The sequence below is a fragment of the Actinomycetota bacterium genome, from assembly GCA_004297305.1.
GTDB lineage: Bacteria > Actinomycetota > Actinomycetes > S36-B12 > FW305-bin1 > FW305-bin1.
In genome coordinates this window covers 173,014-230,684 of sequence record SCTR01000002.1, presented here as the reverse complement: position 1 = coordinate 230,684, position 57,671 = coordinate 173,014, and the positions used below count along the sequence as shown (strand labels likewise).

Genomic DNA, 57,671 nt, shown 5'->3' with positions numbered 1-57,671 from the left:
GGTCCCACAACTCCTTGCCCTGGTCCTCGGCGACCCGCACACAGCCGCCGGCGATCTCGTGTGCGTCGCGGAACGGCACGCCCTGCCGGACCAGCCACTCGGCGATGTCGGTGGCCAGCGCGAAACCCGCCGGCGCGGCGGCTGCCATCCGCTGGGTGTCGAAGCGCAGCGTCGCGATCATCCCGGTGACGGCGGGCAACACCAGCAGGACCTGGTCGAGCGCGTCGAACACCGGTTCCTTGTCCTCCTGCAGGTCCCGGTTGTAGGCGAACGGCAGGCCCTTGAGCGTGGCGAGCAACCCGGTGAGGTCGCCGATGAGCCGGCCGGACTTGCCCCGGATCAGTTCGGCGACGTCAGGGTTCTTCTTCTGCGGCATGATCGACGACCCGGTCGACCAGGCGTCGTCGAGCCGGGCCCAGCCGAACTCCCGCGAGGCCCACAGGCAGACCTCCTCGCCCAGCCGGGACAGGTGAACCCCGAGCAGGGCGAGCGCGAACAGGAATTCGGCGACGAAGTCCCGGTCGCTGACCGCGTCGATCGAGTTCGCCACGACGCCGTCGAAACCGAGTTCGGCCGCCGGCAACGCCGGGTCCAGCCCGAGCGACGAACCGGCCAATGCCCCGGCGCCCAGCGGTGAGAGCGCCGTACGGCGATCCCAGTCCCGCAGCCGGTCCAGATCGCGGCTCAGTGCGTGGACGTGCTTGGCCAGTTCGTGCCCGAAGGACACCGGCTGGGCGTGCTGCAGGTGGGTGAAACCCGGGGCGGGGCTGTCGACGGCGGCGTCGGCCTGACCCAGCAGCGCGTCGCAGAGCGCCAGGATCTCGCCTGCCACGGCGCGGGCCTGGTCCCGCAGGTACAGCCGCAGGTCGGTGGCGACCTGGTCATTACGGCTGCGCCCGGCGCGCAGCCGACCACCGAGCGGGCCGAGTCGTTCCAGCAGTCCGCGTTCGACGGCGGTGTGCACGTCCTCGTCGTCGGGGGTCGGCATGAAGGCGCCGGTCGCGATGTCGACGGCCAGGGCGTCCAGCGCCGCGAGGATGTCGTCGCGTTCGGCGACGGTGAGCAGCCCCGCCCGCTGCAGCACCCGGGCGTGTGCCTGCGACTGCAGCACGTCGTACGGCGCGAGCCGCCAGTCGAAGTGCACCGACAGCGACAGCGCCGCCATGGCGGCGCTGGGACCGGACGCGAACCGGGCACCCCACAGCCGGGTGGGTCCGGCGGTCGGCTCAGGCACTGCCACCGCGCTGCAGGTCGCGACGCGCGGCGATGGTGCTGGCCAGCCCGTGGATCTGCACGAAACCCTTGGCGGCGGCCTGGTCGAAGGTGTCGCCGGTGTCGTAGGTGGCGAGGTTGAAGTCGTAGAGCGACTCCGGGCTGCGGCGGCCGGTCACCACGGCGCGGCCGGCGTGCAGCGTCAGCCGCACCTGCCCGGACACGTGCTCGTTGAGGTCGTCCAGGAAGCCGTCGAGCGCCCGCTTGAGCGGGCTGAACCACAGCCCGTCGTACACCAGTTCCGTCCACCGCTGGCTGACCCCGCGGCCGAACCGGGCGAGGTCACGCTCCACGGTGACGTTGGCCAGTTCGCTGTGGGCGGCCAGCAGGGCGATCGCGCCGGGCGCCTCGTACACCTCGCGGCTCTTGATGCCGACCAACCGGTCCTCGACCATGTCGAGCCGGCCCACGCCCTGGGCGCCGGCCCGGGCGTTGAGCTGCTCGATGGCCTGCAGCGGGGTGACCGGGGTCCCGTCCAGGGCGACCGGGACACCCCGGTCGAAGGTGATGACGACCTCGTCGGCGGGCCGGGCCGCTGCGGGGTCGGCGGTGTAGGAGTAGACGTCCTCGATCGGCGCGTTCCAGATGTCCTCGAGGAAGCCGGTCTCGACGGCCCGCCCCCAGACGTTCTGGTCGATGGAGTACGGCGACTTCTTCGTCACGTCGATCGGCAGCTGGTGCTTCTCGGCGTACTCGATGGCCTTGTCCCGGGTCATGGCCAGGTCGCGGACCGGCGCGATGCAGGTCAGTTCCGGCGCGAGATTGGTGATGCCGACCTCGAAGCGGACCTGGTCGTTGCCCTTGCCGGTGCAGCCGTGCCCGACGATCCCGGCGCCGTGCTTGCGAGCAGCGGCCACCAGGTGCTTGACGATGACCGGCCGCGACAGCGCCGACACCAGCGGGTACCGGTCCATGTAGAGCGCGTCCGCCCGCAGCGCCGGCATGCAGTACTGCTCGGCGAACTCGTCGCGCGCGTCGGCCACCTCGGCCTCGACGGCACCGCAGGCCAGCGCCCGTTCGCGGATGACCTCCAGGTCCTCCCCGCCCTGGCCCACGTCGACCGCGCAGGCGATCACCTCCGCGCCGGTGGCCTCGGCCACCCAGCCGATGGCGACGGAGGTGTCCAGACCTCCGGAGTAGGCGAGCACGACACGGTCGGTCACGAAGCTTCTCCTGTGGTGCGGCGCGCGGAGCGCGTGGCGGACGAGGGGCGGACGAGGTCCAGGATGGCCGACGCCACCTGCTGACCCCCCTGCGGGTCACGCGTGACCAGCAGCACGGTGTCGTCGCCGGCGACGGTCCCGATCACCGTGGGCAGGACGGCGTGGTCCAGAGCCGAGGCGAGGTACTGCGCGGCCCCGGGGGGCGTCCGGAGCACGACGATGTTGGCCGAGTGGTCGGCGCTGACCAGCAGCTGCGCGGCGACCCGGGCGAGCCGGCCACGGCCAGCCGCGTCGAGGTCGCCCGCCGGCGGATCGCCGCCGTCGGCAGGGACGGCGTAGACCGCCACACCGTCCGGGCCGTCGACCTTGATCGCCCCCAGGTCGTCCAGGTCCCGGCTCACCGTGGCCTGCGTGACGGCGAACCCCTCGGCGGCCAGCAGCTGGCCCAGCTGAGCCTGCGAGACGACCGGCCGACTGCCGAGCAGGTCGACGATCCGCTGCCGGCGAGCGGTCCTGGTCTTCGGGGCGGTCACGACCCACCACCGGCAGCGGCGGCGTCGAGGATGCCCGGGAGCGCGTCGCTGAAGGACCGGGCCTCCGCGGCGGTCAGTACCAGCGGGGGGGCGAGCCGGATGGCATCGGGCGCCACCGCATTGACCAGGAAGCCGGCAGCTCGGGCCGCCGCTTCGACCGCGCCCGACCGGGGGTCGCGCAGCACCAGGGCCCGCCACAGGCCGCTGCCGCGGTGACCGGCCAGCAGCGGATGCTCGACGGAGTCGAACGCCGCCGCCCATTGCTGCCCGACGTCGCGCACCGCGGCGAGCAGCCCGTCGCGGTCGATGGTGTCGATCACCGCCAGCGCCGCCGCGCAGGACACCGGATTCCCGCCGAAGGTCGACCCGTGGTCGCCGGGGTGGAACAGCCGGCCGGCCGCACCGATCCCCAGGCAGGCCCCCAGCGGCAGTCCGCCGGCCAGACCCTTGGCCAGCGTGATCACGTCGGGGACGACGCCCTGGTCCAGGCTGGCGAACCAGGCCCCGGTACGCCCGATGCCGGACTGGACCTCGTCGACGACGAGCAGCGCCCCGGTGGCATCGCAGGCCGCACGAGCCGCCGCGAGGTACCCCGCCGGCGGCGGGATCACCCCGCTCTCCCCCAGCGTCGGTTCCAGGAACACCGCCGCGGTGCGTTCGGTCACCGCGGCGGCCAGCGCCGCCGCGTCGCCGTACGGCACGAAGGTCACCGGTCCCGGCAGGGGCGCGAACGGCTCCCGCTTGGGCGGGTTGCCGGTGATCGACAACGAGCCCATGCTCCGGCCGTGGAAGCCGCGCTCCGCCGCGACGATCTGAAGCCGGCCACCGGACGGGTCCAGCGCCCGGCCGTGCCGGCGGGCCAGCTTGTACGCCGCTTCGTTCGCCGTGGTGCCGTCCTGGCAGAAGAACACCCGGGCATCGGCACCGCCGGGTACTGCTGCGTCCAGGAGGCCCACCAGCCGCTCGGCCAGCGCCACTCCGGGTTCGTGGACGAACAGGTTGCTGGTGTGCGCCAACGTCGCCACCTGCCTGCTGACCGCCTCCACGATCGCCGGATGCGCGTGGCCGAGCGAGCTCACGGCGATCCCGGCGAACAGGTCGAGGTACTCGCGGCCGTTGACGTCGACGACCCGGCAGCCCCGGCCTGCCGCCAGCGCGACCGGCGGTGTGCCGTAGTTCGGCATCATCACCGCGTCGAAGCGTCGCTGCAGGTCCGCCGTGGTGGTCACGAGGTCTCCCCGGTGTCGGCGCGCGGCGCCGGCACCACCATCGTCCCGGCGCCGGTGTCGGTGAACACCTCGAGCAGCATGCTGTGCGGTACCCGCCCGTCGATGACATGGGCCTGCGGTACGCCGCCTCGCACGGCCTCCAGACACGCCGCCATCTTCGGAACCATGCCGCTGTCCAGCGACGGCAGCAGCGCCGCGAGTGCGTCGGCGTCGATCGTGCTGACCACATCGCTGCGAGCCGGCCAGTCGGCGTACAGGCCCTCGACGTCGGTGAGCATCACCAGCTTCTGCGCGCCTATCGCGACCGCGAGTGCGGCCGCCGCGGCGTCGGCGTTGACGTTGTAGATCTGGCCGCCGGCATCCACCGCGATGCTCGACACCACCGGGATCAGCCCCTGGGCCAGCAACGAGTGGACGAGACTGGGACGGACCTCGGTCACGTCGCCGACCAGCCCGATATCGACCGGAACGCCGTCGGCCAGTGCCGATCTCCGTTGCGCCCCGAACAACTGCGCGTCCTCGCCGGACATCCCCACTGCCCACGGGCCGTGGGCGTTGAGCAGGCCCACGATGTCGCGCTGCACCTGGCCGGTGAGCACCATCCGCACGACGTCCATGGCCTCCGGGGTGGTGACCCGATAACCGCCGCGGAACTCCCCCGGAATGCCGAGCCGGTCGAGCATCGCGCTGATCTGCGGACCGCCGCCGTGCACGACCACCGGGCGCAGCCCGGCAAGCCGCAGGAACACGACGTCGGCAGCGAACGCCCGCTTGAGTTCGTCGTCGACCATCGCGTTGCCGCCGTACTTCACCACGACCGTCGCGCCGTGGAACTGCTTGAGCCACGGCAGCGCGGCGGCCAGGACCGCGGCCTTGCCGGCGGGATCGTCGGTGCCCGGGGCGCTCATGTCGAGTACGCCGAGTTCTCGTGGACGTACTGCGACGTCAGGTCGTTGGTCCAGATCGTGGCCCGCTCCTGGCCGGCGCCCAGGTCGACCGTCACGGTCACCAGGCGGCCGGACATGTCCACGCCGCTGCGGTCGTCGCCGGCGGCCCCGTCGCGGCAGACCCAGACATCGTTGATCGCGACCGCCAGGGCCTCGGCGTCGAAGGTGGCGTCGGTGGTGCCCACCGCCGCCAGCACCCGGCCCCAGTTGGGGTCCTCGCCGAAGACCGCGCACTTGAACAGGTTGCTGCGGGCCACCGCGCGGCCGACGAGCACCGCGTCGTCCTCGGTGGCTGCGCCCGTCACGTCGATGCGGATGTCCTTGGTGGCGCCCTCGGCGTCGTGCACCAGCTGCAACGCCAGGTCGGCGCATACCGCGTGGACCGCGGCGGCGAGCTCCTGCGGCGACGGCGTCACACCGGACGCGCCCGAGGCCAGCAGCACGACGGTGTCGTTGGTCGACATGCACCCGTCGGAGTCCACCCGGTCGAAGGTCGTCCGGGTGGCGGCGCGCAGCACGTGGTCGAGGGTGGCGGCGTCGGCGACGGCGTCGGTGGTGAGCACCACGAGCATCGTCGCCAGACCCGGCGCGAGCATGCCCGCGCCCTTGGCCATGCCACCGACGCCGAAACCGGACCCTTCGGCGTCGGCCGTCTTCGGGACCGAGTCCGTGGTCATGATCGCCAGGGCGGCTTCCGGGCCGCCGTCGCCGGCGAGGGCGGCCACCGCGGCGTCGACTCCGGGCAGCAGCAACGGCATGGGCAGCCGGACGCCGATCAGCCCGGTCGAGCAGACCGCGACCTCGCCGGCCCCGCAGCCCAGCCCCTCCGCGACCCGCTCGGCGGTGTGGTGCGTGTCGGCGAACCCGTCGGGCCCGGTGCACGCGTTGGCGCCGCCGGAGTTGAGCACGACCGCGCGCAGCTCGCCTGCGGTGAGGACCTGCTGCGACCACAGCACCGGGGCCGCCTTGACCCGGTTGGCGGTGAAGACCGCCGCAGCCGTCTGCAGCGGCCCGTCGTTGACCACCAGCGCGACGTCGAGGGCGCCGGTGGACTTCAGCCCGGCGCTGATACCGGCGGCGCGGAAACCCCGTGGCGAGGTGACGGTCACGGGGCGATCCCGTGGACGGCCAGGCCGGCGGTCTCCGGCAGGTCCAGGATCAGGTTCGCGTTCTGGATCGCCTGGCCCGCAGCGCCTTTGACCAGGTTGTCCAGCGCAGCGACGATCACGGCGCGACCGGCGTGCAGATCCGCGGCCACCTGCAGGTGCACGCTGTTGCAGCCGAGCGTCGCCGCGGTGCTCGGCCAGCTGCCGGCCGGCAGCACGTGCACGAACGGCTCGGCGGCGTACGCGGCGTGCAGGGCCTCGCGCAGCACGTCCTCGCCGACCTGCGGCGCCAGCCGCGCGGTACACGTGGCGAGGATGCCGCGGGGCATCGGTGCCAGCAGCGGCGTGAAGCCGACGGTGACCGGCGTCCCGGCGGCCTCGGTCAGCGCCTGCTCGATCTCCGGCGTGTGCTGGTGGCTGGCGACCTTGTACGGGCTGATCGAGCCCATGACCTCGCTGGCCAGCAGTCGTTCGGTCGGCTTGCGGCCCGCGCCGGAGGTGCCGGACGCGGCGACCACGACCACGTCGTCCGGCTCGACCAGCCCGGCGGCCAGCACCGGGGCCAACGCCAGCTCGATGGCCGTGGCGTAGCACCCGGGGTTCGCCACACGGGTCGCGGCCGCGAGCTGCGCACGGCGGCCGGGCAGTTCCGGTACGCCGTAAAGCCACTGTCCGGCATGCGAATCCGTGCCGTAGTACGTCGCCCAGGCGGCCGGATCCGCCAGTCGGAAGTCCGCGCCCAGGTCCACCACGGGCTGGTCGGCCGGCAGCGCCCGCACGATCGCCGCGGACTCGCCGTGCGGCAGGGCGAGGAACACCAGGTCCGCCTCGGCGAGGGTGTCCGCGTTCGTCGCGACCAGCTGCAGCCCGGCCAGGTCGACCAGCTGCGGATGGATGGCGGTCAGCGGCTGCCCGGCGTTGCCGGCAGCGGTGACCGGTCCCAGCCGCAGCTGCGGATGGGCGCTGATGAGTCGGACGAGTTCCCCGCCGGCATAGCCGGACGCGCCGGCGACGGCCGCAGTCAGAGTCACGGACGCAGTATACGCATATGCGAATGCAGCGTCAGGCGCTGCGCAGCACGGCACCGTGGCGACGGGTCACCTCGGCCACCGCCGCGTCACGCGCCGCCGCGGTCTCGGCAGCCGACAGCGTCCGGTCGGCCGCGCGGAACCGCAGGGCGAACGCGAGCGACCGACGGCCCTCGCCGACCTGGGACCCGGTGTAGACGTCGAACAGCCGCACCGACTCCAGCAGCTCACCGCCGCCGTGACGCAGCGCGTCGATCACCGCTGCTGCCGGCACCTCTGCCGGCACGACCAGCGCGACGTCCTCCTTGGCCACCGGCATCGTCCCCACTGCCGGGGCCGCCGCGACATCGGCTGCCGCGGCGACCAGCGCGTCGAAGGACAGCTCCATGGCGGCGGTCCGCGGCGGCAGCCCGAGCGCCGCGACGACGCGCGGGTGCAGTTCCCCGGCGTGCCCGATGACCGCATCCGCGACGACCAGCGCGGCGCACCGCCCCGGATGGAACGACGGATCGGTGCCGGCGCGGACCTGCAACGGCGCGCGGACCGCATCGGCGACGGTGGTCGCGGCCGCCACGGCGTCGGCCCAGCCGGCCGGGCGCGCCTCCCCCCACCAGCCCGCCGGAGACCTGTTGCCGCACAAGGCGACCGCGAGGTGGCGGGGCTGGTCGGGCAGCAGCGCCTGGATCGCCTCCAGTTCCGCGGCCGCCGGCCGGCCGGACACCGCCGGGCGCGGCGGACCGGTCGGGCCCGCCGGATCCTGACCCTCGCGCAGCAGCACCACCGGCCCGGCTTCGAACACCGCGATGTCGTCGCTGCCCCGGCTGACGTTGCGCCGCAACGTCGCAAGCAGACCCGGCAGTAGCGTGGTCCGCATCGCCGGCTGCTCGGCCCGCAGCGGGTTGGCCAGCAGCAGCGCGCGACGGCGTGGGTCGCCGGCCGGCAGGCCGATGGCGTCCAGCTCCGCCGGCCCGACAAACGGATACGACAGCACCTCGACGTAGCCCGCGCCGGCCAGCGCCGTCCCCGCGCGCCGCCGCAGCCGCTGCCCGCGGGTCAGTCCCCGGCCGGCCGGCGCGACCGGCAGGCTGGCGGGCACCTCGTCGTACCCGACGAGCCGGATGACCTCCTCCACCAGATCCGCCGGATCGGTGAGGTCGGGCCGCCACGGCGGGGGCGTCACCGCCAGGGAACCGTCCCTTTCGGGCGACCCGTGGCCCGCGGTGACGTCGCAACCGACCGCGCGCAGGTGGCCGATCACGTCGGCGACGCCGATCGCCAACCCGGCGACCGCCGAGGGCCGATCGGGCGGCAACGTGATGACCGTCGGCTCGGCGGGCGCCTCGACCCCGGTCATCCCGAGGTACGAACCGCCGGCGAGCTCCAGCAGCAGCGCCACGGCGCGGGCCGAGGCGTACGGTGCCAGCACGCGGTCCACACCCCGCTCGAAGCGGCGCGACGCCTCGCTGGACAACCGATGCCGGCGCGACATCCGCCCGACGACTGCGGCGGCGAAGTGCGCTGCCTCCAGCGCCACCGCGGTCGAGGCCGGGCCGATCTCCGTGTCAGCGCCACCCATCGTGCCGGCCAACCCGATCGCACCCCGGTCGTCGGCGATGACCAGATCGTCGGGATCCAGGTCTCGCACGACGTGGTCGAGGGTCTGCAGCTGTTCGCCGCGGCGGGCGCGGCGCGCGGTCACCGGCCCGCGCAGCGCGGCCAGGTCGAACGCATGCAGCGGCTGCCCGGTCTCCAGCATCACGTAGTTGGTGACGTCGACCACGAGGGACACCGGCCGCACCCCGCACGCGCGTAGCCGGCGCCGCAGCCACGGCGGGGTCGGCACCGCCGGGTCCAGCCCGACGACGGTGCGTAGCGTGAACAGGTCGCACGACGCCAGGTCCTCACTGGCGCACGGGTGCGGCTGGCCGCCGGGGCTCGGTTCGCCGAGGTCGACCAGCTGCGTGCCGGGGTCGGTGAACGCCACGCCGTACGCCGTCGCGGCTTCGCGGGCCAGCCCGCGGATGGACAGGCAGTAGCCACGGTCGGGTGTCACGGCGATGTCGAGGACCTCGTCACCGATCCCGAGCAGCGGGCCCGCATCGTCGCCGGGGTCGGCCGACCCGTTGGGCAGCACCAGGATCCCGGCGTGATCGTCGCCCAGCCCGAGTTCGCGCTCCGAGCAGATCATCCCGTCGGAGGTGCGGCCGTACGTCCGGCGCGCGCCGATGGCGAACCCCCCCGGCAGCACCGCACCCGGCAGTGCGACGACGACAAGGTCTCCGGTGGTGAAGTTCCTTGCGCCGCAGATGATCCCGCGGGTCCCGCCGTACGCCGGACCGACGTCGACACCGCAGTACCGGATCGGCTTGGCGAACTCCGTCAGCTCCTCGATCGCCACGACCCGTCCGGTGACCACCGGCCCGCTCACGCCGGCACCGATCCGGTCCACCGTCTCGACTTCGAGCCCGGCGCGGATCAACCGGTCGGCGAGCTGCCGGCCGGTGACGTCGGCTGGCAGCGCCGCGAACTCGCGCAGCCACGACAACGGGGCGCGCATCAGGCCTCCAGCCCGAACGGCAGGGTGAAGCGGACGTCGCCCTCGACGATGTCGCGCATGTCGGTGACCCCGTGGCGGAACATCAGCGTCCGCTCGATCCCCATGCCGAAGGCGAAGCCGCTGTAGCGGTCCGGGTCCACGCCGGCGGCCACCAGCACCCGGGGGTTGACCATGCCGCAGCCGCCCCACTCGATCCAGCCCTCGCTGCCGCAGGTACGGCAGGGATGCTCGTCGTCGCCGACCGAGGCGCCCCGGCAGACGAAGCACTGCAGGTCGACCTCGGCGGACGGCTCGGTGAACGGGAAGTACGACGGGCGCAGCCGGGTCCGCAGGCCCGGTCCGAACATCGCCGCGGCGAAGTGGTCGAGCGTGCCCTTCAGGTGCGCCATGGTGATGCCCTCGTCGACCACGAGGCACTCGACCTGGTGGAACACCGGGGTGTGCGTGGCGTCCAGCTCGTCGGTGCGGTACACCCGGCCGGGGCACACGACGTAGACCGGCAGTTCGCGGGTGAGCAGGGACCGGATCTGGACCGGCGACGTGTGGGTCCGCAGCACCACACCGGAATCGGGACTGCCGACGAAGAAGGTGTCCTGCATCGACCGCGCCGGGTGATCCGGCCCCAGGTTGAGCGCGTCGAAGTTGAACCACTCCGCCTCGACCTCGGGACCTTCGGCCACCTCGTACCCCATCGCGACGAACACGTCGGCGATCCGCTCCTGCAAGGTCGTCAGCGGGTGGCGGGCACCGCGCGGATCGCGGTCGTAGGGCAACGTGACGTCGACGGCCTCCTCGATCAACACCCGTTGATCGCGCTGCGCAGCCAACTCCGCCTCGCGGGCCTCGACGGCGGTGGCGACCGTGCGGCGCGCGCTGCCGACCCGCTTGCCGGCGTCGGCCTTGGCCGCCGGCGGCAACGCCCCGATCTCCCGGTTGGCCAGCGCCAGCGGGGAGCGGTCGCCAGCGTGCGCCAGCCGGACCGCCTTGAGTTCGTCGAGGTCGCCTGCGGCGGCGATGGCCGCCAACGCAGCAGCGACGTTCCCGTCGATCACCGCCGGGGCGAGGGCCGCGACCTCGACCGGGTCGTAGGACTTGTTCGGGGCGGACACGACGCACCTTCGTGCTCGGGGACAGCGGTCCCGGCCTGCGCCGAGCCGGGCGGAGGCGGGTGGCCGGCAGTCTAGGGGGGCCGGCTCGACCGCCCTCAGGCCTCCGACATCATGTCGGACCCCGGCGTCGCGCCGGACAGGCCGAGCGCGGCTGCGCGCGCTGCCCGCCGGCTGGCGGCCTCGTGCTCGGCGGCGGCGATCACGTCCGCCGGCAGCGGGACCGAGGCCACCCGGTCCTGGCCGTGATACCGGCCGACCCAGTCCTGCAACGACGGACCGGACTCGTACGACGTGATGAGGCTGTAGCGCGGCCCGGGCCCCGGGTGCCAGACGGCGTGCCAGAGCCGCTGGGTGTCGATCAGCACCTGCGAACCGGCCGGCAACGGGATGCGGGTCTCGGTGGCCGGGTCGTCACGGGACTCCCGCAACACCATCACCGAGTCCGGGTCGTCGGTGAGGTTGAAGAACGCCCGCACGATCCACCCCGTGCCTTCGGGGTTGAGCCGGTTGTTGTCGTCGCGGTGCAGGTTGTACACCGAGTCGGCGTACGAGTTCGGCTGCAACTCGATGACCCGGCAGCGGCCGATGTTCGCGCCGGGCTCCGTGGCGCGCGCCACCAGCCGCGGTGCCCGGGCGACGTTGGCGGCCACCCACACGCCGTCCTTGTCCGTCTTCGGCGGGGTGTGGTTCCAGAAGCCGTCGCATTCCAGGTCGCCGTACGCCGAGGCCAGCGGGCTGAAACGGGTGTCGCCACTGGACTTCCAGTCGACGAACTCCAGATCGAGCCACTCGGCCGGGTCGGCGGCCTGGTCGTAGCGGTCCAGCACGGCATAGCCGGTGGCGTCCAGGATCGGCAGCGTCGTGTAGGCCGCCGGGCTCATCGTCGTCATCGGAAACGCCGTCTCCGTTCTGCTCCAGGTGGGCACCCACGCGAGCGTCGCGGGCGCCTCGACCGCCGTGAGGTCGTCGTACCGTCCGTCATTGTGGCCCGACCGGCGCCGGCAACCCGGGCCGCACACGCTGGGCCCGGGCACTCGCGTACAGGCACACCGCCGCCGCCACGCCCAGGTTGAGACTCTCCGCCCGGCCGTGGATGGGGACCGCGACGACCGCGTCGGCGGCGGCGGCGGTCGTCGCGGGCAGCCCGTGCGCTTCGTTGCCGATCAGCCAGGCGGTGGGGGCGGCGAGCCGGCCGCTGTCGGCCAGCTCGTCGAGGTCGACCGGCCCGGCTCCGTCGGTGGCGAACACCTGTAGGCCCGCATCGCGCAACGCGGCGACGGCGGCCGCGGCGGCGACGCCGGTGACGATCGGCAAATGGAAGATCGAGCCGGTGGTGGCGCGCACGCACTTGCCGTTGTAGGGGTCGACGCTTCCCGCACCCAGCACGACCAGCTCCGCCCCGGCAGCGTCGGCGGTACGGATCACGGTGCCGACGTTGCCCGGGTCCCGCGCCGCGTCGAGCACGATGGCCATCCGGGGCCGGCGCCGCAGCGCCTCATCGAGCCCGACGTCGAGGAACCGGCATACCGCGACCACGCCCTGCGGCGTCACGGTCTGGGCCACCGCGGCGATGACGTCGTCGGAGCAGGTGGTGAGCCGCACCCCGGCGGCCTGCAGGCCCGGGTGCCGGGACAGCGCTGCCGGAGTGACCAGCAGGTCCTCGACCGCACCGGCCGCCAGCGCCTCGATCGTCGCCTGGGGCCCCTCGACCAGGAAACGCCGCTGCTTGTCCCGCCAGGACCGCGACGCCAGCCGCGCCAGCCGCGACACCCGGGTCGAGCGGGGGTTGGTCAGGTCGGCGGCAGTCACGCGAACCGTCGAGGGGCAGCCGCGGCGTCGGCGTTCGGACGCGGCGTCAGGCGGCGGCGCCGTCCGCCGGCAGCGCCTCGCGCGCCACGTTCACCAGCGCGGTGAAGGCAGCGGCGTCGCTGACGGCGAGCTCGGCGAGCATCCGGCGATCGACCTCGACGCCGGCCGCCTTCAGCCCCTGGATGAAGCGGTTGTACGTCAGGCCGTTGGCCCGCGCCGCGGCGTTGATGCGGGTGATCCACAACTGCCGGAAGTCGCCCTTGCGCTTGCGGCGGTCGTTGTACGCGTAGACCAGCGAGTGAGTGACCTGCTCCTTGGCCTTGCGGTACAGCCGGGAACGCTGCCCGCGGTAGCCACTGGCACGTTCGAGGACCTCACGACGCTTCTTCTGGGCGTTGACCGCCCGCTTCACCCGTGCCACTGCGAACTCCTTGCTCGATCGATCGGGATCGGACCTGCGGGCCGACCCGGGGTACGACGGGGCGCCGTGGACGGCGCCGGGACATGCGCTGGCCGGCCGGTGCGGACGGCGCGCTGCTCAGATGCCGAGGAGCCGCTTCACCTTGCTGACGTCGGCCGGCGCGACCTGCTGGTCGAGGGCGAGCTTGCGGGTCCGCTTGGAGGACTTGCCCTCCAGCAGGTGGCGGCGGTTGACCTGCTCGTGGGTCAGCTTCCCGGAGCCGGTGACCTTGAACCGCTTCTTGGTGCCGCTGTGCGTCTTGTTCTTCGGCATTGCGCCGCTCTCCTCGTGTCCGTCGTACGCGGGTCCTGCTGCCGTTCTCGTCCAGTCGTTCTCGTCCAGCCGTGCTTTGCTCGCCGTGCTGTGGCGCCGGCCGGCCTCGTACCGCGGGCCCGCCGCGTGATGCGGTCAGGCCTCGGCGGCGGCCTGGACCCCGGCGAGCTTCTCGGCCGCCAGTGCGGCCTTCGCCTCGGTCTTCTTCCGGTGCGGGGCCAGGACCATGATCATGTTGCGGCCGTCCTGCTTGGGGTTGGACTCCACGAACCCCAGGTCGGCCACGTCCTCGGCCAGCCGCTGCAGCAGCCGGAAGCCGAGTTCCGGCCGGGACTGCTCCCGCCCGCGGAACATGATCGTGATCTTGACCTTGTCCCCGGCCTTGAGGAATCGCACGACGTGACCCTTCTTGGTCTCGTAGTCGTGCGGATCGATCTTGGGCCGGAGCTTCATCTCCTTGATGATCGTGTTGACCTGCTTCTTGCGGTCCTCACGAAGCTTCATGGCGGACTCGTACTTGAACTTGCCGTAGTCCATGAGCTTGCAGACCGGGGGCTTGGCCAGCGGCGCCACCTCGACCAGGTCGAGGTCGGACTCACCCGCCAGTCGCAGCGCATCCTCGATGCGGACGATGCCGACCTGCTCGCCGTTGGGACCGACGAGCCGCACCTCGGGGACGCGGATCCGATCGTTGATCCGTGGTTCGACGCTGATAGCGCCTCCTTGCTCGCAGTGGGTGGAGGATCGACTTCGGGCGCGCAGGCCCCTCCACGACGAAGGCCTCCGCACGATGCGCGCGGAGGCCTCGACCGGGACGACCGACCCGCTCGCGCGGCGCTGTCGAGCACGCCTGGCGAGCAACCGGCGACCGGACCCGCGACCTTGTCGAGCGGTCGAAGGTGGGAACCGAGGGGGCTCCGCTTTGCAGACCCGGCGGTGAGGCCGGGGCGGTCAGTCTGACAGGGTACCAGCATGGTTGCGGGCGGCACGGCTGATGGCGAGACAGCTAGCGGCGCCGCCCCGGGCGAGGGTGAGCAGCTGGCGGCCGCCGCCGAGCGCGACCTGGCCGACGTTCCTGCGGTCGAGGTCGTGACCACCGTCGCGGTGCACCTGATGAGCGCGGCGGCCGTGAAGTGCGGTCTCGGCGAGGGCCCCGAAGCCCACCGGGAGCGCGATCTGGCCGAGGCGCGGATCCTCATCCAGGCCCTCGCGGGCCTGGTGACCGCCAGTGCACCGGATCTGGGCAACGCTCACGCCGCTCCGCTGCGGGACGGCCTGAAAGCGTTGCAGCAGGCGTTCCGGGAGGCGTCTGCCATCCCGGACGCCACCGGTCAGGGTCCGGGCGAGCGGCTGACCGGCCCGGTCCACTGACAGCGAGCCGCTGACCGACTTGTCGCCCCGGCCAGGCCGCGTCTCAGACCTCCTTGGTGCCGCCCTCGAACGCCTCGGGAGCTCCTTCGTACTCCGGCGCCCAGCTCGGCGCCGCGTCGACCGGCTGGTCGGGCACCCGGACGACGTACCAGATCAGCGCGGCGACGATGCCGCCGACCAGCGGCGCCACGATGAACAACCAGACCTGGGACAGAGCCGTGCCGCCCTCGAACAGCGCCGGGCCGAGCGAGCGGGCCGGGTTCACCGAGGTCCCGTCGAGCGGGATCCCGACCAGATGGACGACCAGCAGCGCCCCGCCGATCGCGAGGCCCGCGAAGCCCGGTGCGGCAACCTTCTCGGTCACCAGCAGGATGACCAACACGAAGACGGCGGTCAGCACGACCTCGAGCACGAAGGCACCGACGCCGTTGATGTGCGGGCCCCAGCCGTTGGTCCCGAGGGCGCCGGTCTGGTCCTTGACGTCGAAGGAACTGACGAACAGCTTCAGCAGCGCGCCGCCGGCGATGCCCCCGAGGAACTGCACGACCCAGTACGGCACCGCCTCGACCACGGACATCCGGCGCGAGACGACCATGCCGATGGTCACGGCGGGGTTGATGTGGCAGCCGGAGATTGGCCCGATCGCGTAGGCCGCGAAGACCAGGACGAAACCGAAGGCGGCGGCCACACCCAGCGTCCCGGAGCCCGGTCCGGAGCCGGCGCCGACGGGGCCGGTGATCCCGAAGACCGCCGCACCGACGGCGAGGAACACCAGAGCGAACGTGCCGACGAACTCCGCGATCAGCTTGCGGGCCACGATGACTCCCGGGGACGGAGGTCTCAGGCGGGCGCCGCGGGCCCGCAACCGAAGGGTGGCAGAAAGATCCATCCGATTGAAGCGCGTCGGCATGTGCCGGCGAGCCGCGCCGGTCATCCGGCGGCCGCGCCGCCGGTCAGGCGGGTCGTACGGCGGCTGCGCCGGCGCTCAGGCGGGTCGTACGGCGATCGCCGCGCTGCCGGTCAACCGTTGCCGCACCACCGGCAGCGTCGCCACGTCGTGACCGGCCCGCGTCGCCACGTCGACCACCGCCGCCGGTGACATCGCCGGATCGTGGCTGAGGGTCACCAGCAACTCCACGTCGCCCGTCCCGCGTTCGATCGACACGCCGTGGACGCCGGGCAGCCCGGCCACAACCGCCTCGATCCCGCGGCGCACCTGTGGGTCGGCGTGGATCGGATACCAGGGCCGGCCGTCGGCCAGCGCGGCAACCGCCGCCCCCGGCACGGCGAACGGGTGCGGCCCGCCGAGGTCGAGGACGATCGCGTCGCTGTCGTCCTGCAAGGCTGCCGCGGCCGCCCGGGCGGCGCTGGCGGCGACGGGCCGGGCCGCGGCGTCCCAGGCCGCCATCGCGTCGAGCCCGGTGAACGCGATCAGCGCCCGGCGTCCGTCAGGCTGCAGCAGGCTCGCGGTGGCCAGGTGACTGTCCTTCTCCCGCCGCAGTGCCGCGGCGCCGGCGACCGGCTCGGCGACCTCGTCCTGGACGGAGTCCAGGACGGCGACGACGGGCACCAGCAGCCGCGTCGCCGCGAGCGCCGCGACGACGTCGTACGCACTCGCGGCGCCTCGAGCGTGCCGGGCGAGCGCATCCCGCAGGGCCGGATCCGGTGACCCGTCGTCGGATCCGAAGCCCGGATCGGGGATCTGCCGGCCCGAACCGCCGGCCGGCAGGTCCGCGGCGCGCGCGTCGGGGTGGGTCGGCATACCGATCAGAGCCGGCAGGCGGCGATCGCCGTCACGAGGATCCCCCGGCCGCCCAGGTCGTACAGGTCGTCCATGACCCGGTGGATGTCGGGCTTGGGAACCATGGCCCGGACCGCGACCCAGCCCTTGTCGTGCAGCGGTGAGACGGTCGGCGACTCGAAGCCGGGGGTGATGGCACAGGCCTTCTCGACCAGCTCCACCCGCATGTCGTAGTCGACCAGGACGTAGCTGCGGGCGACCATCACGCCCTGCAGCCGCCGGATGAACGTGTCCACCGCCGCGTCCGCCGGCGCGCTGCTGGGCCGCACCACGAGCGCCTCGCTGACCAGCAGCGGCTCCCCCACGATGTCCAGGCCGGCCAGCCGCAGCGTCGTTCCGGTGTCGACCACGTCGGCCACCACGTCGGCCACCCCGAGCCGGACCGCGTTCTCGACCGCCCCGTCCAGCCGCACCACGTGGGCGGCCAGGCCACGCGAGTCAAGCCACTGCTGCAGGACCCCGACGAACGACGTCGCGATCCGCTTGCCGGCCAGGTCCGCCAGCGACGTCAGAGCGCCGGGCGGGGCAGCGATCCGGAACGTGGAGCCGGCGAACCCCAGCGCCAGGACCTCCCGGGCGTCCGCGGCAGAGTCCAGCAGCAGATCCCGGCCGGTGATGCCGACGTCGAGGGTGCCGGCCCCCACGTACGTCGCCACGTCACGCGGCCGCAGGAAGAAGAACTCCACGTCGTTGTCCGGGTCCTGGACGACCAGGTCGCGGACTCCCACGCTGCGCAGGTACCCGGCCTCCTGCAGCATCTGGCGGGCCGGCTCGGCCAGTTGGCCCTTGTTCGGCAGGGCGATGCGCAGCATCGGGACCTCTCTGGGACGGGACTGTCGCAACGGGACCGGCGGGCGGCCGGCGGCTGCCGTACGGCGAGCTACAGGTGGGCGTACACGTCGTCGAGGGTGAGCCCGGCAGCCAGCACGAGGACCTGCAGGTGGTACAGCAGCTGCGCGATCTCTTCGGCGGTGCGGACCGAACCCTCGTGCTCGGCGGCCATCCAGACCTCGGCGGCCTCCTCGACGATCTTCTTGCCGACGGCGTGGACGCCGGCACCGACCAACGCCACCGTGCCGGAGGCAGGGTCGGCGGCGGCCACCTTGGCCGACAGTTCGGCGTACAGCTCGTCGAAGGTCTTCACGGCGCCACCCTAGTGACGGGCCTGCCGGGGCGACGGCGTCGATCCGGTGCCGCTACGCAACGCCCGCAGCGCGAGGGCCGTCGCCAACGCGGCCTGCACCGCCTCGGCGCCCTTGTCCTCGACCGAACCGGGCAGCCCGGCGCGATCCAGTGCCTGCTGCTCGGTGTCGCAGGTGAGCAGCCCGAAGCCGATGGGGACCGCGGTGTCCAGCGCGACGCGGGCGAGGCCCGCGGTCGCCGCATCGCAGACGAAGTCGAAATGCGGTGTGCCGCCGCGGATCACGACGCCGAGGGCGACGATGGCGTCGACCCCGCGACGGGCGCACTCCTGGGCGACGATCGGCAGCTCGAACGCCCCGGGGACCCGCACCACCTCGGCGGGCACGCCCAGCCGCTCGCACTCGGCGAGCGCCGCGTCCAGCAGCCCCTGCATCACCGTGTCGTGCCAGCTGGCCGCCACGATCACGACCTGCAGGCCGTCCGCGCGCTCCAGCAGCGACCCGGGCCCGCCGCCGCCGGTCACGTCGCCCCGCCGGGGGCGCCGGCCGCGGGGCTGCCGAGCGCCTCCTCGGTCAGCGTGTGGCCCAACCGGTTCCGCTTGGTGCGCAAGTAGGCGAGGTTGTGATCGTTGGGCGTCACCTCCAGCGGCACCGTCTCGACGATCGCCAGCCCGTAGCCGTCCAGCCCGGCCCGTTTGCGGGGGTTGTTGGTGAGCAACCGCATCCGGCGTACGCCGAGGTCGGCGAGGATCTGCGCGCCGGTCCCGTAGTCGCGCGCGTCGGCCGGCAGGCCCAGGTCGAGGTTGGCGTCGACGGTGTCACGGCCGGTGTCCTGCAGCGCGTAGGCCCGCAGCTTGTCCACCAGCCCGATACCCCGGCCCTCGTGCCCGCGCAGGTAGAGCACCACGCCGCGGCCGGCCGCGGCCACCTGCCGCATCGCGGCGTGCAGCTGCGGGCCGCAGTCGCACCGCAACGAGCCGAACACGTCGCCGGTGAGGCACTCCGAGTGCACCCGCACGAGCAGGTCGTTGCCGTCGCCGATACGCCCGCGCACCAGCGCGACGTGCTCGACGCCGTCCAGCACGGAGCGGTAGCCGACCGCCCGGAAGTCACCGAACTCGGTCGGCAGCGACGTCTCGGCGACCCGGGCGACCTGCGTCTCGGTCCGTCGGATGTGGGCGATCAGATCGGCGATGGAGATCATCGGCAGGTCGTGCTCGTCGGCGAACGCCCGGCACTGCGCCGCCCGCATCATCGACCCGTCGTCGTTGACCAGCTCGCACAAGGCGCCGGCCGGTGCCAGGCCGGCGAGCCGGGCGAGGTCCACGGTGGCCTCGGTGTGGCCGGGGCGGCGCAGCACGCCGCCTTCGACGGCCCGCAGCGGCACGACGTGCCCCGGCCGGGTCAGGTCGTCCGGATCGGTTGCGGAGTCCCCCAGCACCCGGATCGTGCGGGCACGGTCGGCTGCGGAGATCCCGGTGGCCGCGACGTCCCGCGCGTCCACCGACACGTGGTACGCCGTACCCCGCCGGTCCTGGTTCACCGCGGCGGCCGGCGGCAGGTGCAACCGGGCCAGTTCGGCGGCCGGCAGTGCGACGCAGATGTAGCCGGACGTATGCCGGATCATGAACCCGACCAGGGCCGCGGTGGCCATCGACGCCGCGAAGATCAGGTCGCCTTCGTTCTCGCGGTCCTCGTCATCGACGACGACGACCGGCCGGCCGGCACGGATCGCCGCGATCGCCGCCACGACCGGGTCCAGCCGGACGCCGCCGGCCCCGACGGACACCAGCCCCCCCGGACGCGGCACCGACGTCTGCTGCTCCGCGGCGCCGTCGCTGTCCTGGGAATCGCTGTCTCCCGGGACATCGCCGTCCTTCTGGGACCTGCTGCGCTGCAGCGGATCGCTGGGCTCCGCCGAGTCGCTTCGTCCGTCGGCCATGCCGTGCGGTGCGCTGTCGCGGGCGGCCGCAGGCTCGTCGGCGTCCGCGGCATCCTCGGCGAAGATCGCGTCCGCGGGAATCATGCGGTCCTCCAGCCCATCAGGCGTTCCACGTACTTGGCGACGACGTCGACCTCGAGGTTCACCGCGTCGCCGATCCCTTTGCGTCCCAAAGTGGTCAGGGACAGTGTCGTCGGGATCAGCGACACGCTGAACCACGGGCCGTCCTCGCCCTGCCCGACGTCGACGACGGTGAGGGACACGCCGTCGACGGTGATGGAGCCCTTGGCCACGACGTACCGTGCCAGATCGACCGGCAGCGACACCCGGACGACCTCCCAGTGCTCGGCCGGCTCGCGCGCCACCAGCCGGCCCGTCCCGTCGACGTGACCCTGTACGAGGTGCCCACCGAGCCGGGTGGCGAGCGTGACCGGGCGTTCGAGGTTGACCGGCGATCCGGGGACCAACTCGGCCAGGCACGACCGCAGCAGGGTCTCGCGCATGACGTCGGCCGCGAAGGTGTCCGCAGCGTGTTCGGTGACGGTCAGGCAGACGCCGTTGACCGCGATCGAGTCGCCGTACCCGGCGTCGGCGGTGACCACCGGACCCCGCACCACCAGGCGCGCGGCGTCGCCGGCGAGCTGTTCGACCGCGACGACCTCGCCGAGCTCTTCGACGATGCCGGTGAACACCTAGCGCCTCCTGCTGTCGGGTGCCGTGCCACTGCCGTCGGGTGCCGTGCCACTGCCGTCGGGTGCCGTGCCACTGTCGTCGGGTGCCGTGCCACTGCCGGATCCGGGGCCACTGCCGTCGGGTGCCGTGCCACTGCTGCCGGGTACGGCGTCGACCGGCCGCAGGTCGACCCGCAGATCGACACCGACCCGGCGGACGTCGCTGATCTGCCACCGCAACGCCGCGTCGATCGTCGGCATGCCCGCGTCGGCCAAGGCCGACGGTCCCGCGCCCAGCAGGGCCGGCGCGACGTACCAGCAGAGCCGGTCGACCAGGCCGGCCGCGACGAAGGCGGCGGCCAGCGTCGGGCCGCCCTCGAGCAGCACGTGGCGGATCTCGCGGTCGTGCAGCGCCGCCAGCACGGCGGCCGGATCGCGGGTCGGCAGCAGCAGGGTCGCGGCGGCGTCGTCGAGCACCCGGGCACCCGGCGGCAGCGGCCGCTGCCCGACCACGACGCGCAGCGGTTGGCCGGCCGCGAGCGCCCCGTCCGGCCCCCGGACGGTGAGCTGCGGGTCGTCGGCGAGCGCGGTGCCGGTCCCGACGACGATCGCGCCGACCGCCGCCCGCAGCCGGTGCGCGTCGGCCCGGGCAGCGGCGCTGCTGATCCACCGGCTGCTGCCGTCGGCGGCAGCGACCCGGCCGTCCAGGGTGGCCGCCACCTTCCAGGTCACCAGCGGCCGGCCGTGGCTGACCGCGAACGTCCACGCCTCGTTCAGTGCCGCGGCCTGCTCGGCCAGCACACCACCCACGACCGCCACGCCGCTGCCGGCGAGGGTCGTCGCACCGCCGGCGGCGACCGCGTGGGGGTCGGCTTGCGCGTAGACCACGCGCCGGACGCCGGCGGCCAGCAGTGCCCGGGTGCACGGTCCGGTCCGGCCGGTGTGGTCGCACGGCTCGAGGGTCACCACGACCGTGGCACCGGCGGCCGCGGCGCCGGCGGCCGCCAGCGCGACCACCTCCGCGTGCGGCGTGCCGGCACCGTGATGTGCTCCGGTGGCCACGACGGTGCCGTCGGCAGCGAGCACCACCGCGCCGACCCGCGGGTTCGGCCCGGGCATCGGCCCGACCGCGGCTGCCAGGTCGAGGGCCTGCCGCATCGCCGACAGTTCGCCGACAGTCGGCTGGCCGGGCGTCGGGGTCAGTGGCCGGCCCACCACGACGTGCTGGCAGCAGCCTGCGCCGCGGCCCGCAGCCCGGCGACGGCCTGCGCGGGATCCGGCGTACCGAACACCGCGGAACCGGCGACGAAGACGTCGGCACCCGCGTCGGCGCACACCTCGATGGTCTGCTCGGTGACGCCGCCGTCGACCTGCAGCCAGACCTGCAGGTCCCGGCCCTTGAGCAGTTCGCGGGTACGCCGGATCTTCGGCACGACCGCGTCCAGGAACCGCTGGCCGCCGAAGCCCGGCTCGACGGTCATCACCAGCAGCATGTCCAGCTCGTCGAGCAGGTCGGCGTACGGATCGACCGGCGTCGCCGGCTTCAGCGCCATCCCGGCGCGGGCGCCGGCCGCCCGCAGCGCGCGAGCCAGCCGGACCGGCGCCGCGGCAGCCTCGACGTGGAACGTCACGCTCGCCGCGCCGGCCTCGGCGTACGCCGGTGCCCAACGGTCGGGGTCGGCGATCATGAGGTGGCAGTCGACCGGAGTCCGTACCGCGGCGAGCAGCGACTCGACGACCGGCAGGCCCAGGGTCAGGTTCGGCACGAAATGGTTGTCCATCACGTCGACGTGCAGCCAGTCGGCGACGTCGGCGACCTTGGCGCAGTCCTCGGCGAGCCGGGCGAAGTCGGCCGACAGGATGCTCGGCGAGATCTGCAGGCCCATGCCGCCGGAGGCTACCCGGCCGCCCGACGCCACCGGTGGGCACACCGAGCGGCGACGACGACGCCGGCCGATACGGCAGAACGGTCAGTCGCCACGGATCGGTCAGCCCCTGCCGCGTCGTCGGCCGCCGCAGCCCGCGGTCAGTCGGTGCGACGGATGACGGCCAGGAACATCCCGTCGGTCCCGTGCAGCTGCGGCCACAGCCGCAGGAACGGGCCTGGGCCGGTCTGCGGCACCGACGGCAGCAGGGCGCGGGCGTCGGTCAGCACCGCGTCGGGGCGGGCACGCAGCACGTCGGCGACGACGAGTTCGGTCTCGGCCAGATGCGGCGAACAGGTGGCGTAGGCCACCACGCCGCCCGGCCGTACGGCGTCGAGCGCGGCGGCCAGCAGCTGCCGCTGCAGCGGACCCAGCGCCGCCACGTCGCCGGGCGTCCGCCGCCAGCGGGCCTCCGGACGGCGGCGCAGCACGCCCAGCCCGGTGCACGGCACGTCGGCCAGCACCCGGTCGAACGTGCCGGGCGGCCAACGCCGGTCCCGGCCGTCGGCCTCTATCACCTCGTGCCGGCCCGGCATTGCGCGCAGCGCACCGCGGACCAGCGCCGCCCGGTGCGGCTGCGGTTCCACGGCGGTCAGGCTCCCGCCGCGGGCCGCGACGAGGCCGGCCAGCAGGGCCGCCTTCCCGCCGGGGCCGGCGCACAGGTCCAGCCAGCAGGCGTCCGGACCGTCCACCGCCGCCGCGGCGAGCGCCAACGCGACCAGCTGGCTGCCTTCGTCCTGCACACCGGCGCGCCCGTTCGCCACGACGTCGAGGTCGTGGGGCGCGCCGTGCGCCAGCCGACCGGCGTACGGCGACCAGCGACCTGGCTCGACCCCGGGAATGGCCTGCAGCGCAGCCGGTTCCAGGGCACCCGGACGTGCCACGAGGGTGACCGCCGCCGCCTCGTTATCGGTCCGGAGCAACTCCTGCGTGGCGTCCCAGGATCCGCCGAGCACGTCGTGCAGGGCGCTGACGATCCAGCGTGGATGCGACCAGGCGACGGCGAGGTGACCGGCCGGGTCGCTCGCCCGATCCGGCGCCACGGCGGCGACCCACTCGTCCCGGGACCGGCGCAGGACCTGGCGCAGCACGGCGTTGCCGAGCCGGGCTGCCCCGTCGCCGGCGACGTCGCGGGCCAGGTCGACCGTCGTCGCGACCGCCGCGTGGGGCGGTACCCGCATCCCGAGCACCTGGTGGCAGCCCAGCCGCAGCAGGTCGCGCACCCGCGGATCCGCCTGTGGCAGCGGACGATCCAGGCAGGCCCCGAGGATCTCGTCGTACAGGCCCTGCCAGCGCAGTGTCCCGAAGGCCAGCTCGGTGGCGAAAGCGGCGTCGCGGCCGGTGAGCCGGTCACGGCGCAACAGGGCGGGCAGCGCGAGGTTGGCGTAGGCGCCCTGCGCGCCGACCTCGTGCAGCAGGTCGTAGGCGGCGCGGCGAGCCGGATCAGCCGGGACAGCGGTTGCCAGCCGGCGAGGTCGCCGGGTGGCCGGCGGCCGGCCGTGGTGCGGCGTCGCGCGCTTCGGCCGGCCGCTGCCGGAGGACTCGCTCACTGCAGCCCGGCGGCGGGGTCCAGCCGCTGCCCGCGGGCCCAGTCGGCGGCCGGCATCTCCTTCTTCCCTTGCTGCTGAACGGATCCGAGCGCCACCGCGCAGGTCGCCGTACCGACCAGGACGCGACGCCGCTCGATCCGCAGCTGTCCCGGCGCGAGGTCGGCGACGTCGGGGGCGACGACGACGCCGCGCAGCTTCAGTCGTGCCTGGCCGAGCATCGTCCACGCGCCCGGTTCCGGCGTCGCGGCCCGGACCAGCCGGTCCACCCGGACCGCCGGGGCGGTCCAGTCGACCCGCACATCCTCGACCGACAGCTTGGGAGCCAACGAGATCCCGTCGGCCGGCTGCGGCCTCGGCCGCAACGTGCCGTCGGCGATCCCGTCCAGCGTCGCCAGCAGCAGCCCGGCCCCGGACACCGCGAGCCGATCGAGCAGGGAGCCGCTGGTGTCGTCCGGGCGGATCGCCTCGGTCACCACGCCGTACACCGGTCCGGTATCCAGCCCCGCCTCGATCTGGAACGTCGACGCCCCGGTGATCTGATCCCCGTGCAGCACAGCGTGTTGCACGGGTGCTGCGCCACGCCAGGCCGGCAGCAACGAGAAGTGCAGGTTCACCCAGCCGTGGTGCGGGACCGCCAGGGCCGCGGGCGGGAGCAGGCCGCCGTACGCCACCACCGGCGCGCACTGCGGCGCGAGTTCCGCCAGCCGGCGCAGGAACTCCGGTTCGCCCGGACGCGCCGGGGTCAGGACGTCCACCCCGGCCTCACGGGCCGCGACCGCCACCGCGGACGACGTCAGCGACCGGCCTCGGCCGGCCGGCGCGTCGGGCCGGGTGAGCACGGCCACGACCTCGTGCCGGGGCGACCCCAGCAGGGCGTGCAGCGACGGCAACGCGACCGCCGGACTACCGGCGAACAGCAGGCGCACCTGCCCGTCACAGCCAGCGAGCGGAGATCTGGTGCGGGCTGACCTTGACCTGCGGCGCATCCTCGGCGAACCACTCCGCTTCGCGGATGGCCTTCATCGCCTCCTTGCGGACCTGCGGATCCAGTCGGTCGACGAACAGCACCCCGTCGAGGTGATCGGTCTCGTGCTGCACGCAGCGGGCGAGCAGGTCGCTGCCGGAGATGGTCACGGGTTCGCCGTACATGTTCTGACCGGTCGCGACCACCTGCAGCGCCCGCCGGGTCGGGAACGCCAGGTCGGGGATGGACAGACAGCCCTCGTCGCCGTCCTGCGTCTCGTCGGACAGGTCCAGGACGGGGTTGATCAGGTGGCCGATCTCGTCGTCGACCCACCACGTGAACACCCGCAGCGAGACACCCAGCTGCGGAGCGGCGAGGCCCGCCCCGGGCGCGTCCAGCATGGTGTCGGTGAGGTCCTGGACGAGCCGGCGCAGCTCCTTGTCGAAGGTCTCGACCGGGGCGGCGGGGGTACGAAGGACCGGGTCGCCGAACAGGCGGATCGGCAGGATGGCCACAGCAGCTCACTCTCAGCTCGGTGGGCACGAGTCTAGGCGGCGCCGCGCGGACCGCCGCGGCCACCGGGCCGCGCGGCGATCAGCCCAGCGCGACCGGATCCAGCCGGATCTCGACGGCGTCGGTCGCGCGGCGGGCACTGCGCAGTGACGCGGCGGCGTGCAGGGCGCGCGCCAGCGCTGCCCCGTCGGCGATGCGGGTGACCAGGATCGCGCGGGCGCGGGCCGGTCCCGGCGTCCGCTCCGCAGCCTCGTCGCGCCCCGGCGACACCGGTGCCGGGCCGAGGACCCGGGTCCCCGGCGGCGGCTGCAGGGCGGCCAGCAACTCGCCGACGGCCGCCGCCGGACCGGTGACGGTCGCCAGTCGTACCGCCGGTGGCAGCTGCGCCGCTTCGCGTTCGGCGAGCTCGCGTTCGGCGAGACCGGCCGGGTCCCACCGAAGCAGCGCCTGCAGCTGCGGCAGGGCCGGGTCGCCGACGACCACCACAGGCGCCTGCGGCCGGGCCAGCGCCGCCGCGCCGAACCAGCGCCGCGCCGCTTCCTCACCGGACCGCAGGTCGGCCCGGCCGAGCAATGCGCGGGCGTCCAGCAGCACCACCGCGGCGTAGCCACCGGCAGCGATCGGCTCCGCGCCCGGCGTCGCGACCACCAGCGCAGGCTTGTCCGGCACCGTCGCGACGACGTCGGAGCCGGCCGACACCGTGACCGGTACGCCGGGGAACGCGCGGCCCAGCTCGTCCACGGTTCGCAGCGCCCCGACCGTCACCGCTCGCAGCCGGGTGCCCGCACAGACCGGGCAGCGCCAGTCGCCGGCCAGCCGTCCGCACCACGCGCAGGCGGGCACCGCGTGCCCGGACGAGACCTGCAGCGGGCCCGAGCACACCGCGCAGCGCGCCGGCGTACGGCAGGACTGGCACGCCAGCGCCGGGACGTAGCCGCGGCGCGGCGCCTGCACCAGGACCGGGCCGTCGGCGAGCGCGGCATGCGCCGTCCGCCACGCCAGGTGCGGGAGCCGGGCGGATCGAGCTGCGGGGTCGCGCGCCAGTTCGGCGTCCTCACCGGTCGCCCGCACCCGCGGCGCGTACGTCCGCACCACTCCTCGCGGCGCCGTCACCGGCCGGGCCCACCCGGTCGCCACCAGCCGCGCGGCCTCGGCCGTGCGGGCGTAGCCGCCCAGCACGAGCGCGCAGCCGGTGCGGTGAGCCCGCAGCGCCAGCACCTCGCGGGCGTGCGGGTACGGCGCCCGGGGCTCGGCGAGCAGGTCGTCCCCGTCGTCCCACAGCACGGCCAGGCCCAGCTGATCGACCGGCGCGAATGCCGCGGCGCGGGTGCCGACGACGGCGCGCACGAGGCTTCGCCGTACGTCGAGGAACGTGCGGTACCGCCGTTCCGGGCCGGCGTCCGCGCGCAGCTCGGCGACGCTGCCGACGGTGGTCCGGGCCCGCAGCTGTGCTGTCATCCGGCCGGCGTCGCGCGCGTCCGGGACCACCACGAGCACCCCCCGGCCGGCAGCGAGGGTCGCGACCGCGAGGTGCGCCACGGCCTCGATCCACGGCTGGCCCGGCAGTGCCGACCACACCGCCCGGGGGCCCGGTTCGCCGGGCACCGGCGCGCCGACCCGGGCCAGCAGCGCGGCACCCCCGGTGTACTGCGCCCAGGGCCCGTCGTCGGCCGGCGGCACCGGGCGCGGTGCCGGATCGGGATCGGCCCGGCGCTCGGCCCGGGCGTGCCGCGGCGGCACGGCCAGCCGCAGCACGTCGGCCAGGCTGCCGGCGTAGTGATCGGCCACCGCCCGGGCGAGGCCGGCAACCTCGGTGGTGAGGACCTGCTCCGGGGAGACGACGCGCTCGATCCGGGCCAGGCGGCCGGGATGCTCGCTGCCCGCTACGCGTTCGAGTAGCCAGCCGTCGACCAGCCGGCCGGCGAAGCGGACCCGGACCCGGGTCCCCGGCAACGCGGTGGGCGCCAGCGAGGCCGGGACGGCGTAGTCGAAGGGCCGGTCCAGATGTGGCAGCGCCACCGCGACCACCACTCTGGCCACCGGATCGACGTCCGCCAGCGGCTCCGTCCCGATCACGGCGCTACCCGGGTCACGGCACAACCCTGGTCACGGCAGCCGCCCTGGTCACGACAGCCGCCCTGGTTATGGCAGCCGCCCCGGTCACGGCGCCGATCCTGGCAGCACCCGGTGACGGTCGGCCGTCGCTGTCCCCATCCGCGACGTTCCCGCCCGGACACCCGGCAGTCAGCGACCCGCTCCCGCCGCTCCCCCGCAGGTCAGCGGCGGCAACAGCAGCGCCGGGACGGTCAGCGGCCGGCGGCGGCGCGCAGCGCGTCGACCCGGTCCGTGCGCTCCCAGGTGAGGTCGGGCAGTTCGCGTCCGAAGTGGCCGTACGCCGCGGTCTGCCGGTAGATCGGCCGCAACAGGTCCAGGTCGCGGATGATCGCGGCCGGCCGCAGGTCGAAGACGTCGAGGACCGCGGCCTGGATCGCCTCGTCGGACGCCACACCGGTGCCGAAGGTCTCGACGAACACGCCGACGGGATGCGCCTTACCGATCGCGTAGGCGACCTGCACCTCGCAGCGGGTGGCCAGCCCCGCCGCCACGACGTTCTTGGCCACCCAGCGCATCGCGTAAGCCGCTGACCGGTCCACCTTCGACGGGTCCTTGCCGGAGAAGGCGCCGCCGCCGTGCCGCGCCATCCCGCCGTACGTGTCGACGATGATCTTGCGACCGGTCAGGCCCGCATCGCCCATCGGCCCACCGACCTCGAACTTGCCGGTCGGGTTCACCAGCAGCCGGAAGCCGTCCGAGGGCAGGTCGACGGTGTCCAGGATCGGTTCGACCACGTGCTTGCGGATGTCCGGCGCGAGCATGTTGTCCAGGCTGATGTCCTTGGCGTGCTGGCTGGAGACCACGACGGTGTCGATCCGGACCGGGCGGTCGCCGTCGTACGCGATCGTCACCTGGGTCTTGCCGTCGGGGCGCAGGTACGGCACCGTCCCGTCCTTGCGCACCGCGGTGAGCCGTTCGGCGAGCCGGTGCGCCAGGCTGATCGGCAGCGGCATCAGCGTCGGGGTGTCGTTGCAGGCGTAGCCGAACATCAGGCCCTGGTCACCGGCCCCCTGCCGGTCGATCTCGTCCCCGGAGCCTTCGACGCGCTCCTCGAACGCGTCGTCGACGCCCTGGGCGATGTCCGGCGACTGCTTGCCGATCGACACCTGGATCCCGCAGGACTCCCCGTCGAACCCCTTCACCGACGAGTCGTAACCGATCTCCAGCACGACGTCGCGGACGAGCTTCATCACGTCGGCGAAACCGTCGGTGGTGACCTCGCCGGACACGTGCACCTGCCCGGTGGTGAGCATCGTCTCGACGGCCACCCGGCTGCGGCGGTCCTGCCGCAGCAGGTCGTCGAGGATGGCGTCGCTGATCTGGTCAGCCATCTTGTCCGGGTGGCCCTCGGTCACGGACTCCGAGGTGAAGAGGCGATGTGCCACGCGGATCTCCTGTGGATGCAGCCGGCGGGGTCGAGGGAGTCTACCGAGCCGGCGGACCCCCAATCGGAAGTCAGTGGGTGAGACGGGCCACGACGAGGTCCCAGACGGCGTCGGCCAGCACGTCCTTGGGTCCCCTCGCGATCGGTACCTCGGCGCCATCGGCGCCGAGCACGACCGCCTCGTTGTCGGCCGTACCGAACGCCAGGCCCGAGCCGACCGGGTTCACCACGAGGAGGTCGACGCCCTTGCGCGCGAGCTTGGCCCGGCCGTGCTCGAGCACGGTGGCGTGGTCGTCGCCGGTCTCGGCAGCGAAGCCGACGATCACCTGACCCGGCCGGCGGGTCGCTACGATCTCCCGCAGGACGTCCGGATTGCGCTGCAGCACAAGGGGTTCGGGGACCTGATCGGGATCGTCCGACTTCTTGATCTTGTACGCCGCGGCGGCCGCCGGCCGGAAGTCCGCCACCGCCGCGGCCATCACCACGGCGTCGACGTCGACAGCGGCGGCGGAGACCGCGTCCTGCAACTCCAGCGCCGTCCCCACGGTCACGACCTTGACTCCGGCCGGCTCGGGCAGCGTGACGTTCGCGGCGACCAGCACGACCTCGGCGCCCCGGGCCGCCGCGGTCGCGGCCAGCGCCCACCCCTGCCGGCCGCTGGAGGCGTTGCCCAGGAAGCGGACCGGGTCGATCGGCTCGCGTGTCCCGCCGGCGCTGACGAGCACCCGGCGGCCGAGCAGGTCGGCGGCGCCGGACCCGCCGCGGGTGAGCACCCGTTCGGCGAGGGCGGCCAGCTCCGCCGGCTCGGGCAGCCGGCCGGCGCCGCTGTCGGCCCCGGTCAGCCGGCCGACCGCCGGCTCGACGACCAGCACGCCGCGCGAGCGCAGCGTGGCGACGTTGGCCCGGGTGGCGGGGTGCTCCCACATCTCGGTGTGCATCGCCGGCGCGAGCACGACCGGACAGCGGGCGGTCAGCAGCGTCGCGGTGAGCAGGTCGTCGGCCTGGCCCGTGGCGGCCTTGGCGAGCAGATCGGCCGTGGCCGGGGCCACCAGGACGAGGTCGGCCTGCTGGCCCAGCCGCACGTGCGGCACGTCGTGGACGTCGGCGAAGACGTCGCTGGCGACCGGGTGCCCGGACAGCGCCGCCCACGTCGGCGCGCCGACGAACTGCAGCGCCGCGGCCGTCGGCACGACTCGCACGTCGTGGCCGCTCTCGGTCAGCCGCCGGAGCAGGTCGGCGACCTTGTACGCCGCGATCCCGCCACCGACCCCGAGGACGATGCGGCGAGCCTGCGGGCCGGCGGTCACGGCGTTGACGGCGGGGTCAGCCCGCCGCCTCCTCCAGCGGCTCGATCGGCTCGGCGACCAGCAGGCCGGCGTTGATCTCCCGCATCGCGATCGACAGCGGCTTCTCCTGCACGTGCGTCTCCACGAGGGGACCGACGTACTCCAGCAGGCCCTCGCCGAGCTGGGAGTAGTACGCGTTGATCTGCCGCGCCCGCTTGGCCGCGTAGATCACCAGCGAGTACTTCGAGTCGGTCGCCTCGAGCAGCTCGTCGATCGACGGATGGGTGATGCCCTCAGGACGGGCTGACGTGGGCACGAGTGGCCTTCCGGTCGGGTACGGCGGCGGTGAAGCAGAGCGGTGGGGTCCGGTGGTTCGGGTGTCCTCGGTGGTCAGCCGCGGTCGTCGCCGGCGCGCTGGCCGCAGGAGGAACCGAGCAACTCTACCAAGGCGGCCGCGGCGTCACCGACCGACGAGTTCACCACGGTGGCGTCGAACTCCCGCTCCGCGGCCAGCTCCTGCCGGGCCACCTCCAGGCGCCGGGCGATGACGTCGGCCGGCTCGGTGCCGCGACCCACCAGCCGCCGGCGGAGCTCCTCCCAGCTCGGCGGGGCCAGGAAGACCAGCCGGGCGTCCGGCATCGCCGCGCGGACCTGCCGCGCCCCCTGCAGTTCGATCTCCAGCAGCACCGGGATGCCGGCCGCCAGCTGCCGTTCGACGTCGGCCCGGGGGGTGCCGTACCGGTTGCCGGCGAACTCCGCCCACTCCAGCAGCGCGCCGGCGGCGACCAGGGCGTCGAAGTGGTCGGCGGTGACGAAGCGGTAGTCGACGCCGTCGGTCTCCCCGGGGCGCGGCGGCCGGGTCGTCGCCGACACCGACACCCAGACGTCGGGGTGCTCGGCGCGCAGCCGGGCCACGACCGTGCTCTTGCCGACGCCGGACGGACCGGACAGCACCGTGAGGCGGTTCACGACCCGGATCGGGAGAACTCGCCCTCCAGGGCGGCGATCTGGTGCGGCCCGAGGCCGCGCACCCGCCGGGACTCGGCGATGCCCAGCCGTTCCATGATCTGCCGGGCGCGGACCTTGCCCACTCCGGGCATGGATTCCAGCAGTGCGGAGACCCGCAGCTTCCCGATGACCTTGCCGGCGCCCTCGTCGGACTGCCCGTCGCGAATCACGTCACCGATGTCGGCGCCGGAGTGCTTCAGGCGGTTCTTGACCTCCGCGCGCAGTCGCCGGGCCGCCGCGGCCTGGGCCAATGCCGCGGCACGCTGCTCCGCGGTGAGGTTCGGGAGGGCCATCTGACCTGCCTTCGTGCCGGTCCGATCGTGGGGTCACCGAGCGGCTCGCCCCCGGCCGCCGGCGACGTCGGCGACGGTATCGCACCGGGCCGGGCGGACGGCTCCGGCCATCGCGTCAGCGCAGGCTCGCCGCCATCGCCGCGGCGGCGGCGCCCGGATCGGCGGCCCCGGTGATCGGCCGGCCGACCACGAGCAGGTCGGCGCCGTCGGCCAGGGCCTGTTGCGGCGTGGCGACCCGCTGCTGGTCGCCCAGCGCAGCGCCCGCGGGGCGGATCCCCGGCGTGATCAGGGTGATCTCGGGGCCCACCGCGGCGCGGACCGCGGCCACCTCCTGCGGCGAGCAGACGACCCCGGTCGCCCCGGCCGCGACAGCGAGTTCGGCCAGCCGGGTCGCCGCCGTACCGGCCGGGCCGGCGAGGCCGACCGCGGCCAGGTCCTGCGGGCCGAGCGAGGTCAGCACGGTCACCGCGACCACGCAACAGCCGGGCAGGCCCTCGACGGCGGCGCGCACCATCGCCGCCCCGCCGCTGGCGTGCACGGTGACGTACGCCGGACGCAGCGGTGCCAGCGACCGTGCCGCCCCGCCGACGGTCGCCGGGATGTCGTGCAGCTTCAGGTCCAGGAAGAGCTCGCAGGGCGAGCCGGCGTCGGCAGCGGCCTGCCGGGCCGCCCGGACGCCGGCCTCGCCGTCGCGCAGATACACCTGCAGGCCGACCTTCAGGGTGCTCACGTACGGCGCAACGGCACCGGACCAGGCCCGCACCGTCGCCAGGTCCGGGGCGTCGAGGGCGACCGCGAGCGCCGCGGTCACGGGCCGACCTCGCCGTCGTCGTCGCCGAGGGCGGCGGCCGGGTCGCGATGCGCGAACGACACCGCGTCCCGGAACCGGTCGAAGCCACGCTCCGCCAGCGCCCGGGTCAGCTCCGCGGCGACTCGGGCCGGTGCCGACGGGTCGTTGAACGTCGCCGTACCGACCGATACCGCGTCCGCGCCGGCCAGCACGAGTTCCAGGGCGTCCCGGCCGGTGCGGATCCCGCCCATCCCCAGGATCGGGATGTCGGGAAACGCCTGCCGGACCTGCCAGATGCAGCGGACCGCGATCGGCCGGATCGCCGGTCCGGACAGGCCCCCGGTGATCCCGGCCAGCGCCGGTCGCATCGTGTCGGTATCGATGACCATGCCGAGGGCCGTGTTGATCAACGAGATCCCGTCGGCGCCGGCGTCGATGCAGGCACCGGCGATCACGGTGATGTCGGTGACGTCCGGCGACAGTTTCGCCAGCACCGGCAGCCCCGGCGCGGAACTGCGGCGGACGGTGTGGATCACCGCCGCCGCGGCGCTCGGGTCGCAGGCGAAGACCTGCCCGCGGCTCTCGACGTTCGGGCAGGAGATGTTGACCTCGATCGCCGTGATGTCGCTGACGTGGCGCAGCTTCTGCGCGAGCCGGGTGTACTCGTCGATGGACCCCCCGGCGATGGACACCACCGCGCGCGCGCCACGTTCCCGCAGCCAGGCGAGGTCGTGCTCCAGGAACGCGTCGATCCCCGGGCCCTGCAAGCCGATCGAGTTGAGCATGCCGGCGGGGGTCTCGGCCATCCGCGGCGTCGGGCGGCCCGACCGCGGCCGCAGCATGATGCTCTTGGTCACCACGGCGCCGAGCGAGGCCACGTCGAGGAACTGGTCGAGCTCGCGACCCGCTGCGGCACAGCCGGATGCGGTCAGCACGGGACTGGGCAGCGTGGCGCCGGCCAGCGACGTGGACATGTCGACGTCGGGCAGCACGTCCGGGCGCTGCCGGGGGCCGTAGGCGATGACGGCTCGGGTCACGACGGGCCTCCGTTCGCGGCCGGTACGGCGGCCTCCGGCTCCGGCTCGGGAGCGCCGAGGCAGTCCGCGGGCACCGTACCGACGTCGGCCCAGCGGACCCGGTCACCTCGGAACACCGGTCCGTCCACGCACGAGCGCAGCATCCGGGTCTGCCCGTCGTCGCCGACCACCGGTAGCACGCAGGTCATGCAGACCCCGACGCCGCACGCCATGGACTCCTCGACCGCGGTCTGGCTGTGCGCGCCGTGCGCGGCGGCCTGCTCGGCGACCGCGGCGAGCATGGGCATCGGGCCGCAGGCGTAGACCACCTCGCCGCCCACCCGGCGCAGCAGTTCGGGCAGCACGTCGGTGACCCGGCCTCGCTCTCCCACCGAGCCGTCGTCGGTCGTCAGCGTGAGGGAGGCGGCCATCCGCTTGGCGTCCAGTACGCCGAACAGCTTGTCCTCGCGTGCCGCGCCGAGGACCACGTCGACCCGGCAGCCCCGGGCGCGCAACTGCTCGGCGAGCATGAACAGCGGCGCCGACCCGTAGCCGCCGCCGACCAGCACGCAGGACACCGGCTCGCGGGGCAGCGCGAACGGCCGGCCGAGCGGGCCGACGACCTCGAGCGGATCGTGCCGGTGCCGCTCGGCCAACCAGCGGGTGCCCTTGCCGTTGACCGCGAAGACGATGTCGGCGGTGCCGCCGTACACGCCGCGGGACTGCACCTTGTGGATGCTGAAGGCACGCCGCAGCACCATGCCGCTTTCCTCGCCGCCCACGGCCAGGGTGAGGAAGTGCCCGGGCCGGGTCAGCTCCGGCACTCCGGGACAGGTGATGGTCATGACGTGATAGCCACCGACCCGGCGCAGCGCGAGCACCTCGCCCTTGACCTGGACCGGCATCAGCGACCGCCGTCCCGGGCCGGCCGACCGACCGGGCCGCCAGCGCGGGGATCCGGCCGGGAGCGCAGAGCGGCCAGCTCCTGAGCGTGTTCCTGCAGCGAACGGACGTTGATCTCGCCGCCGACGACGGCCTCGATGCCCTGCACCGCCGCAGCCAGACCCTGCACCGTGGTGATGCACGGCACGCCGGCCAGCACTGCGGCAGTGCGGATCTCGTACCCGTCCACCCGCGGCCCGACCCCGAACGGGGTGTTCACCACCATCTCGACGTCGCCGGCGAGGATGGCCTGCACGGTCGTCGGCGTGCCGTCCTCGCCCGGGCCCTCGGAGTGCTTGCGCAGGACGCCAGCCTTGACTCCATTGCGGCGCAACACTTCCGCGGTCCCCTCGGTGGCCAGCACCTCGAAGCCGAGATCGGCCAGCCGCTTCACCGGAAAGATCATCGTCCGCTTGTCCCGGTTGGCGACCGACACGAAGATCCGTCCCGCGGTCGGCAGGCCGCGACCGTACGTCGCCATCTGCGACTTCGCGAACGCCGTACCGAAGAAGCTGTCGATCCCCATAACCTCGCCGGTGGACCGCATCTCCGGACCGAGCACCGTGTCGACCCCCTGGAAGCGGCCGAACGGCAGCACGGCCTCCTTCACCGAGATCGGCGCGCCGATCGGCAGCGTCCCGCCGTCACCGTGCGCCGGCAGCAGCCCCTCGGACCGCAACTGCGCCACCGTCGCGCCCATCATCACCCGCGCCGCGGCCTGGGCGAGCGGGACCGCCGTCGCTTTGGACACGAAGGGGACGGTACGGGACGCCCGCGGATTGGCTTCCAGCACATAGAGGGTGTCCGACACCAGGGCGTACTGGACGTTGAGCAGGCCGCGTACGCCGACGCCGCGGGCGATCGCCTCGGTGGAGGCGCGGATCCGGTCGAGGTCGGAGCGTCCCAGCGTGATCGGCGGCAGCGCGCAGGCGGAGTCCCCGGAGTGGATCCCCGCCTCCTCGATGTGTTCCATGACCCCGGCGAGGTAGAGCTGCTCGCCGTCGTACAGCGCGTCGACGTCGATCTCGACGGCGTCGTCGAGGAACCGGTCCACCAGGACGGGGCGCTCGGGATGGACCTCGGTGGCCCGCTGCAGGTACTCGGCGAGCATCGCCTCGTCGTACACGATCTCCATGCCGCGGCCGCCCAGCACGTAGGAGGGCCGCACCAGGACGGGGTAGCCGATCGCGTCGGCGATCTGCTTGGCCTCGGCGAACGACGACGCGGTGCCGTGCTTGGGCGCCGGCAACCCGGCGTCGGCAAGAACCTGCCCGAACGCGCCGCGCTCCTCGGCCAGGTGGATGGACTCCGGGCTGGTCCCGACGATCGGCACGCCGGCGTCCTTGAGCTCTTGGGCCAGCCCGAGCGGGGTCTGTCCGCCCAGCTGCACGATCACCCCGGCGACCGGCCCCGCCGCGGACTCCGCGTGCACGACCTCCAGCACGTCCTCCAACGTCAGCGGTTCGAAGTACAGCCGGTCGGCGGTGTCGTAGTCGGTCGACACCGTCTCGGGATTGCAGTTGACCATGACGGTCTCGTACCCGGCCCGGCTCAGCGTGGTGGCGGCGTGGACGCACGAGTAGTCGAACTCGATGCCCTGCCCGATCCGGTTCGGCCCGCTGCCGAGGATCAGCACCGCCGGTTTGGTCCGGGGCGCCACCTCGGTCTCGTCGTCGTACGAGGAGTAGTGGTACGGCGTACGGGCGGCGAACTCCGCGGCGCAGGTGTCGACGGTCTTGAACACCGGCCGGACGCCGAGCCGGTGACGCAGCTGACGGATCTCGGCCTCGCCGCGGCCGCGAATACCGGCCAGCTGCCGGTCGGAGAACCCGTGTCGTTTCGCCAGCCGCAGCACGTCCGCGTCGAGCTCGTCGGCCTCGGCCACCACGGCGGCGATCTCGTTCAGCAACCCGATCTGGTCGAGGAACCACGGGTCGATACCGGTGGCTGCGTACACCTGCTCGACGGTGGCCCCGGCCCACAACGCCTGCTGTACCAGCAGGATCCGGCCGTCGTGCGGGGTCGCCATCCGCTGCAGGCAGTCGGCCACGTCGATGGTCGCCGGGTCGGCCGCCCAGCTGAAGACCGCCTCGGGCCGCTCGACCGACCGCAGCGCCTTCTGCAGCGCCTCGCCGTAGTTGCGGCCGATGGCCATGGCCTCGCCCACGCTCTTCATCGTCGTGGTCAACGTGGTGTCCGCTGCCGGGAACTTCTCGAACGCGAAGCGGGGCACCTTGACTACGACGTAGTCCAGCGTCGGCTCGAAACTCGCCGGGGTTTCCCGCGTGATGTCGTTGGCGATCTCGTCGAGGGTGTAGCCGATCGCGAGCTTGGCGGCGATCTTGGCGATGGGGAAACCGGTCGCCTTGCTCGCCAGCGCGCTCGACCGGGACACCCGCGGGTTCATCTCGATGACGATGATCCGGCCGTCGGCCGGATCGACGGCGAACTGGATGTTGCAGCCACCGGTGTCGACGCCGACCGCCCGGATCACCGCGATGCCGATGTCGCGCAGTCGCTGGTACTCGCGGTCGGTCAGCGTCAGCGCCGGGGCGACGGTGATCGAGTCGCCGGTGTGCACGCCGACCGGATCGACGTTCTCGATGCTGCAGACGACCACCACGTTGTCGGCGTGGTCGCGCATGAGCTCGAGTTCATACTCCTTCCAGCCGAGGATGGATTCCTCCAGCAGGACCTCGTGCGTGGGACTGGCCGTCAGCCCGGCGCCGGCGATGCGCCGCAGTTCCACCGGGTCGTGGGCGAAGCCCGAACCGGCACCGCCCATGGTGAATGAGGGCCGCACGACCACCGGGTAGCCGAGGTCGTCGGCGGCCTGCAGGCATTCGTCGAGGGAGTGACAGATGTGGCTGCGAGCGCTCTGTGCGCGCACGCCGTCGACCACGATCGTGTCGACCAGCTCCTTGAACCGTTCGCGATTCTCGCCGGCCTCGATGGCGTCGACGTTGGCACCGATCAGCTCGACGTCGTACCGCTGCAGGACTCCATTGGCGTGCAACGACATTGCGGTGTTCAGCGCGGTCTGGCCGCCGAGCGTGGCCAGCAGGGCGTCGGGGCGTTCCCGGGCGATGATCTTCTCGACGATCTGCGGGGTGATCGGTTCGACGTAGGTCGCGTCCGCGAACTCGGGGTCGGTCATGATCGTCGCCGGGTTGCTGTTGACCAGGATCACCCGGAGCCCCTCGGCGCGCAGCACCCGGCAGGCCTGCGTCCCGGAGTAGTCGAACTCGCAGGCCTGGCCGATCACGATCGGGCCGGAGCCGATGACGAGGACCGAACGCAGGTCGTGGCGGCGGGGCATCAGCGGCCGCCCTTCCCGGCGGTCGCGCCGCCTGAGTCTGGGGCATCGACGAAACCGCCCAGGTACGAACAGAACCGGTCGAACAGGTACGCCGCGTCGTGCGGCCCGGCGGCGGCTTCCGGGTGGTACTGCACGCTGAACGCCGGGACGTCCAGGCAGTGCAGTCCCTCGACCACGTCGTCGTTGAGGTTGACGTGACTGACCTCGGCGCGGCCGTACGGGGTGTCGCAGACCCGGTCCAGCGGGGCGTCGACGGCGAAGCCGTGGTTGTGCGCGGTGACCTCGACCCGGCCGGTGACCCGGTCCTGCACCGGCTGGTTGATGCCCCGGTGGCCGTACTTCAGCTTGTACGTGCCGAAGCCGAGCGCCCGGCCGAGGATCTGATTGCCGAAACAGATCCCGAACAGCGGCCGGCTCACGTCCAGCGCCGCCTGGGCGAGACTGACCGCATGGTCGGCCGCGGCGGGATCGCCGGGTCCGTTGGACAGGAAGACACCATCGGCCGGCACTGCCAGCAGGTCCGCGGCGCTCACCGTCGCCGGCAGCACGTGCACCTCGATCCCCCGCTGCGCCATGCGATGCGGCGTCATGGCCTTGATGCCAAGATCGACGGCCGCGACGGTGAACCGCTTCTCGCCGATCGCCGGCACGACGTAGGGCTCCGGCGTCGTGACCGCGCCGGTGAGGTCCGCGCCGGTCATCGGCGGACTGGCCAGCACCCGCTCGACGAGGTCGTCGACCGGGGCCGCCGCGGCGTCGCCGCTGAACAGCCCGACGCGCATGGCGCCCCGTTCGCGCAGGTGCCGGGTCAGCGCCCGAGTGTCGATGTCGCACACCCCGACCACGCCGCCGGCCCGCAGCTCGTCGTCCAGGGTCCGGCGCGATCGCCAGTTGCTGGCGACCCGTGACGGGTCGCGTACGACGAACCCGGCGACCCAGATCCGGCGCGACTCAGCGTCCTCGTCGTTCATCCCGGTGTTGCCGACGTGCGGCGCGGTCATCACCACGACCTGCCGGTGGTACGACGGGTCGGTCAGCGTCTCCTGGTAACCGGACATCCCGGTGGCGAACACCGCCTCGCCGAACGTCTCGCCGACCGCCCCGAACGACGATCCCCGCAGCACCCGGCCGTCCTCCAGCACGAGCATCCCCGGCACCGCCGAACGTCCTATCAGCGCGGTCATGCAGCTCCCTCCTGGGCGTGGACCAGTCCTGCCACCGCGACGGCGACCGCTTCGTGATCCGCGGTGTGCCGGGCGCGGAACCCGGTGTCCAGCACCAGATCGCCCAGCGACCAGGTGAGCACCAGCACCCCGTGCGCCTCGTACACCCGGCCGGCGATACCCCGCTGCAGGCTCACCGCCCGCAGGGCAGTAGCCGGGACGAACAGCTCGGCGCCGCCCGCCCGATCGAGCAGCACGCCCTCGGCCGTCACGGTGAGCGAGGCGGCGCTGCGTGTACCGAGGCCGTGCGCGACGATCCGGTCCAGCCAGTCGCCGGACCGGACCGTGCCGACGTACAGGCCGTCCAGCCGGTCGACCAGCGGCGCCGACAGCCGCGCCGGCGGCGGTGCCGGCGCGGGCACGTCGGCCTGCCGGCGGCCTCGCCGTACCCAGCCGCGGCGCATCGCCCACAGCGCCAGCCCGACGACACCGAGCAACGCCAGGACGAGCAGGAACCGGACCGTGCCCTGGGTCACCGGTGCCGACGCGGCCGCCAGCGCTCCGTCGCCACCGCTCACGTGAGCGCTCCGTCCAGCACCGTGGCGCGGCCGGCGAAGAACGTGGCGACCACCCGGGTCGGCAGTTCGCGGCCCGCGAACGGAGTGTTGCGGCTGCGGCTGGCCAGCGCCGCCGGGTCGACGACCCACCGCGCCGCCGGGTCGACCAGCACGACGTGGGCCGGTTCGCCGACCGCCAGCGGCCGCCCCTGTCCGGCGACCCGGCCGATGCGGGCCGGTCGCACCGACATCCGGTCGGCCAGCAGCCGCCAGTCGGGGCCGTCCGGACCGCTGGTGGCCTCGACGGTCACCCCCAGTGCGGTCTGCAGGCCGACCATGCCGAAGGCCGCGTCGGCCCACTCGCAGTCCTTGTCCTCGTGCGGATGCGGCGCGTGGTCGGTGGCGACGGCGTCGATGGTCCCGTCGGCCAGTCCCGCCCGCACCGCCTCGACGTCGGCCTTGGTCCGCAGCGGCGGGTTCACCTTGTAGACCGGGTCGTAGGTCGTGGCCAGCTCGTCGGTGAGGCTGAGGTGATGCGGGGTGACCTCCGCGGTGACCGCGATGCCGCGGGCCTTGGCCGCGCGGACGATCTCGACGGTGCCCGCCGTCGACACGTGGCAGACGTGCAGCCGCGACCCGACGTGGGCGGCCAGCAGGGTGTCGCGCGCGACGATGGCCTCCTCGGCCACCGCCGGCCAGCCGCGCAGGCCGAGGACACCGCTGAGCACCCCCTCGTTCATCTGGGCGCCCTCGGTCAGCCGGGGCTCCTGGGCGTGCTGCGCGATGGCACCGTCGAACGCCTTGACGTACTCCAGCGCGCGGCGCATCAGCACGGCGTCGCTCACGCAGCGGCCGTCGTCACTGAACAGCCGGACGCCCCCGGCGCTGTCGGCCATCGCCCCGAGCTCGGCCAACCGTTCCCCGTCGAGGCCGACCGTGACCGCGCCGACCGGCCGGACCTCGACCAGGCCCACGCGCTGACCGAGCCGCCAGACCTGCTCCACCACCCCCGCGGTGTCGGCGACCGGATCGGTGTTGGCCATCGCATGGACCGCCGTGAAACCGCCCAGAGCCGCTGCGCAGGAGCCGGTCTCGACGGTCTCGGCGTCCTCGCGGCCGGGCTCGCGCAGGTGGGTGTGCAGGTCGACCAGACCGGGCAACGCCACCAGACCGTCGGCGTCGACGACGCCGGCGCCGGCCCGCGACGCCGTCCCCGGCGCCGCCACCTCGACGATCCGGCCGTCGGCGAGCACGAGGTCGACGGGATCACCGCCGTACGGCCGGGCGCCGCGCAGTACGTAATCGGGACCGGTCATGGGCGGTTGTCCTCCGATTCGACGGCAACGGCGGGCTCGCCGAACTGCGCGCCGCCCAACAGCAGGTACAGCACGGCCATCCGGACACTGACCCCGTTGGTGACCTGTTCGACGATCGCCGACCGCCCCGAATCGGCCACGTCGGCGGCGATCTCCATGCCGCGGTTCATCGGGCCCGGGTGCATCACGATCGCGTGCTCGGGCAGCAACGACGTACGGCGGACGTCCAACCCGTACCGCCGGCTGTACTCCCGGGCGCTCGGGAAGTACGCGGCGTTCATCCGCTCGACCTGCACCCGCAGCATCATCACCACGTCGGACTTCGGCAGCGGCGCATCCAGGTCGAAGCTGACGTCACAGGGCCAGGTATCGATGCCCACCGGCAGCAGCGTCGGCGGGCCGACGACGGTGACGTGCGCCCCGAGGGTGTGCAGCAGCAGGATGTTCGACCGCGCGACGCGGCTGTGCAGCACGTCGCCGACGATGGTGACCCGCCGCCCGTCGAGGCCGCCGACGCCGCCGCAGAGCCGGTTGCGCATCGTGTACGCGTCCAGCAGCGCCTGCGTCGGGTGTTCGTGGGTGCCGTCGCCGGCGTTGACCACCGTCCCGCCGATCCAGCCGGAGTGCGCCAACCGGTGGGGCGCACCGGACGCTGCGTGACGGATCACCACGGCGTCGGCCCCCATCGCCTGCAAGGTCAACGCGGTGTCCTTCAGGCTTTCGCCCTTCGACACGCTGGAACCCTTGGCGACGAAGTTGATGACGTCGGCCGACAGCCGTTTCGCGGCGGCCTCGAAGGAGATCCGGGTACGGGTCGAATCCTCGTAGAACAGGTTCACCACCGTCCGGCCGCGCAGCGTCGGCAGCTTGCGCACCGACCGTTGCGACAGCCGCGCCAGTTCCGCGGCGGTATCCAGGACGAGCAACGCATCGTCCCGGCTCAGGTCGGCCGCGCTGAGCAGGTGCCGGTTCACCGGGCCGGTCCCAGCACGACCGCGTCGACCCCGTCGTACTCGGCCAGTTGCACCCGGACCACCTCGCGCAACGAGGTCGGGATGTTCTTGCCGACGTAGTCGGCGCGGATCGGCAACTCCCGGTGGCCGCGGTCAACCAGCACCGCCAGCTGCACGACCGCGGGCCGACCGATGTCGCCGAGCGCATCGAGCGCGGCGCGCGCCGTACGGCCGGAGAACAGCACGTCGTCGACCAGGACCACGACGCGGCCGTCCACGCCGCCGGCCGGGATGTCCGTGGGCGCCGGCGCGCGCGCCGGCCGCAGCCGCAGGTCGTCGCGGTACATCGTGACGTCGAGCGCTCCGCAGGGGACCGTGGTCCCTTCGATCTGACCGATCCGGGTGGCGATCCGCTGGGCGAGCGCGACGCCACGGGTGGGAATGCCGAGGACGACCAGATCGGCGGCGCCCTTGCCACGTTCGACGATCTCGTGGGCGACCCGGGTCAGCGCACGGGCTATCTCGCCGGAATCGAGGACGGGCCGGGCCGGCGCAGGAGCGCCAGCGGGATCGGCGGCAGACGTCATCAGTCAGCCGACCTCCTTCCCCGCCTCGCCGGACGGGTCGTTAAAGGACGTCGTTGCGCCGCTGAGCCTAGCAGCGCAAGCCGTTCCCCCAATCCGGCGTCGCCACCCCCCGGCCGCGTCGTGGCCGTCGTCGATCCCTGCGTCGCCGTCGTCGGTCCCGGCGGTGGCGTCGTCGGTCCCGGCGTCGCCGTCGTCGTTTCCGGTGTTGCCGTCATGGTCCCGGCGGTGGCGTCGTCGTTTCCGGTGTTGCCGTCGTCGTTTCCGGTGTTGCGCGCGTTGTGGTCGCTCAGCGGCGGCCCAAGGCCGCCGTGAGCGACGTCAAGGCGCGCAAAGCCGGACGGTCTGCGCCGGACGGTCTGCGCCGAACGGTCTGCCCCGGTCTGCGCCGGATGGAGCAACGGTCGCCCGCTGAGTTGCTTCCCCTCGATCACGCTCCGTAACGTCCAGTGACGTCACCAGAGCGGCGGCGACGCGACGTGACACGTACGGCGCCGAGCCGCGGCGACTGCACCTGACGACGACCGCACCTGACGACCACTGCACTTGACGACGACCGCACCTGACGACCACTGCACCTGGAGCGCACCATGGCCACCGACTACGCGAAGGCGCTGGGCTCACGGCTGCGCGCCATCCGCCAGCAGCAGGGCTTGTCGCTGCACGGTGTCGAGGAACGGTCCGACGGCCGCTGGAAGGCGGTCGTCGTCGGGTCCTACGAACGCGGCGACCGCGCCGTCACGGTGCAGAAGCTCGCCGAGCTCGCCGACTTCTACGGCGTACCGGTCTCCGAACTGCTCCCGGACGGTTCCCCGAACTCCGCCGCCGAACCGCCTCCGCGACTGGTCATCGACCTGGAACGGTTGGGTCAGGTCCCGGCCGAGAAGGCCGGGCCGCTGGCGCGGTACGCCGCTGCCATCCAAGCGCAGCGCGGCGACTACAACGGACGGATCCTGTCCATCCGTCAGGACGACCTGCGCACCCTGGCGGTCATCTACGACGAGCCGCCGAGCATGCTCGCCGACCAACTCATCGCCTGGGGAGTCCTCAACCCCGAGGCCCGGCACGCCCTGGACTGACCACGTCGGACGGCGGCACCACAAAATCGCTGCGGCCGTAGGGCAGCGTGGCTCCGCCGCTGCCACCGCAAGGGTCGGCAACGGTCCAGCGTTGTGCGCCCTTCCGGTGGCACCGCGAAAAGGACCGGAGTGCACCGGCACCCACCGGGAAAACGCTGCGAGAGTGCGGCTTCAGCGTTCGGCGGAGCCGGAACCCATCCGGTGGACCCGCATACCGTTGGTGGTGCCGGGGATCCCGGGTGGGACACCGGCGACGAACACCACGCGGTCGCCGTACGTCGCCCGTCCGATCTCCATGAGGGTGGCGTCGACCTGTTCGACCATGTCGTCGGTGTGGGTGACCTGCGGTACCAGGAACGTCTCGACGCCCCACACCAGCGACAACTGGCTGCGTACCCGCGGGTTCGGCGTGAAGGCCAGCAGCGGGATGGACGTGCGGTGGCGGGCGATCAGGCGGGCCGAAACTCCAGTTTCGGTGAACGCGATCAGGTACGTCGCGCTGACCGCCTCACCGACGCTGACCGCCGCCGCGGTCAGCGCGCGCGCGGTGGATCCGGGCGGGTCGGGCTCCAGCCGCGCCAACCGGTCCAGGGCCTCGTCCTCGACGTGCGCGATGATGCGCGCCATCGTGCGTACGACGAGGCCGGGATGCACGCCCACGCTGGTCTCGCCGGACAGCATGAGGGCGTCGGCACCGTCGAGCACCGCGTTGGCCACGTCGCTGGCCTCCGCCCGGGTCGGCCGGCTCGCCGAGATCATCGAGTCGAGCATCTGTGTGGCGACGATGACCGGTTTGCCGGCGGCCCGGCACAACGCGATGGCCCGCTTCTGCACCAACGGCACCTGTTCCAGCGGTAACTCCACGCCGAGGTCGCCGCGAGCGACCATCACGCCGTCGAAGGCGGCCACGATGTCGGCGAGGTTCTCCACCGCCTGTGGCTTCTCGACCTTGGCCAGGATCGGGATGCGGACGCCCTCGGAATCCATGACGCGGACGACGTCGTCCATGTCCGCCGCTGAACGGACGAATGACAGCGCGATCAGGTCCACCCCGGTACGCAGCGCCCACCGCAGGTCCTCGATGTCCTTGTCCGACAACGCCGGCACGGACACCGCCACCCCGGGAAGGTTGATCCCCTTGTGGTCGGACACCGGGCCGCCTTCGATGACCTTGGTGACCACCCGGGCGCCGACGACCTCCACCACTTCCAGGGCGACGCGACCGTCGTCGACCAGGATCGTGTCGCCCGCCGCGACGTCACGGGTCAGGCCCGAATACGTGGTGGAACAACAGTCTTCGTCGCCGGCCACGTCTTCGGTCGTGATGGTGAAGAGGGCCCCCGGTTCCAGGTGTGCCGATCCCGTGGCGAAGCGGCCGAGGCGGATCTTCGGGCCCTGCAGGTCGACCAGGACGCCCACACCGCGGCCGGTCTCGTCGGCGACCTGCCGGATCCGGGCGTACGCCTGCTCGTGGTCGGCATAGCTGCCGTGCGACAGGTTGAGCCGGGCCACATCCATGCCGGCGTCGACGAGGTCGCGGATCGCTGCCAGCGTGCCGGTCGACGGCCCCATCGTGCAGACGATCTTCGCGCGGCGCATGGTCCCGACTGTACCGAGCAGCCTTGCCGCAGACCGGCGACCTTCGATCATCGCTGCCTGAGGTCATCACGGCCGTCGGTCATCACGGCCGTGGTCATCCCTGCCGTCGATCATGCTGCCCGATGGCAGCCGATCACGACGCCGCCGGCAGACCACGAGCGGGACGTCCGCACACCGGCCGCAGACCACGGGCGCGTCAGACCACGAGCGGACGTCAGGACACCGGCGTCAGACCACCGGCGAGCGTCAGACCACGAGCGGGCGCGTCGAAGGCGAAATCGGCGAAGGCAGGTTCGTGCTGCCGGTCAGGTAGCGATCGACCGCCGCGGCTGCGGCGCGCCCCTCGGCTATCGCCCACACGATGAGCGACTGCCCACGGCCGGCGTCGCCGGCGACGTAGACACCCGGAACTGTCGAGGCATAGTCGTTGTCCCGCAAGATATTTCCCCGATCGTCGAGCTCGACGCCGAGCTGCTCGAGGAGCGGACCGCGCTCGGGCCCGGTGAACCCCATGGCGAGCAGGACCAGGTCGGCCCGGATCTCCCGCGAACTACCCGGCACCTCGCGGAAGCTGCCGTCAACGAACTCCACCTCGACCACCTGCAGCGCGCGGACCCGGCCCGCGGAGTCGGCGAGGAACGCCTTGGTGGACACCGCGAAGATGCGATCGCCGCCTTCCTCGTGCGCGCTGGATACCCGGTAGACGGCCGGATACGTCGGCCACGGCTGCGCCGCCGGACGCTGGTCGGACGGCGTCGGCAGGATCTCCAGCTGGGTGACCGACGCTGCGCCCTGCCGGTGCGACGTCCCGAGGCAGTCCGCCCCGGTGTCGCCGCCACCGATGATGACCACATGCCGCCCGGCGGCGTCGATCGGGGTGTCCTGAGCGTCGCCGGCCGACACCCGGTTAGCCAGCGGCAGGAACTCCATCGCCTGGTGGATGCCGGCCAGTTCCCGGCCTGGCACGGGCAGGTCGCGAGATGCCGTCGCGCCGACCGCCAGCACGATCGCGTCGTACTTGGCTCGCAGGTACTCCCCCGTCACGTCGGTGCCGACGTCGACGCCGGGCCGCAGCCGTACGCCTTCGGCCGTCAGCTGCTCCAGCCGGCGGTCAAGATGGTGCTTCTCCATCTTGAACTCGGGGATGCCGTATCGCAGCAGCCCGCCGATGCGGTCGGCACGCTCGTACACCGCGACGGTGTGCCCGGCGCGCGCCAGTTGTTGCGCGGCAGCCAGCCCCGCCGGCCCAGAGCCGACGACCGCGACGGTGCGGGTGGAAACCCGCCCGGGCGGCTGGGGGGTGATCCAGCCCGACTCCCAGGCCCGGTCGACGATCGAGACCTCGACCTGCTTGATGGTGACCGGGTCCTGGTTGATCCCCAGCACGCACGCCGTCTCGCACGGTGCCGGGCACAGCCGGCCGGTGAACTCCGGGAAGTTGTTGGTGGCGTGCAGCCGTTCGGCCGCGGCAGCCCAGTCGCTACGCCAGACCAGGTCGTTCCATTCGGGGATCAGGTTTCCCAGCGGACAACCGTTGTGACAGAACGGGATCCCGCAGTCCATGCAGCGACCGGCCTGCCGTTCGACCCGATCGGTCGAGAACGGCTCGTACACCTCGCGCCAGTCGGAGATCCGGACGTCCACCGGTCGCCGGGTCGGTAGCTCGCGACCGGTCGTCAGGAACCCGCGGGGGTCAGCCATGGGAAGCCTCCATGATCGCCTCGAGCACGTCGCGGCCTGCTCGCTCGGCCGCCTCCTGCGCCTGCAACACCCGCTTGTAGTCCTTGGGCATGATCTTGCTGAACCGCTCCACGGACTCCGGCCACGAAGCCAATAGCCCCTCGGCGACCCGGGAACCGGTCTCGTCGGCGTGCGCACGGATATGGCCCAGCAGAGCCGCGCGGTCGGCGTCGTCGAGCGGGTCGATGTCGACCATGTCGGGGTTGACCCGACCCGGCACCAGGTCGAGGACGTAGGCGACGCCCCCGGACATCCCGGCGGCGAAGTTGCGGCCGGTCGGCCCGAGCACGACGGCCGTACCGCCGGTCATGTACTCACACCCGTGGTCGCCGACGCCTTCCACGACTGCCAGCGCGCCGGAGTTGCGGACGCAGAAACGTTCGCCGACCAGACCACGCAGGAAGACCTCCCCGGACGTCGCGCCGTAGCCGATCACGTTGCCGGCGATGATGTTTCGTTCGGCGGCAAACCTGGCAGCCCGGTCCGGACGGACGACGATCCGGCCGCCGGACAGGCCCTTGCCCACGTAGTCGTTGGCGTCGCCCTCCAGCCGCAGCGTGATACCGCGCGGCAGGAACGCACCGAACGACTGCCCGCCGGACCCGACCAGCGTGAGATCGATCGTGCCGTCGGGCAACCCGTCCCCGCCGTGCCGACGGGTGACTTCCGAGCCGAGCATCGTGCCGACGGTCCGGTTGACGTTGCGAACCGCCAGTTGTGCCCGGACCGGGTCGCCGGACTCCAGCGCGGCCTGGCACAACGCGATGAGTTCGTTGTCCAGGGCGCGATCCAGGCCGTGGTCCTGGCGGATGACCTGGCGACGAGCCTGGGCCTCGTCGAGTTCGGGGACGTGCAGGATCGCCGTCAGGTCCAGGCCGGCGGCCTTCCAGTGGTCCACCGCCGCGGCGACGTCGAGCACCTCGGCGTGGCCGACCGCCTCGGCCACGGTGCGGAAGCCGAGTTCGGCGAGGCCGGCCCGGACCTCCTCGGCGATGTACTCGAAGAACGTCTCGACGAACTCAGGCTTGCCCGAGAACCGCTCGCGCAGCACCGGGTTCTGGGTGGCGATGCCGACCGGGCAGGTGTCGAGGTGGCATACCCGCATCATGATGCAGCCGGACACCACCAGCGGCGCCGTGGCGAAGCCGAACTCCTCGGCACCCAGCAGCGCCGCCACCAGGACGTCGCGCCCGGTCTTCAGCTGGCCATCGGCCTGCACGACGATGCGGTCGCGCAACCCGTTGAGCAGCAACGTCTGCTGCGTCTCTGCCAGCCCGAGCTCCCACGGCGACCCGGCGTGCTTGAGGCTGGTCAACGGCGCAGCGCCGGTGCCCCCGTCGTGCCCGGAGATCAACACGACGTCGGCGTGGGCCTTGGACACCCCGGCCGCCACGGTGCCGACTCCGACTTCGGCGACGAGTTTGACGTGGACGCGGGCGCGCGGGTTGGCGTTCTTGAGGTCGTGGATGAGCTGGGCGAGGTCTTCGATCGAGTAGATGTCGTGATGCGGCGGCGGGGAGATCAGCCCGACCCCGGGCGTCGAATGCCGTGTCTTGGCGACCCAGGGATACACCTTGTGTCCGGGCAGCTGACCGCCCTCACCGGGCTTGGCGCCCTGCGCCATCTTGATCTGGATGTCATCGGCGTTCACCAGGTAGTGACTGGTCACGCCGAACCGTCCGGAGGCGACCTGCTTGACCGCCGAGCGCTTCGAATCCCCGTTCGGGGCGGGGACGAACCGCTCCGGGTCCTCGCCGCCTTCGCCGGTGTTGGACTTGCCCCCCAACCGGTTCATCGCGATGGCCAGCGTCTCGTGCGCCTCCTGCGAGATCGAGCCGTACGACATCGCTCCGGTGGAGAACCGCTTCACGATCTCGCTGACCGGTTCGACCTCCGACAGCGGCACGGGCGGCCGTACGCCGGCCCGGAACCGGAACAGGCCGCGCAAGGTCATGAGGCGCTCGGACTGTTCGTTGACCCTGGCGGTGTACTGCTGGAACACGTCGAACCGCTTCGCGCGGGTGGAGTGCTGCAGCCGGAACACCGTCTCGGGGTCGAACAGGTGCGGCTCGCCTTCGCGCCGCCACTGATACTCCCCGCCGACCTCCAGGCTGCGGTGGGCCGGCGCGACGCCGCTGGGCGGGTAGGCCACCTGGTGCCGACGAGACACCTCGGCGGCCAGCACGTCCAGGCCGACCCCGCCGAGGGTCGATGACGTCCCGGTGAAGTAGCGGTCGACCACGTCGTGGGACAGACCGACACACTCGAAGATCTGCGCGCCCCGGTAGGACGCCACCGTGGAGACGCCCATCTTCGACATCACCTTCAGCACACCCTTGCCCAGCGCCTTCACCAGGTTGCGCTGCGCCTTCTCCGGCGAGATCCCGGTGATGACCTCGCGGTGGACCAGGTCCTCGACGGTCTCCATCGCCAGGTAGGGGTTCACCGCGGCCGCGCCGTAGCCGATCAGCAGGGCGACGTGGTGCACCTCGCGCACGTCGCCGGCCTCGACGACCAGGCCGACCATGGTGCGGGTCTTCTCGCGGACCAGATGGTGATGTACGGCGGCGCACAACAGTAATGACGGGATCGGCGCGAGTTCGACGTCGGCGTCCCGGTCGGTCAGGACGATGACGCGGTTGCCTTGCCGGATCAGCGCGTCGACCTCGTGGAAGATCTCCTGCAGCCGCCGTTCGAGCGCCGGACCGCCACCAGCGACCCGGTAGAGCCCGGAAACCTTGGCCGCGGCGAAGCCGGGCAGGTTGCCGTCCGCATTGATGTGCACGATCTTCGCGAGTTCGTCGTTGTCGATGACCGGGAACGGCAACAACAGCTGCCGGGCGTGCGCCGGGGCGACCTCCAGCAGGTTCCCCTCGGGCCCGAGATAGCTCTGCAGCGACGTCACGATCTCCTCGCGGATCGCGTCCAGCGGAGGATTCGTCACCTGGGCGAACAGTTGGGTGAAGTAGTCGAACACCAGCCGCGGCCGCTCGCTGAGAACCGCGATGGGGCTGTCGGTCCCCATCGAACCGATCGGTTCGGCACCGGTCCGGGCCATCGGCGTCAGCAGGACCCGCAGCTCCTCCTCGGTGTAGCCGAAGGTCTGCTGCCGGCGTACCACCGACGCCGCGGTGACCACGACGTGCTCGCGCTCGGGCAGTTCGTCCAGGTGGATGATGCCCGCGTGCAGCCACTCCGCATACGGCTGTGCCGCAGCGAGTTCGGCCTTGATCTCGTCGTCCTCGATGATTCGCCCGGCATCGGTGTCCACCAGGAACATCCGGCCCGGTTGCAGCCTGCCCTTGCGCACCACCCGCGCCGGGTCGATGTCGAGCACCCCCGCCTCGGAGCCGAGCACCACGAGGCCGTCGTCGGTGACCCAGAAGCGACCCGGCCGCAAACCGTTGCGGTCCAGCACCGCCCCGATGAGCCGCCCGTCGGTGAAGCACACGTTCGCCGGCCCGTCCCACGGCTCCATGAACGTCGCGTGGAACTCGTAGAACGCTCGCCGTGCCTCGTCCATCTCCTCGTGGTTCTCCCAGGCTTCCGGGATCATCATGAGGACCGCGTGCGGCAGGCTGCGGCCACCGAGGTGCAGCAGTTCCAGCACCTCGTCGAACGACGCGGAGTCGCTGGCTCCCGGCGTACAGACCGGGAACAGCCGGGTGAGGTCACCCGGCAGCTGCGACGAGGTCAGCATCGCCTCGCGGGCGTGCATCCAGTTGCGGTTGCCGCGCACGGTGTTGATCTCGCCGTTGTGGGCGATCAACCGGTACGGGTGCGACAACGGCCACGACGGGAACGTGTTGGTGGAGAACCGGGAATGCACCAGGCCGATGGCGCTGGCGAACCGCTCGTCGGACAGGTCGGGGTAGAACGCGGCGAGTTGCGCGGTGGTCAGCATCCCCTTGTAGACGATCGTGCGGGCCGACAGCGACGGGAAGTAGACGTCCGCCTCACGCTCGGCCCGCTTGCGCAAGCAGAACGCCTGACGCTCCAGCTCCATGCCGCCGGCGCCGCTGGCCGCGGCGACGAACAGCTGCCGGAAGCGCGGCATGACCTCGCGCGAGGTCTGCCCGAGCGAGCTGGCGTCGACCGGCAGCTCGCGCCAGCCGAGGACGACGAGGTCCTCTTCCTTGGCGATGCGCTCGACCGCGGCGATGGCCGCGTCCTCGGCGGCGTCGTCGGCCACGACGAACGCCGTGCCGACCGCGTACTCACCGGCTGCCGGCAGGGGGAAACCGGTGACCGCGCGCAGGAACGCGTCGGGCACCTGGACCAGGATGCCGGCCCCGTCGCCGGAGTCGGGCTCGGCCCCGGAGGCACCGCGATGGTCGAGGTTCTCCAGTGCCGTGATCGCCTGCGCGACGATCGTGTGCGACGCCGTGCCGTCCAGCTGCGCGACGAAGGCCACGCCGCACGCGTCGTGCTCGTGCTGGCCGTCGTAGAGGCCCTGGGGAGCCGGACGAGCACTGCGACCCTGGGGAGCCGGACGAGCACTGCGACCCTGGGGAGCCGGACGAGCACTGCGCATGAGGTCACCTTCACGTCGTCGGTCGTGCCACCGGCACGACGAGAGTGGCCGTGGTGGCGGTGCAGCGGCGTACGGTCCGGGCGGGCCGGGGCGGGAGGGTTCCCGAGCGGCGCAGCCCGGTTCGACACAGGCAGGGACGACGTTGGCCCGACCTGGGGAATGGTACTCAGCCGTCGACGGCTTCCCCAACGCCGATTCGACCGTCGTCCCACATGGTGGACACCGCCGCTGGCCAGGTGGCCAAGATCACCGCGCGGTGCCGCTCAGCCCACGGCGGATCCGATGAGGGCGCCGACGGCGTAGGTGACCCCGGCAGCGGCTGCGCTCACCAGCAGCTGGCGCAGCCCGCCGAACCACCACGATCGCACTGTGAGCCGGGAGACCAGGACACCGGCGCCGAACGCCGCCACGGCCGAGCACGCCAGCGAGATCGCCAGCGCCCGCGCGCCGAGCAGGTAAGGCAGTAGCGGAACCATGGCGCCCACGGCGAACGCGGCCAGCGATGACCAGGCGGCCCGCCAGGCCGACGGCAGCTCGGCCTCGACGAGGCCGATCTCCTCCCGGGCATGGACCTCCAGGGCGGTCTTGGGGTCCCGCGAGATCTGGCGGGCGACCTGCTCGGCGGTGGCGCGGTCGAGGCCCCGGCTCTCCCACAGCCGCGCCAGCTCAGCGGCCTCGGCCTCCGGGCTGCGAGACAACTCACGACGCTCGGCCTCGATCTCTGCGGCCGCCAGTTCGGACTGGCTGGAGACCGAGACGAACTCGCCGGCCGCCATGGAGAAGGATCCGGCCACCAGCCCGGCAAGACCCGCGATCAGGACCGCGGAGGGATCGGCACCGGCAGCGGCAGCACCACCGGCCACGCCCGCCATCAGGGCGACGTTGGACACCAGGCCGTCGGAGAAACCGAACACGGCGGGACGCAGCGAGCCGCCGGTGACGTCGCGATGGCCGTGGTGGTGTTCCGGGAACACCCGTGACCGGCCCGGCACCGGCTCAGCGCCCCTCAGCGAACCGCTCGGCCGGCGCGGCAGCACCGTCTCGGGCGGATTCGGCCGGCGCAGCCGCACCGTCCCCGGGAGGCTCGGTGTCCGGCTGGTCCGGGCCGGCCTCGTCCGGCGCGGCAGGCTGGCGCCCGGCGGCACGGCCGCGCAGCTGGTCGGGTGTCTCACGGCCGGGTCGCAGCCGGGCACTCACCACGAGGTACACCACCGCGCCGAGGCCGACCAGGACCGCGGTCCAGACGTTGAGGCGCAGGCCCAGCACCTGATTGGCCTCATCGATGCGCAGCAGTTCCCACCACAGCCGCCCGGCGCAGTAGAGGGCGACGTACAGCGCGAAGACCCGGCCGTGTCCCATACGGAATCGCCGGTCGGCGACGACCACGACACCGGCCGCGGCCAGGCACCACAGTGACTCGTACAGGAACGTCGGGTGGAAGGTCGCGACGTCGGCGAAACCGGCCGGACGATGGGCGACGTCGATCTGCAGTCCCCACGGCAGGTCGGTCGGCGAACCGAACAGTTCCTGGTTGAAGTAGTTGCCCCAGCGGCCGATTGCCTGGGCCAGCAGCAGCCCGGGCGCCAGCGCGTCGGCGAACGGCGGCAATGGGATCCCGCGACGCCGGCAGCCGATCCAGGCGCCGACGCCGCCCAACGCGATGGCACCCCAGATGCCGAGGCCGCCGTCCCAGATCCGCAGCGTCGCAACAACTCCGCGGCCGTCGGGACCGAAGTACAGCTGGTGGTCGGTGATCACGTGGTACAGCCGGCCCCCGATGATCCCGAACGGCACGGCCCAGATCGCCACGTCGCCGACGGTGCCGGGCAGGCCGCCCCGGGCCACCCAGCGCCGGCTCGCGACGACGATGGCCACCACGATCCCCGCCAGGATCGCCAGGGCGTAGGCCCGTACCGGGACCGGCCCGATCTCCCAGACGCCCTGCGACGGGCTGGGAATCGCGGCGATCAGCGCGGTCGGCACGGCGCTCACCCTACGACCGTGCCCGCCGCGTCATCGCCTGCCACAACGCCCGACCACCGCCCGGCCGGGCGGCGCTCACGACGCTCGGCGAGACCGGACCGACCACGACGCCGTGCGATCACGACTGTCCCGGTCACCCGGCTCCGCTCACGACGGCGAGACCGACGACGACGGCGTCCCCGCAGGCGTCGCGGTGGTGCCCGGCCCAGCCGCTGCCACCGCCGCGGTCAACGCCGTCATGTCGAACAGCGTCTGCCGCGGAAGCTCGGTGCCGTTGAGCACGGCCGTCGGCGTCCCGGCGATGCCGTCGTACTCGAACTGGGCCTGCGAGTTGGCCGGCCAGCTGCGATAGGTGCCGGCGGCCACGCATCGGTCGAAGGTGTCCCGGGCGGCTCCGGTGATGCCGGCGGTCGTGCCGAACGCCACCAGTTGCTGGTCGGTGAACCCGTCGCCTTCCCGCGCGGGCTGCGCGGCGAACACCGCGTTGTGGTACTCGATCCCCCGGCCCGCGTCGATGGCGCAACCCCAAGCCGCGACGGCACGGTTCGACGAGCCGTTGCGCAGGTTGAGGTCCAGGAAGGTCGCCGGGCGGTACACCAGGGTGACCTTGCCGGCATCGGCGAGCGCCTCGATCGCCGCGCCGTTCTGCCGCTCCAGCTGCCCGCAGACCGGGCACTGGAAGTCCTCCCACAGCTGCAGCACCGGGGCGCCCGGCGTCCAGCGATACGTCCAGCCGTACGGCTGGGCCCCCGTCGCCGGCATCACGCCGGCCGGCAGCGGTGCGCTGCTGTCGGTCGGGACCGGCGCCGGGGCATTCGCCCGCGACCGGACGAACAGGAACACGATGCCGGCCAGCACCGCGAGGACGACGACGATCCCGACGGCCCGGATCACCCGCTCGCGGCGCTGCTGCTGTTGCGCGGCTGCCGCTCGGGCGGCAGCCGCGGCGGCCGTCGCCGGGCGGGAGGGACGACTGCTCATGCCGACACCGCCTCGGCGTGCTCGGCGGCCGGCTCGCCGGTGACCGGCTGGCCCGGACCGGCCAGCGACAGCCGCGTGCGCGGCCAGGCCACCAGCCAGCAGGCCAGGCCGAGGAAGAGCAGGTCCCGCGCGATCTCCGAGGTGTAGCGCCAGACGAGGCCGTCGGTGGCGACGTCACCACCCCCGCCGAAGCAGCCGCAGTCGATGGAGTAGCCGCGCACCCAGACACTGACGATGCCGGCGACGAAACCGATCATGAGCACGGCGGTGACGGCCGCCGCGAGCCGGGTGAACAGCCCGGCCAGCAACGCGATGCCGAGCAGCACCTCCAGCACCGGCAGGCCCCAGCCGAGCGCGTCCGCCCACGACGCCGGGAAGATCCGGTAGGCGAGGATCGCGTCACGGGCGCCTTGCGGTGCGAAGAGCTTCGCCAGCCCGGCGTACAGCAGCACGGCGGCCAGCACCAGCCGGGCGAGCGTCCCGAGCCAGGGGTTGCCCCAGGTCCGGCGACCGGCGTACGGCGGCACGACCGGGCTCACCGCATCGCCGCGGCGCGCACGCCGTCGGCGAGCTGGGCGGCCAGCGCACTGACGCCCGCGACCGCCTCGGCCAGCGTCGCGGCGGCCGCCACCCGGCGGACGAATGCCGAGCCGACGATGACGCCGTCGGCGAACTGGGCGACCGCGGCGGCCTGGGCGCCGGTCGACACCCCGAGGCCGACCGCCACCGGCCGGTCGGTGACCTCGCGCAGGCGGCCGACCAGCCGCGGCGCGGCGTCGGAGACCGCGTCGCGAGCGCCGGTCACTCCCATGGTCGAGGCCGCGTAGACGAAGCCGGTGCTGACCTGTGCCACCACCGACAACCGAGTGTCGGTGGACGACGGCGCGGCCAGGAAGATCCGGTCGATCCCGGCACGGTCGGTGGCGGCGATCCAGGGGCCGGCCTCTTCGGGCGTCAGGTCGGGCGTGATGACGCCGGTGCCGCCGGCCGCAGCCAGTCCGTCGGCGAACTCCTCGACGCCGTAGCGCTCCACCGGATTCCAGTACGACATCACCAGGGTCGGGGCGCCGGTGGACGCGACTGCCTGCACAGTGGCAAGGACGTCGCTGGTCGTGGTGCCGTTCCGCAGCGCCTGTTCGGCGGCCGCCTGGATGACCGGCCCGTCCATCAGCGGATCGGAGTACGGCAGCCCGATCTCCACGATGTCGACTCCGGCGGCCACCATCGCCGTCACCACGCGAACCGCGCCGTCGTACGACGGGAAACCGGCCGGCAGGTAACCGATCAGCGCGGCGCGGCCCTCGGCGCGGGCCGCGGCGAAGACCGCCGCGAGCCCGGTCACCCGCGAACCTCGATGTCGCCGGTCAGGTCGAACCACCGAGCGGCCGTCTCGACATCCTTGTCGCCCCGGCCGGACAGGTTCACCAGGATCAGGGCGTCCGGCCCCAGCTCGCGGCCCAGCCGCATCGCGCCGGCCAGCCCGTGGGCGCTCTCGATGGCCGGGATGATGCCCTCGGTACGGCACAGCAGCCCGAAGGCTGCCATCGCCTCGGCGTCGTCCACCGGCTCGTAGCGGGCCCGCCCGGATTCGTGGAGCAGGGCATGGACCGGGCCGACGCCGGGATAGTCCAGGCCGGCGCTGATCGAGTGCGACGGCCGGGTCTGGCCGTCCTCGTCCTGCAGCACGTAGGTGCGCGCGCCGTGCAGGACGCCGGGCGAGCCGCCGCTGAAGCGCGCGGCGTGCTCCCCGGACTCGACGCCGTGCCCGCCGGCCTCGTAGCCGCACAGCTGCACCTGCGGGTCGTCCAGGAAGCCGCTGAAGATGCCCATCGCGTTGGATCCGCCACCGACGCAGGCGGCGACCGCGTCGGGCAGCCGGCCGGTCAGCTCGAGCACCTGGGCCCGTGCCTCCGTACCGATCACCCGATGGAACCAGGCGACCAGTTCGGGGAACGGTGCCGGCCCGGTGACCGTGCCCAGCACGTAGTGGGTGTCCTCGACCGCGGTGACCCAGTCCCGCATCGCCTCGTTGATCGCGTCCTTCAGGGTGGCGCTGCCGGCGGCGACCGCGATCACCTCGGCGCCCAGCAGCCGCATGCGCGCCACGTTCAGTGCCTGCCGCCGGGTGTCCTGCTGGCCCATGTAGACCGTGCACTGCAGGCCCAGCAGCGCTGCGGCGGTCGCCGTGGCGACGCCGTGCTGTCCGGCCCCGGTCTCGGCGATGACGCGGGACTTGCCCATCCGGCGGGTGAGCAGGGCCTGGCCGAGCACATTGTTGATCTTGTGCGATCCGGTGTGGTTGAGGTCTTCGCGCTTCAGCAGCACCCGCGCCCCACCGCAGTGCTCGGCGAACCTGGCGACCTCGGTCACCGGGCTCGGCCGGCCGGTGTAGCTGCGCTGCAGCTCGTCGAGTTCGGCGGTGAACGCCGGATCGGCCACCGCGGAACGGAACACCGCGTCCAGTTCGTCGAGGGCGGCCATCAGCGCCTCGGGGACGAACCGCCCGCCGTAGCGACCGAAATGGCCGGTGCTGTCCGGCGACCAGGGTGCGGCGCCGGTCGCCGTCGCGTCGGGGGTCGGGGGCGGGGAATCCATGCGTCGCAGCCTAGTTGGCTCCCCGCGGCCGGGACGGAGCCGCGTGCGGGTCAGCCGCGGGCGTGCTTGATGGCCGGGTGCGCCCCGGCGGTGACCAGGTCGTGGACGGCGGCTCGCGGATCCTGTCCGACGACGAGGCTCTCCCCGACCAACACCGCGTCCGCTCCGGCGTTGGCGTAGGCGATCAGGTCGTGCGGCCCCCGCACCCCGGACTCGGCGACCCGTAGGCAGCGGTCGGGAATGCGGGGCGCGAGCCGGGCGAACGTGGTCCGGTCCACCTCGAGCGTCTTGAGGTTGCGCGCGTTGACGCCGATGACCGTCGCGCCGGCATCCAGCGCGCGGTCGACCTCCTCGGCGTCGTGGACCTCGACGAGGGTGGCCAGGCCGATCGAGGCGGCGCGCTCGATCAGGCTCACCAGGGCCAGCTGCGGCAGTGCGGCGACGATGAGCAGCACGACGTCGGCGCCGTACGCCCGGGCCTCCCAGAGCTGATAGCTCCCGACGATGAAGTCCTTGCGCAACACCGGGATATCCACCGCGGCGCGGACCGCCGCGAGGTCGGCCAGGCTGCCGCCGAACCGGCGTTCCTCCGTCAGCACGCTGATGACGTGGGCACCGCCGGCCTCGTAGTCGCAGGCCAACGCGGCCGGGTCCGCGATCGCCGCCAGTTGCCCCTTGCTCGGACTGGACCGCTTGACCTCGGCGATGACCTGCACCCCGTCGGCCGACAGCACCGACCGCAGGTCGCGGGCCGCCGGCCGGCGGTCGGCGAGGGCCTTCAGCTGGTCGAGCGGAGTCGTTGCCATGCGTGACTCGAGATCGGCACGGACTCCCGCCACGATGTCGTCGAGCACCGTCACGCCGTCCCCCTCTCGAACGCCGTTGGTCATCGGTCCGACCGAGGGTAGCCGCCAGGCAGTGGCCCCCCGCCCTGGCCCCCGGGCAGCCGGACGGTGAACCGAGCGCCGCCCTCGGGCGCGACGCCGGCCACGGCGTGCCCACCCAACCGCTGCGCCAGGCTGCCGACCAGGGCGAGGCCGACGCCACTGCCCACGGTCCGCACACCGCG

Annotated in this window: 54 protein-coding genes and 2 pseudogenes (2 of these 56 only partly in view); 4 read left to right on the top strand and 52 right to left on the bottom strand. The window is 73.1% G+C overall.

What is annotated here, in order from left to right; all coding sequences use genetic code 11:
- The 14 genes from argH to EPO13_01420 form a co-directional block, all read right to left on the bottom strand.
- Positions 1 to 1,165, bottom strand: partial view of an argininosuccinate lyase gene (gene argH / locus EPO13_01485; protein TAK71211.1) — the 5' portion only. Its footprint begins 227 nt before the window's first position; the window shows 1,165 of its 1,392 coding nt (coding positions 1-1,165); it begins with the start codon at positions 1,163 to 1,165; the stop codon falls past the left edge of the window.
- Between the two features lie 61 nt (positions 1,166 to 1,226).
- The gene (locus EPO13_01480) at positions 1,227 to 2,435 is read right to left on the bottom strand and encodes an argininosuccinate synthase (protein ID TAK71184.1); all 1,209 of its coding nucleotides are present in this window, start codon (positions 2,433 to 2,435) and stop codon (positions 1,227 to 1,229) included.
- Positions 2,432 to 2,968: an arginine repressor gene (locus tag EPO13_01475; GenBank protein TAK71183.1), complete on the bottom strand. Its 537-nt coding sequence runs from the start codon at positions 2,966 to 2,968 to the stop codon at positions 2,432 to 2,434. The genes EPO13_01480 and EPO13_01475 overlap by 4 nt, the downstream gene beginning before the upstream one ends.
- Positions 2,965 to 4,155 (bottom strand): acetylornithine transaminase, encoded by a 1,191-nt coding sequence (locus EPO13_01470; GenBank protein ID TAK71210.1) that lies wholly within the window; start codon positions 4,153 to 4,155, stop codon positions 2,965 to 2,967. Before EPO13_01470 ends, EPO13_01475 begins: the two co-directional genes overlap by 4 nt.
- Positions 4,156 to 4,193: 38 nt before the next feature.
- Positions 4,194 to 5,105 (bottom strand): acetylglutamate kinase, encoded by a 912-nt coding sequence (gene argB, locus EPO13_01465; protein ID TAK71182.1) that lies wholly within the window; start codon positions 5,103 to 5,105, stop codon positions 4,194 to 4,196.
- On the bottom strand, positions 5,102 to 6,253 hold the full coding sequence (argJ, locus tag EPO13_01460) for a bifunctional glutamate N-acetyltransferase/amino-acid acetyltransferase ArgJ (GenBank protein ID TAK71181.1): 1,152 nt from the start codon (positions 6,251 to 6,253) through the stop codon (positions 5,102 to 5,104). The genes argB and argJ overlap by 4 nt, the downstream gene beginning before the upstream one ends.
- Positions 6,250 to 7,281 (bottom strand): N-acetyl-gamma-glutamyl-phosphate reductase, encoded by a 1,032-nt coding sequence (locus tag EPO13_01455; protein ID TAK71180.1) that lies wholly within the window; start codon positions 7,279 to 7,281, stop codon positions 6,250 to 6,252. Before EPO13_01455 ends, argJ begins: the two co-directional genes overlap by 4 nt.
- A gap of 31 nt (positions 7,282 to 7,312) precedes the next feature.
- A complete protein-coding gene (locus EPO13_01450; protein TAK71179.1) occupies positions 7,313 to 9,835 on the bottom strand; it encodes a phenylalanine--tRNA ligase subunit beta in 2,523 nt (840 codons plus the stop codon).
- A complete protein-coding gene (locus EPO13_01445; GenBank protein ID TAK71178.1) occupies positions 9,835 to 10,944 on the bottom strand; it encodes a phenylalanine--tRNA ligase subunit alpha in 1,110 nt (369 codons plus the stop codon). The genes EPO13_01450 and EPO13_01445 overlap by 1 nt, the downstream gene beginning before the upstream one ends.
- A 95-nt stretch (positions 10,945 to 11,039) precedes the next feature.
- Complete coding sequence (locus EPO13_01440) at positions 11,040 to 11,825, bottom strand: hypothetical protein (GenBank protein TAK71177.1); 786 nt, start codon at positions 11,823 to 11,825, stop codon at positions 11,040 to 11,042.
- Positions 11,826 to 11,922: 97 nt separating this feature from the next.
- Positions 11,923 to 12,753 carry an RNA methyltransferase gene (locus EPO13_01435; GenBank protein ID TAK71176.1) on the bottom strand — a complete coding sequence of 277 codons (831 nt, stop codon included), beginning with the start codon at positions 12,751 to 12,753 and terminating at the stop codon, positions 11,923 to 11,925.
- A 46-nt stretch (positions 12,754 to 12,799) separates the two neighbouring features.
- Positions 12,800 to 13,174 carry a 50S ribosomal protein L20 gene (locus EPO13_01430; GenBank protein TAK71175.1) on the bottom strand — a complete coding sequence of 125 codons (375 nt, stop codon included), beginning with the start codon at positions 13,172 to 13,174 and terminating at the stop codon, positions 12,800 to 12,802.
- A gap of 117 nt (positions 13,175 to 13,291) precedes the next feature.
- Positions 13,292 to 13,486: a 50S ribosomal protein L35 gene (locus EPO13_01425; protein TAK71174.1), complete on the bottom strand. Its 195-nt coding sequence runs from the start codon at positions 13,484 to 13,486 to the stop codon at positions 13,292 to 13,294.
- Between the two features lie 135 nt (positions 13,487 to 13,621).
- Entirely contained in the window at positions 13,622 to 14,248 is a 627-nt protein-coding gene (locus tag EPO13_01420; GenBank protein ID TAK71209.1) for a translation initiation factor IF-3, read from the bottom strand.
- A gap of 276 nt (positions 14,249 to 14,524) precedes the next feature.
- Between EPO13_01420 and EPO13_01415 the strand changes: the two genes are divergently transcribed.
- Positions 14,525 to 14,857: a DUF1844 domain-containing protein gene (locus EPO13_01415; protein TAK71208.1), complete on the top strand. Its 333-nt coding sequence runs from the start codon at positions 14,525 to 14,527 to the stop codon at positions 14,855 to 14,857.
- A gap of 43 nt (positions 14,858 to 14,900) precedes the next feature.
- Here the strand turns inward: EPO13_01415 and EPO13_01410 are convergent, their stop codons facing one another.
- The 7 genes from EPO13_01410 to EPO13_01380 form a co-directional block, all read right to left on the bottom strand.
- On the bottom strand, positions 14,901 to 15,746 hold the full coding sequence (locus EPO13_01410) for an aquaporin (protein ID TAK71173.1): 846 nt from the start codon (positions 15,744 to 15,746) through the stop codon (positions 14,901 to 14,903).
- A 96-nt stretch (positions 15,747 to 15,842) separates the two neighbouring features.
- Entirely contained in the window at positions 15,843 to 16,619 is a 777-nt protein-coding gene (locus EPO13_01405) for an SseB family protein (protein ID TAK71172.1), read from the bottom strand.
- A gap of 5 nt (positions 16,620 to 16,624) precedes the next feature.
- Entirely contained in the window at positions 16,625 to 17,470 is an 846-nt protein-coding gene (locus EPO13_01400; protein ID TAK71171.1) for an ATP phosphoribosyltransferase, read from the bottom strand.
- A gap of 68 nt (positions 17,471 to 17,538) precedes the next feature.
- Positions 17,539 to 17,802: a phosphoribosyl-ATP diphosphatase gene (locus tag EPO13_01395; GenBank protein ID TAK71170.1), complete on the bottom strand. Its 264-nt coding sequence runs from the start codon at positions 17,800 to 17,802 to the stop codon at positions 17,539 to 17,541.
- Between the two features lie 9 nt (positions 17,803 to 17,811).
- Entirely contained in the window at positions 17,812 to 18,276 is a 465-nt protein-coding gene (locus EPO13_01390; protein ID TAK71207.1) for a 6,7-dimethyl-8-ribityllumazine synthase, read from the bottom strand.
- Between the two features lie 44 nt (positions 18,277 to 18,320).
- Complete coding sequence (locus tag EPO13_01385; GenBank protein ID TAK71206.1) at positions 18,321 to 19,742, bottom strand: bifunctional 3,4-dihydroxy-2-butanone-4-phosphate synthase/GTP cyclohydrolase II; 1,422 nt, start codon at positions 19,740 to 19,742, stop codon at positions 18,321 to 18,323.
- 80 nt (positions 19,743 to 19,822) lie between these two features.
- On the bottom strand, positions 19,823 to 20,434 hold the full coding sequence (locus tag EPO13_01380; protein TAK71169.1) for a riboflavin synthase: 612 nt from the start codon (positions 20,432 to 20,434) through the stop codon (positions 19,823 to 19,825).
- Here EPO13_01380 and EPO13_01375 point away from each other — a divergent pair.
- A pseudogene (locus EPO13_01375) lies at positions 20,384 to 20,578 on the top strand (hypothetical protein). The gene EPO13_01380 and the pseudogene EPO13_01375 sit on opposite strands and share 51 nt — an antisense overlap.
- Before the next feature lie 24 nt (positions 20,579 to 20,602).
- On the opposite strand, the pseudogene ribD reads toward EPO13_01375, so the two are convergent.
- The 20 genes and pseudogenes from ribD to pyrR all read right to left on the bottom strand — a co-directional run bounded on the left by ribD (position 20,603) and on the right by pyrR (position 42,094).
- Positions 20,603 to 21,571, bottom strand: a pseudogene (gene ribD / locus EPO13_01370) (bifunctional diaminohydroxyphosphoribosylaminopyrimidine deaminase/5-amino-6-(5-phosphoribosylamino)uracil reductase RibD).
- 41 nt (positions 21,572 to 21,612) lie between these two features.
- On the bottom strand, positions 21,613 to 22,299 hold the full coding sequence (gene rpe, locus EPO13_01365; GenBank protein TAK71168.1) for a ribulose-phosphate 3-epimerase: 687 nt from the start codon (positions 22,297 to 22,299) through the stop codon (positions 21,613 to 21,615).
- A gap of 140 nt (positions 22,300 to 22,439) precedes the next feature.
- Complete coding sequence (locus EPO13_01360; GenBank protein TAK71167.1) at positions 22,440 to 23,888, bottom strand: rRNA cytosine-C5-methyltransferase; 1,449 nt, start codon at positions 23,886 to 23,888, stop codon at positions 22,440 to 22,442.
- The gene (locus tag EPO13_01355; GenBank protein TAK71166.1) at positions 23,885 to 24,814 is read right to left on the bottom strand and encodes a methionyl-tRNA formyltransferase; all 930 of its coding nucleotides are present in this window, start codon (positions 24,812 to 24,814) and stop codon (positions 23,885 to 23,887) included. Before EPO13_01355 ends, EPO13_01360 begins: the two co-directional genes overlap by 4 nt.
- 7 nt (positions 24,815 to 24,821) lie before the next feature.
- The gene (def, locus tag EPO13_01350) at positions 24,822 to 25,367 is read right to left on the bottom strand and encodes a peptide deformylase (protein ID TAK71165.1); all 546 of its coding nucleotides are present in this window, start codon (positions 25,365 to 25,367) and stop codon (positions 24,822 to 24,824) included.
- Between the two features lie 79 nt (positions 25,368 to 25,446).
- A complete protein-coding gene (locus EPO13_01345) occupies positions 25,447 to 27,393 on the bottom strand; it encodes a primosomal protein N' (protein TAK71205.1) in 1,947 nt (648 codons plus the stop codon).
- Between the two features lie 278 nt (positions 27,394 to 27,671).
- Positions 27,672 to 28,865, bottom strand: coding sequence for a methionine adenosyltransferase (locus EPO13_01340; protein TAK71164.1), 1,194 nt, complete (start codon positions 28,863 to 28,865; stop codon positions 27,672 to 27,674).
- A 70-nt stretch (positions 28,866 to 28,935) separates the two neighbouring features.
- Positions 28,936 to 30,171 carry a bifunctional phosphopantothenoylcysteine decarboxylase/phosphopantothenate--cysteine ligase CoaBC gene (gene coaBC / locus EPO13_01335; GenBank protein TAK71163.1) on the bottom strand — a complete coding sequence of 412 codons (1,236 nt, stop codon included), beginning with the start codon at positions 30,169 to 30,171 and terminating at the stop codon, positions 28,936 to 28,938.
- Between the two features lie 16 nt (positions 30,172 to 30,187).
- Positions 30,188 to 30,466, bottom strand: a complete 279-nt coding sequence (locus tag EPO13_01330) for a DNA-directed RNA polymerase subunit omega (protein TAK71162.1) — start codon at positions 30,464 to 30,466, stop codon at positions 30,188 to 30,190.
- Positions 30,467 to 30,540: 74 nt separating this feature from the next.
- Entirely contained in the window at positions 30,541 to 31,128 is a 588-nt protein-coding gene (locus tag EPO13_01325; GenBank protein ID TAK71161.1) for a guanylate kinase, read from the bottom strand.
- On the bottom strand, positions 31,116 to 31,451 hold the full coding sequence (locus EPO13_01320; GenBank protein TAK71160.1) for a 30S ribosomal protein S13: 336 nt from the start codon (positions 31,449 to 31,451) through the stop codon (positions 31,116 to 31,118). Before EPO13_01320 ends, EPO13_01325 begins: the two co-directional genes overlap by 13 nt.
- A gap of 115 nt (positions 31,452 to 31,566) precedes the next feature.
- Positions 31,567 to 32,262: an orotidine-5'-phosphate decarboxylase gene (locus EPO13_01315; GenBank protein TAK71159.1), complete on the bottom strand. Its 696-nt coding sequence runs from the start codon at positions 32,260 to 32,262 to the stop codon at positions 31,567 to 31,569.
- On the bottom strand, positions 32,259 to 33,215 hold the full coding sequence (locus EPO13_01310) for a dihydroorotate dehydrogenase (protein TAK71204.1): 957 nt from the start codon (positions 33,213 to 33,215) through the stop codon (positions 32,259 to 32,261). The genes EPO13_01315 and EPO13_01310 overlap by 4 nt, the downstream gene beginning before the upstream one ends.
- Positions 33,216 to 33,274: 59 nt before the next feature.
- A complete protein-coding gene (locus tag EPO13_01305) occupies positions 33,275 to 34,162 on the bottom strand; it encodes a dihydroorotate dehydrogenase electron transfer subunit (protein TAK71158.1) in 888 nt (295 codons plus the stop codon).
- Entirely contained in the window at positions 34,162 to 37,518 is a 3,357-nt protein-coding gene (carB, locus tag EPO13_01300; GenBank protein TAK71157.1) for a carbamoyl-phosphate synthase large subunit, read from the bottom strand. The genes EPO13_01305 and carB overlap by 1 nt, the downstream gene beginning before the upstream one ends.
- Entirely contained in the window at positions 37,518 to 38,702 is a 1,185-nt protein-coding gene (carA, locus tag EPO13_01295; protein TAK71156.1) for a carbamoyl-phosphate synthase small subunit, read from the bottom strand. The genes carB and carA overlap by 1 nt, the downstream gene beginning before the upstream one ends.
- The gene (locus tag EPO13_01290) at positions 38,699 to 39,259 is read right to left on the bottom strand and encodes a hypothetical protein (protein ID TAK71155.1); all 561 of its coding nucleotides are present in this window, start codon (positions 39,257 to 39,259) and stop codon (positions 38,699 to 38,701) included. The genes carA and EPO13_01290 overlap by 4 nt, the downstream gene beginning before the upstream one ends.
- Positions 39,256 to 40,554 (bottom strand): dihydroorotase, encoded by a 1,299-nt coding sequence (locus EPO13_01285; GenBank protein TAK71154.1) that lies wholly within the window; start codon positions 40,552 to 40,554, stop codon positions 39,256 to 39,258. Before EPO13_01285 ends, EPO13_01290 begins: the two co-directional genes overlap by 4 nt.
- The gene (locus EPO13_01280; GenBank protein TAK71153.1) at positions 40,551 to 41,528 is read right to left on the bottom strand and encodes an aspartate carbamoyltransferase catalytic subunit; all 978 of its coding nucleotides are present in this window, start codon (positions 41,526 to 41,528) and stop codon (positions 40,551 to 40,553) included. The genes EPO13_01285 and EPO13_01280 overlap by 4 nt, the downstream gene beginning before the upstream one ends.
- Entirely contained in the window at positions 41,525 to 42,094 is a 570-nt protein-coding gene (gene pyrR / locus EPO13_01275; protein ID TAK71152.1) for a bifunctional pyr operon transcriptional regulator/uracil phosphoribosyltransferase PyrR, read from the bottom strand. Before pyrR ends, EPO13_01280 begins: the two co-directional genes overlap by 4 nt.
- Before the next feature lie 120 nt (positions 42,095 to 42,214).
- Between pyrR and EPO13_01270 the strand changes: the two genes are divergently transcribed.
- Entirely contained in the window at positions 42,215 to 42,406 is a 192-nt protein-coding gene (locus EPO13_01270) for a hypothetical protein (protein TAK71151.1), read from the top strand.
- 275 nt (positions 42,407 to 42,681) lie between these two features.
- Entirely contained in the window at positions 42,682 to 43,170 is a 489-nt protein-coding gene (locus tag EPO13_01265) for a transcriptional regulator (GenBank protein ID TAK71150.1), read from the top strand.
- A 171-nt stretch (positions 43,171 to 43,341) separates the two neighbouring features.
- On the opposite strand, the gene pyk is transcribed toward EPO13_01265, so the two are convergent.
- The 11 genes from pyk to EPO13_01210 form a co-directional block, all read right to left on the bottom strand.
- Positions 43,342 to 44,769 carry a pyruvate kinase gene (gene pyk, locus EPO13_01260; GenBank protein TAK71149.1) on the bottom strand — a complete coding sequence of 476 codons (1,428 nt, stop codon included), beginning with the start codon at positions 44,767 to 44,769 and terminating at the stop codon, positions 43,342 to 43,344.
- Positions 44,770 to 45,015: 246 nt separating this feature from the next.
- Entirely contained in the window at positions 45,016 to 46,470 is a 1,455-nt protein-coding gene (locus EPO13_01255; GenBank protein ID TAK71148.1) for a glutamate synthase subunit beta, read from the bottom strand.
- On the bottom strand, positions 46,463 to 51,043 hold the full coding sequence (locus tag EPO13_01250) for a glutamate synthase large subunit (GenBank protein ID TAK71147.1): 4,581 nt from the start codon (positions 51,041 to 51,043) through the stop codon (positions 46,463 to 46,465). Before EPO13_01250 ends, EPO13_01255 begins: the two co-directional genes overlap by 8 nt.
- A 263-nt stretch (positions 51,044 to 51,306) precedes the next feature.
- Entirely contained in the window at positions 51,307 to 52,035 is a 729-nt protein-coding gene (locus tag EPO13_01245) for a hypothetical protein (GenBank protein TAK71146.1), read from the bottom strand.
- Between the two features lie 4 nt (positions 52,036 to 52,039).
- A complete protein-coding gene (locus EPO13_01240; GenBank protein TAK71203.1) occupies positions 52,040 to 53,014 on the bottom strand; it encodes a prolipoprotein diacylglyceryl transferase in 975 nt (324 codons plus the stop codon).
- 159 nt (positions 53,015 to 53,173) lie between these two features.
- The gene (locus EPO13_01235) at positions 53,174 to 54,007 is read right to left on the bottom strand and encodes a hypothetical protein (protein TAK71145.1); all 834 of its coding nucleotides are present in this window, start codon (positions 54,005 to 54,007) and stop codon (positions 53,174 to 53,176) included.
- A complete protein-coding gene (locus EPO13_01230; protein ID TAK71144.1) occupies positions 54,004 to 54,546 on the bottom strand; it encodes a DoxX family membrane protein in 543 nt (180 codons plus the stop codon). Before EPO13_01230 ends, EPO13_01235 begins: the two co-directional genes overlap by 4 nt.
- Positions 54,543 to 55,532, bottom strand: coding sequence for a tryptophan synthase subunit alpha (locus tag EPO13_01225; protein ID TAK71143.1), 990 nt, complete (start codon positions 55,530 to 55,532; stop codon positions 54,543 to 54,545). Before EPO13_01225 ends, EPO13_01230 begins: the two co-directional genes overlap by 4 nt.
- Entirely contained in the window at positions 55,346 to 56,602 is a 1,257-nt protein-coding gene (trpB, locus tag EPO13_01220) for a tryptophan synthase subunit beta (protein ID TAK71142.1), read from the bottom strand. Before trpB ends, EPO13_01225 begins: the two co-directional genes overlap by 187 nt.
- Before the next feature lie 50 nt (positions 56,603 to 56,652).
- On the bottom strand, positions 56,653 to 57,462 hold the full coding sequence (trpC, locus tag EPO13_01215) for an indole-3-glycerol phosphate synthase TrpC (protein ID TAK71202.1): 810 nt from the start codon (positions 57,460 to 57,462) through the stop codon (positions 56,653 to 56,655).
- 26 nt (positions 57,463 to 57,488) lie between these two features.
- A protein-coding gene (locus EPO13_01210) for a HAMP domain-containing histidine kinase (protein ID TAK71141.1) crosses the window boundary here: on the bottom strand, positions 57,489 to 57,671 show its end. Its footprint extends 1,170 nt past the window's final position; only the last 183 of its 1,353 coding nucleotides appear in the window; its start codon lies off the right edge, out of view — the gene reads right to left on this strand; its stop codon occupies positions 57,489 to 57,491.

Coding starts and splice junctions, on each gene's coding strand:
- EPO13_01470 (TAK71210.1), bottom strand. CDS start 4,155: ATGATGCCGAACTACGGCACACCGCCGGTCGCGCTGGCGGCAGGCCGG.
- argB (TAK71182.1), bottom strand. CDS start 5,105: ATGAGCGCCCCGGGCACCGACGATCCCGCCGGCAAGGCCGCGGTCCTG.
- EPO13_01450 (TAK71179.1), bottom strand. CDS start 9,835: ATGCGCGCCCCGTTGTCGTGGCTGCGCGAGTTCGCGGCGCTGCCAGCC.
- EPO13_01440 (TAK71177.1), bottom strand. CDS start 11,825: ATGAGCCCGGCGGCCTACACGACGCTGCCGATCCTGGACGCCACCGGC.
- EPO13_01425 (TAK71174.1), bottom strand. CDS start 13,486: ATGCCGAAGAACAAGACGCACAGCGGCACCAAGAAGCGGTTCAAGGTC.
- EPO13_01410 (TAK71173.1), bottom strand. CDS start 15,746: ATGGATCTTTCTGCCACCCTTCGGTTGCGGGCCCGCGGCGCCCGCCTG.
- EPO13_01405 (TAK71172.1), bottom strand. CDS start 16,619: ATGCCGACCCACCCCGACGCGCGCGCCGCGGACCTGCCGGCCGGCGGT.
- EPO13_01400 (TAK71171.1), bottom strand. CDS start 17,470: ATGCTGCGCATCGCCCTGCCGAACAAGGGCCAACTGGCCGAGCCGGCC.
- EPO13_01385 (TAK71206.1), bottom strand. CDS start 19,742: ATGGCCGACGGACGAAGCGACTCGGCGGAGCCCAGCGATCCGCTGCAG.
- rpe (TAK71168.1), bottom strand. CDS start 22,299: ATGGGCCTGCAGATCTCGCCGAGCATCCTGTCGGCCGACTTCGCCCGG.
- EPO13_01320 (TAK71160.1), bottom strand. CDS start 31,451: ATGGCCCTCCCGAACCTCACCGCGGAGCAGCGTGCCGCGGCATTGGCC.
- EPO13_01310 (TAK71204.1), bottom strand. CDS start 33,215: ATGTCCACGTCGCTGGCCGGCGCCACGCTGCCCAGTCCCGTGCTGACC.
- EPO13_01305 (TAK71158.1), bottom strand. CDS start 34,162: ATGCCGGTCCAGGTCAAGGGCGAGGTGCTCGCGCTGCGCCGGGTCGGT.
- carB (TAK71157.1), bottom strand. CDS start 37,518: ATGCCCCGCCGCCACGACCTGCGTTCGGTCCTCGTCATCGGCTCCGGC.
- carA (TAK71156.1), bottom strand. CDS start 38,702: ATGACCGCGCTGATAGGACGTTCGGCGGTGCCGGGGATGCTCGTGCTG.
- EPO13_01285 (TAK71154.1), bottom strand. CDS start 40,554: ATGACCGGTCCCGATTACGTACTGCGCGGCGCCCGGCCGTACGGCGGT.
- pyrR (TAK71152.1), bottom strand. CDS start 42,094: ATGACGTCTGCCGCCGATCCCGCTGGCGCTCCTGCGCCGGCCCGGCCC.
- EPO13_01265 (TAK71150.1), top strand. CDS start 42,682: ATGGCCACCGACTACGCGAAGGCGCTGGGCTCACGGCTGCGCGCCATC.
- pyk (TAK71149.1), bottom strand. CDS start 44,769: ATGCGCCGCGCGAAGATCGTCTGCACGATGGGGCCGTCGACCGGCACG.
- EPO13_01255 (TAK71148.1), bottom strand. CDS start 46,470: ATGGCTGACCCCCGCGGGTTCCTGACGACCGGTCGCGAGCTACCGACC.
- EPO13_01250 (TAK71147.1), bottom strand. CDS start 51,043: ATGCGCAGTGCTCGTCCGGCTCCCCAGGGTCGCAGTGCTCGTCCGGCT.
- EPO13_01235 (TAK71145.1), bottom strand. CDS start 54,007: ATGAGCAGTCGTCCCTCCCGCCCGGCGACGGCCGCCGCGGCTGCCGCC.
- trpB (TAK71142.1), bottom strand. CDS start 56,602: ATGGATTCCCCGCCCCCGACCCCCGACGCGACGGCGACCGGCGCCGCA.